The organism is Nonomuraea sp. NPDC051191 (assembly GCF_044455665.1).
In the GTDB taxonomy this organism is placed as follows: Bacteria; Actinomycetota; Actinomycetes; order Streptosporangiales; family Streptosporangiaceae; genus Nonomuraea.
On sequence record NZ_JBITEZ010000015.1, the window covers coordinates 222480 to 277349 of the forward strand.

Sequence of the window (54870 nt, forward strand, 5' to 3'; positions counted from 1 at the left end):
GCCGCGTCGATCGCAGCACGCACCTCGGAGTCGGACAGGTCCAGCGGAACCACCATGCCCGGCAGGACGACCTCGTCGTCGAGCGGCAGCACCGGGAGGATCAAGCTCTCACTCATACGAACTCCAAAGGGTTGAGTTATACCGACTCAATTCATCAGAGCGCGCTGTTGTTCCCAACCTTGCCGATGTTCGCTCACGGCGATCGTAATGATGTAAGCGATACCTGAGAGTGACACCGCTATCAAACCTGGGTCTGATGCCGGGCCGCCCGGCCGTCCGTATCCTTGACCAGGTGAATCACCGTGACGGCCGCTCCGCGCCTCCCGCCCTCCCGGGCGACGCGCGCGCCGGCGCGTCCCCGGCTCCCGGCGGCCCGCCCGGTGAGCCCGCGGCATCGTCCGGAGGGGCGGCCGTGCGGTTCGTGATCGCGCTGGGCCGGGTGTCGGCGGCCGTGCTGCGGCCGTTCACGCTCGCGCTGCTCACGGGCAGCGCCGATCCTCCGCCGCGGCCCCGTTCCCGGTGGCTGCGGATGCCGGTGCCGCGGTGGCTGGCGCCGCTGGTCCCGGTCCAGACGTTCAGCCTGCTGCAGGTGGCCGAGCTGCTGATCGCCGTTGAGCTGTTCGGCGTCACGCTGTCCACGGTCACGGACTGGAACGAGCAGGCCGCCGCCACGCCGGGCGCTCCCCTGCCGCTCTGGGGCGGCGTCGTCGTGCTCGCGGCCCTGGCCGCCGGCCTGCCCGTGGCGTTGCGCAACCGGTGGCCGCTGGCGGCCTGGCGGGCGGCGGTCGTGCTGACCCCCGTCGCCGTCTACGCCCAGGTCACGATCGGGCGGGACGAGGGCTACGCCCCCTACCCGATGACGGTGGGGCTGGCGTACCTGCTGGCGCTCTACTCCGTGGGCGTGCGCTGCGAGCGGCGCATCACGCTGGGGGCCGGGATCATCACGGTCCTGCTGTGCCTGGCCGTCGACGCCGACTCGGCGCCCGTGGTGGCGGGCGCGGCCGGGATCGTCCTGCTGTTCGGCTACAACGTCCGCGCCCGGCGCAACGCCACGGCCAGGCTCATCGAGGAGGAGCGGCGCACCCGGCAGGCCGAGGGCGCGCACGCGGTGCTGGAGGAGCGCGCCCGCATCGCCCGCGAGCTGCACGACGTGGTGGCCCACCACATGTCGGTGATCGCCATCCAGGCGGAGGCCGTGCCGCTGAGGGCCGCGGGCGACCCGTCGCAGCTGGAGGCCGGGCTGGCCGAGATCCGCGCGCTGTCCCTGGAGGCCATCACCGAGCTGCGCCAGGTCCTCGGCGTGCTGCGCGACCCCGACGGCCGCACCGACACCGCGCCGCAGCCCGGCCTCGACCGGCTGGAGGAGCTGGTGGGCAACGCCCGCAACGCGGGGCTGACCGTGGAGGTCGGCCTGCGGCGGCCGATCGGGCCGCTGCCGCAGGCGGTGGGGTTGTCGGCGTACCGGATCGTCCAGGAGTCGCTCAGCAACGCGATGCGGCACGCGCCGGGGTCGAGCGTCACCGTGGAGATCACCCGCGACGACGGCACGCTGCGCCTGCGCGTCGCCAACGGCCCCGGCCGGTCCCCCGCCGCCGCTCCCGGAGCCGGTCAGGGGCTGGTCGGCATGCGCGAACGCGCGGCGCTGCTCGGCGGCACGCTCGACGCCGGGCCCGCGCGGGGCGGCGGCTACCAGGTGAGCGCCGAGCTGCCGATCGAACCGCCGACCGAGTCGCCGATCAAGTCAGCGATCGGGTCGCCGATCGGGAAGAGGGAGGGTGCCGCGTGATCCGCGTGCTGATCGCCGACGACCAGGGGATGGTCCGCACGGGGTTCACCGTGTTCCTGAGCGGCCAGCCGGACATCGAGGTCGTGGGCGAGGCCGCCGACGGCCGCGAGGCGGTGACGCGGGCCGTCGCGCTGAGCCCCGACGTGGTGCTGATGGACGTGCGCATGCCGGTCATGAACGGGCTGGAGGCGACCCGGGAGTTGCTGGCGGCGTGCCCGGCGTCGAAGGTGCTCATCCTGACCACGTTCGACCTCGACGACTACGTCTACGAGGCGCTGCGGGCGGGCGCCAGCGGCTTCCTCCTCAAGGACGCGTCGGCGGCCCAGCTCGCGGAGGCCGTCCGCGTGGTCGCGGCCGGCGACGCGCTCATCGCGCCGGCCATCACCAAGCGGCTGATCCACGAGTTCGCCCGGCTGGGCGGTCCCCGTCCGCCGTCGGGCCGGCGGCCGGAGGAGCTGACCGAGCGCGAGACCGAGGTGCTCATCCTGGTCGCCCAGGCCATGTCCAACCAGGAGATCGCCCAGAAGCTGTTCGTGGCCGAGCAGACGGTCAAGACGCATGTGGGGCGGGTGCTGACGAAACTCGGGCTGCGCGACCGCGCCCAGGCCATCGTCTTCGCCTACGAAACCGGCCTCGTCCGCCCAGGCGAGTAACCCCACCGCCCCTTGCGGACGGAAGCCGCCGAGCGACACCGGCCGTACAGCGCCCCACGGGCGGGGGTACGGCGGGCACAGGGTACGGCAGGCCCCGCGAACGGGCGCTGACGCGGGGATGCCAACGCATGCGCACATCGAGGCGGAGCTGCGCAAAGACAGGTGTGCGCGAACGCGAAGGTCCATGGCGCGGAAGTGGGCGCACGCGGGCGCGGAGGGGAGAGGGGCGGGCGGCGGGAGGGTGAAGCAGGGGGTGATGAGGCCTGCCGATCCATCCGCTCACGTTCACCCCACCTGGTCCCACGGAATGGCCTCGATGCGCTCGACGTGCTCCTCGCCCCACTCCCCGAGCGGCGCCATCGCGGTGTTCAGTGAATGACCGAACTCGGTGAGCGAGTACTCCACCTTCGGCGGGACCTGGTGATAGACCTCGCGATGCAGCAGCCCGGCGGTCTGCATCTCCCGCAACTGCAGGATCAGCACCCGCTCGCTGATGCCAGGCACCGCGCGCCGCAACTCCCCGAAGCGCAGGGAACCATCCTGGAGCGCGAAAAGGATCAGTCCCTTCCACTTGCCCCCCATGACAGCGATGGCGGCGTCGAGACCGCAGGTGAACGTCCGCTTCTTCGTCTCCTTCACCGACCTATGCTTACATTTATGTCAGTACCCGGCAAAAATGTAGGTACTTGAGAGAATGCAGGCGCTCCAGCCAGCATGGAACAGGCCCGCGCCAGACCACAACGGTCTCCACTACAGCGCGCCCATCTCCTCATCTCTGTGGCTGGAGCATGCATATGACCGCGAAGAACCTGACACCTGTGACCGTCATCGGACTGGGCTCCATGGGCACAGCACTGGCCGAGGCCTTCGTCAAGGCCGGACACCCGACCACCGTCTGGAACAGGACCGCCGCCAAGGCCGCGCCCCTCATCGCCATGGGAGCCAGACATGCGGAGGCCATTGAGGACGCGGTGGCGGCAAGTCCCCTGGTCATCACCTGCCTGACCTCCTTCGAGGACACCCGGGTGGCACTGCGGCCCACCGGCGCGTCGCTGCGCGGACGAGCCCTGGTCACCCTCAACAGCGGTTCCCCGGCCGGCGCCCGAGAGACGGCCGCCTGGGCCATCGGCCATGGCGCCCGGGTCCTGGCCGGCGCGGTCAAGAACGTGCCCTCGGCCGTGGGAGCGCCGGACACCCTGCTGTACTACAGCGGCGACAAGGCGGTCTTCGAGGAGTTCGAGACGACCCTGAAGGTGCTGGGTGGCGACACCGTCCACCTCGGCGACGAGGCCGACCTGGCCGCGCTGTACGAGATGGCGGTGGGCGCCATGCTGCTGCCGGCACTCGTCGGCTTCTTCCAGGGCGCCGCCGCGGTCCAGGCGCGCGGGCTGGAGGTGAACACGATGGTGCGCTTCGCCGGCAAGTGGCTGGACATGATCAAGTCCCTGCTGCCGATCTACGCCAAGGAGATCGACAGCGGCGACTACACCGACGCCGCCTCCTCGGTGAACCTGTTCCTGGCGGCGGCGGCCCACGACGAGGACCTGGCCAGGGAGACGAACGTCGACACGACCTGGCTCGCCCCGCTCCATGACCTGGTGAGGCGGGCGGTTGAGGCGGGCTACGGCGATCAGAACATCTCGGCCCTCACCGAGGTGCTCAGGAAGCCTGCACGACAGCCGTAAGCCGGCTCACCTCATCGGTAGGAGTCCCCGCGCCGTCATGGCTGAGCATTCCCTCACCAAGATCGGAGCCGAAGGCGGAATCCGACAGCTCACCCTGAACGCCGACAGCTTCAGCTGCAACCGGCAGTGCCGAGCGCGGAGGGGGCGGGGGGGTGGAGGGGTGTCGGGCGTAGAGGGTGGTGTCACCATGGGGGTGGAGACGATCAATCAGTGGAGGGAGGAGGCGTGGTGGGCGTTCAGGGCCGGGGTTCTGGGCGGACGGCCGCGCGTACCCCATGGATCCCCTTGAGCTCTTTCATCAGGTGGCCGCGACCGTGCCGGCCTATCGCTCGTTCCTGGCCGAGCACGGGGTCGAGCCCGCGAGCGTGACCGCTCCGGAGCACTTCAGGCGGCTGCCGATGACGTCCAAGGACGCCTACATCCGCCGTCACCCCCTCCCCGACCTCTGCCGGGACGGCGTGATCGGGGACATGATCGCCGTGTCGTCCGGTTCGACGGGTACGCCGTCGTTCTGGCCGCGTTCGGTCGCCGACGAGCGGGTGATCGCCGCCCGTTTCGAGGAGGTCTTCCGGGACTCCTTCGACGCCCGCGAACGCCGTACGCTGGCCGTGGTCTGCTTCGCCCTCGGCACCTGGGTGGGCGGCCTGTTCACCATCGAGTGCTGCCGTCACCTGGCCGAGCGCGGCTACCCGATCACCGTCGTCGCGCCGGGCACCGACCGCAGGGAGATCACCCGGGTGCTGCCGGAGCTGGCGCCGCACTTCGACCAGGTGGTCCTGCTGGGCTATCCGCCGTTCCTGAAGAACGTCATCGACACCGAGCCGCTCCCCTGGCCCGACTGGAACGTCAAGCTGGTCACGGCGGGCGAGGTGTTCAGCGAGGAGTGGCGCACGCTGGTGGCCGAACGGGCCGGGATCGCCGACCCCGTGCGCGGGATCGCCTCCCTGTACGGCACCGCCGACGCCGGGGTGCTCGGCAACGAGACCCCGCTCTCGGTCGAGCTGCGCCGCTTCCTGGCCGGACGTCCGGACACGGCCAGGAAGTTGTTCGGGGAGTCCCGCCTGCCGACCCTGGTGCAGTACGACCCTCGGGTGCGCTTCTTCGAGGAGCACGAGGGCACGCTGCTGTTCTCCGGCGACAACGGCGTCCCCCTGATCCGGTACCACATCGCCGACGAGGGCGGGGTGATCCCGTACGAGCGCATGCTGGAGTTCGCCGAACGGCACGGTTTCAGGGCCGCCGCCTCCGGCCCGCGCCACCCGTTCGTCTACGTGTTCGGCCGCAGCCACTTCACGCTGTCCTACTACGGCGCGAACGTCTACCCCGAGAACATCGCGGTGGGGCTGGAGCAGCCCGAGGTCAGCGGGTCGGTGACGGGTAAGTTCGTGATGGAGGTGGCGGAGGACGCCGACCACGACCGGCATCTGACGGTCACGGTGGAGCTGATGCCCGGCGAGAAGCCCTCCGACGAGGTCGCCCAGGCGGTGGGCGCCTCGATCCTGGCCCAGCTTTTGCGGCTGAACAGCGAGTTCGCGAACTACGTGCCGGTGGCGCAGCAGATGCCGTTCATCCGGTTGCGCGAGGCCGGGGACGCCGAGTACTTCCCGCCGGGCGCCAAGCACCGCTACACCCGCTGACGCGCCCCCAGGAGGCCCCAAGAGGCCGCCGGGACTGCGCGGTCAGGTTCCGGCGGAGTCCGCGTCGGGCGTGCGGCGGACGACGACCAGCGCCACGTCGTCCTCGCGCGCCCCGAACGCCGCCAGCATGCGCTCGGCGAAGTCCTCCAGGTCGTCCTCGACGGTCTCGGCGAGCTGCCTGGCCTTCTCCATGCTGTCGTCGAGCAGGACGTGCCGGTCCTCCAGCAGCCCGTCGGTGAACAACATCATCGTGCCGCCGGGCGGCAGTTTGAGCCGGTCCACCTGGTACCGCTCGGGCACCGCGCCGAGCAGCAGGTTCCCCAGCGTGTGGTAGGAGCTGCCGGGCCCGGCGAACAGCGGCGGCATGTGCCCGGCGTTGGCCAGCTCGATCTCGCCGGTGGCCGGGTCGATGAGCATCAGGCACACGGTGGCGGTCAGGCCCCGGTGGTAGCGCCGCATCATCTGGTTGAGCAGGTCGAGGGAGGCGCTCAGGTCCACCTGGGCGATGAGCGAGGCGCGCAGGGCGTGGCGCACCTCGGCCATGACGGTCGCGGCGTGCAGGGAGTGGCCCTCCACGTCGCCGACGGCGACCAGCACGCGTCCGTCGACCTGCAGCACCTCGTAGAAGTCGCCGCCGACCTCGACGTTGTCCACGGCGGGCTGGTAGCGCAGCGCGACCTGCAGGCCCGGCACCTCGGGGATGCGGCTGGGCAGCAGGCTGCGCTGCAGGGTCAGCGCGATGTCGTGCTCCTCGGTGTAGGCGCGCAGCGCGCCCAGGGCCAGCGCCAGCTCCTGGCCGAGCTGGCGCAGCAGGTTGACCTCGTCGGCGTCGAGCGGCGAGACGGCCTCGACCCCGAGGTAGACCGGCGACGGGGAGTTCTTGGTACGGCAGAGCACGCCGGTGGTGGAGCCCTCGGCGCGCACGTCGGGCAGCAGGCCCTGCCACTCGGTGCTGTCCAGGGTGAACACCCGGGCCCTGGCGGCGTCCTTGAGCGCCAGCTTCGACAGGCGGTCCAGCACGTCGGGGGCGGCGGCCTGGGCGGCGGCGGGCTCGCCGGGCCGGGCGCGGTAGCGCCGCAGCCGCCCGTCGGGCAGCACGGCGAGCGTGCCGCAGTAGCGGCCGAGCACCTCGGCCGTGCCCTCCACGGCCACGGTCAGCAGCTCGTCGAACGTCTCGGCCTCGTTCATCCGCAGGGTCACCTCGGCCAGCTTGGCCAGGCGTTCGGCCATCAGCTCGGCCCGCCAGCGCGCCCGGTAGTAACGCAGCATGGCCTCGACGGTGGCGGCGAACTCGGTGGGCTCGATGGGCTCGCTCAGGTAGGCGTCGGCGCCGCGTTCCAGGCCCTCGGTGCGGTCGGCGGGGGTGATCGCGTTGGCCGACACCTGGATGACGGGGATGGAGGCGGTGGCCGGGTTGGCCTTGATCAGCTCGCAGACCTCGTAGCCGCCGATGTCGGGCAGGCGGACGTCGAGGACGACCAGGTCGATCTGGTTGGCGGCGAGCATGCCGAGTGCCTCCTCGCCGCCTCTCGCCTCCAGCACCTGGTGCCCGGAGCGGCGCAGCCAGCTCGACAGGATGTAGCGCTTGGTGGGCGTGTCGTCCACCACCAGCACGCGTGCGGACTCAGACATCCTGGTCCTCTCCAGCACCGCCGTTCTCGCCCTGGCGGGCGCTGCGGATGGCCTGCAGGAGGTGTTCCCTGCGCAGCCCGTGCTTGGACAGAACCGGCCAATTGCCGGGGGCGTGCTGCGGAGCGATGGTCACGATGACGACGGGGATGCCGCTCAGCCGCTCGTCCTCGGCCATCTGGTGCAGCAGGACGTTGCCGTCGACGCGGGGCATGAGCAGGTCGACGAGGATCACGTCGGGCGGGGAGGCGGCCATGACGTCGAGCGCGGCGGCGCCGTCGGCGGCCTCGTCCACATGAACGGTGAAGCCGTAGAGCATGCGGCGGGCACTGGCGCGGAACACCTCGTCGTCGTCGGCGATCAGCACGCGTTCCAGCTCGGGCGTGCCGATCTGGTGCGGCAGCCGCAGGGTGGCGACGGTGCCCTCGCCCTGGGTGCTGGCGAGCTCCAGCGTGCCGCCCAGCGCCTCGGCGAGCCTGCGCGCGTACGGGAGGCCGAGGCCGGTGCCCCTTGCCCTGACCTGCAGCGAGCCGGGAACCTGGTAGAAGTCCTCGAACACGCGCCTCAAATGTTCCTCCGAGATGCCGATGCCGCTGTCGGTGACCGTGATGACGATCTCGCCATTGGCTTCGTCGGCATGCGCGGCCAGCACTACCTGCCCGCTTTGCGTGAATTTGAGCGCGTTCGAGAGCAAATTACGCAGAATTCTGATCAACATGCTCTCGTCGGCGTACAGCTCGGTGGCCTCCGGAGCGATCTCGTGACTCAGCGTCACCCCGGCGCGCTCGCTGGTGGGACGCATGGTGACGTGCAGTTGCCCGGCCATCCGGGACAGGTTGACCAGCGTGGGCTGGGGGTCCAGGCGGCCGGACTCGGCCTTGGCCATGTCGAGCAGCTCGCTGACGAGTTCGAGCAGCGTCTGCGCCGAGTCGCCGATCAGCCCGATCTGGTGGATCTGCTCCTCGGTCAGCGGCTCGCCGCCCTGGCCGGTCAGCAGCCGGACCAGGCCGATGACGGAGTTCAGCGGGGTGCGCAGCTCGTGGCTGACGGTGGCCCAGAAGCGGTTGCGCGCCTCGATCGTCTCGCGGAGCTGGGTGGACTTCTCGTCCAGCTCGGCGTACAGGGCGACGACTCCCCTGTTGGTCTCCTCCAGCTCGGCCGAGAGCTGGTTGTACATGGCCAGCACGCCGGTGTTGGTCTCCTGCAGCTCGGAGTTGAGCCGCAGCACGTCCTCCAGGGTCTCGGCGAGCTCCCTGTTCTGCTCGCGCAGCTCCTCCAGCGCGCTGACCGGGGCCAGCTTGGCGAGGCCCGCGCGGATGGACTCCAGCGGGACGGCGGCCGCCCGTGGCCGCAGCCGCTTGGTGATCGTGACGTGGCCGTCGCCGAGGGTGATGTCGTCCACGAGCCGACCGGCCAGTGTCACGCCATCGGAGCGGTCCAAACCGGATGGCCTGGTGTGCCGGATGCTGATCAGCAGCACGTCGCGGCCGAGCGTGATCACGGCGGCGGCGCCCTTGCCGAACGCCTCCCTGCCCACCTCGCTGAGGGCGGTGGCGACCCTGATCTGGTCCTGCGACTCCAGCCCGACCAGCTCGGCGGCGGCCCGGCCGAGCCGGCGCAGGACGAAGACGTCCTGGTCGGTGTCGAGGCCGATCCTGACGAGCTCAGTTCCCGCCATTGCCGGGCCTCACCGTCACCACGCAGGCGTCGTCACGCCTGCTGCCGGCCTCGCGCAGCAGGCCCGCCGCGATGACCGCGGGGGTGCGCGCGAACAGCCCCGGCACGTTCCCGGGGTCCCATCGGTCGGTCAGGCCGTCGGAGTGCATGACGACGGTGGCGTACGGGGCGATGCGGTACTCGTACTGGCGCAGGGTGCGTCCCTGGTGGCCGGCGATGCCGGGCAGCGAGATCATGCCCTGCCGGCCGGTCGCGTCGGCCACCCAGCCGGAGACGTTGCCGAGCCCGGCGTAGGTGACGGTGTCCGGCCCGACCCTCGCCACCGCGACGGCGCCGCCGCGGGTCCCGCTCAGCCCGCGGTGCAGGTGTTCCAGGATCGACAGCGGCTCCTGGTCGTTGACCTGGGCGAACAGCTCGACGGCGGTGTCCGCGGCGACGGCGGCGATGTGGCCGTGGCCCAGCCCGTCGCACAGCAGCACCGTCGTCGTCTCGCCGTTCTCCGCGATGGCGTAGCCGTCCCCGCAGCTCACCTCGTCGCCGATCGGCCGGGTCAGGCCGCTGGCGCGCAACGGCGGGCCGGGCGTGCCCTCAGCAGTGAAATGCATGACGAGCACAGTGCCCATACCGGGCACCGAGTGAACGTCGTATCCGGTGGCGATGCGGGCGATCGCGCCCATGCCGATGCCGAGTGTGCCGGAGGTGGAGTAGCCGTCGCGCAGGGCGCGGGCCACGTCGGCCATGCCGGGGCCCTTGTCCACCGCGACGAGTTCCACCCCGAGCGGGGCCTCGGGGTGCGGCCGGACCAGGACGACGCCCTCCACGGCGTGCTTGACCAGGTTGGACACGGCCTCGCTGACGGCCACGGCGATCTGCCCGGTGCGGGTGGTGTCGAAGCCGGCCACCTCGGCCAGCGCGACCGCCTGCCGCCGGACGGCGCCGACGGCGCTCGGGTCCTCGGCGCGCACCCAGGCCGGGGTCACCTGGCCCACTTGGTCACCGTCACGGTCGTGCCCTTGCCGGGGGCGGAGATCAGGTCGAACTCGTCGACCAGCCGGCGCGAGCCGCCGAGGCCGAGGCCCATCCCGCCGCCGGTGGTGAAACCGTCGGTGAGCGCCTTGTCGAGGTCGGGGATGCCGGGGCCCTCGTCGCTGAAGATCAGCTTGAGGCCGCGTTTCCTGCCGTTCTCGACGAGGTCGATGCGCACGTCGCCGCCGCCGGCGTAGACGAGCGCGTTGCGGGCCAGCTCACTGGCCGCAGTGACGATCTTGGTCTGGTCGACGAGAGACAACCCCGCCTCGATCGCGAGGGTCCGTACGACCTGCCGGACCATCACGACGTCCGCGCTGCCCGCGATCGTCATCGTCTCGGTCACCTGTCGGCGCCCCTGACGTGGTCAAGGAGCGCCACTCCCTTCTCCAGGTTCAGCGCCGTACGCACACCGCCCAGCGACAGGCCCAGCTCGACCAGGGTGATCGCCACCGCGGGACGCATGCCGACGACGACCGTCTGGGCGTCCAGCATGCGGCACATGGTGGCGATGGTGGCCAGCATGCGGCCGATGAAGGAGTCGACGATCTCCACCGCGGTGATGTCGATGATCACGCCTCTGGCCCCGGTGGCGACGACCCGATCGGCCAGGTCCTCCTGAAGGGCCAGCACGCTCTGGTCCTCCAGGTCGATCTGGATGGAGACGATCAGGATGTCGCCGAGCTTGAGTACGGGCACCCGCTGCATCAGGCGTCCTCCGCCCGCACGGCGATCCGGGCGTTGTGCGACCGGATCACCTGCACGCCGCTGCGCCTGAAGGCGTGGGCGAGCGCGTCGGCCAGCGACGCCTTGGTGACGATGTCGCCGAACTCGATGCCGAGCGTGACGATGGTGTGCGCGATCTGCGGGCGGATGCCGGAGATGACGCATTCGGCGCCCATCAGCCTGGCGGCCACCACGGTCTTGAGCAGGTGCTGGGCCACCTGGGTGTCCACGGCGGGCACGCCGGTGATGTCGATCACAGCGTGCTCGGCCCCGGTGTCGACCAGGGTCTGCAGCAGCTTCTCCATCACGACCTGGGTCCTGGCGGAGTCGAGGGTGCCGATCAGCGGGACGGCGACGATGCCCTCCCAGAGCTTGACCACCGGGGTGGACAGTTCGAGCAGCTGCTCGGCCTGGTCCAGGATGATCTTCTCGCGGGCGTCGGAGAAGATCTCGAAGGTGAGCAGGCCCAGGTCGTCGATGAGCCGGGAGAACCAGATGAAGCCGCGCAGGGCCTCGGCCTCACCGTCGGCCTCGACGACCTCGTACAGGGCCTCCTTGAGGCCGAAGACGGCGCGGGCGGTGTCGGCCGGCGCGTGGCCCGCGCGGGCGCGGGTGCGGGAGAGCTCCGCGAGCAGGCCGCGGACGTCGGCGAGGTCCCCCTTGCCCTGGTCGAGCGCGGACCGCAAGGCCCGGTATATGTCGAGGAGCTCGCCTGACGGGGCCTTGGCGATCTGCACCCAGCGGGCGAGGATCTGCTCCTCGTGCTGCCGGAGCAGGTCTTCAATGCGTCGCCTGGCGGCATCGGCTTGGACGGTCAAGATCACTCCTGGGTTGGCTAGCGAGTGACGGTGTCACCGTATGTTAGAGCGATTTTTCCAGGTAGCGGACCGTTTGGCGTCCGCGACTGTACGCGACGGGGGCCTCGCGGGGTGTGTCCTCTTGAGTTCGTTCTTCCTGGGTAGATGAACGGCGAGGCGAGTTTTGCTGACATGCTGTCGTCATCGCCTTGACGGAGCCTTCGAGGGTTTGTGACACTGTGTCAGAAACAGTCGCGCGAGTTGAGGAAGTGCTGTGACGACGTCGTTCTCCGAGACCTTGAGGGCCGCCACCTGGGGCGACCACGAGTCGGCCGAGTCCGAGGGCTACCTCGCCGAGCTGATGGGCGGCCGGTTGAGCGAGCACGAGTACGGCGAGATGGTCGCCCAGCACTACTTCGCCTACCTCGCCCTCGACGGCGTCTCGAAGGAGCTGGCCGACCACCCGGTCGCCGGCCGCTTCGTCTTCCCCGAGCTCTACCGCGAGCCCGCCCTGGAACGCGACCTGGCCACGATCTACGGCCCCGCCTGGCGCGAGCGCGTCACCCCCTCCAAGGCCACCCGCACCCTCCAGGCCCGCATCGAGCAGATGGCCGACTGGCCCGGCGGGTACGTCGCCCATCACTACACCCGCTACCTCGGCGACCTGTCGGGCGGCCAGTTCATCCGCATGGAGCTGCAGAAGATCTTCGGCTACCAGGCCGGCGGAGGCGTCGACTTCTACATCTTCGACGAGGTGGGCAGCCTGCCGCGGTTCAAGACCGAGTACCGGGCGCGGCTCGACGCCCTCGGCGCGGAACTCGACGAGCGCGAGCAGCGGCGGATCATCGGCGAGGTGCGGCTGGCCTACCAGCTCAACACCGAGGTCCTGGCCGAGCTCATGCACGTCGTCAGGGCCGCCGCCTAACCGTCGTCGGCGTCGGAGGCGGAGGTGGGGGCGTCGTCGGTCGGCTGCATGGCCAGGACGGCCAGGCGCGTGGGCAGGCGCGGGCGGCGCTCGGCGCGGCGTTCGCCCGAGGCCAGCCGGTAGGGCACCAGCGTGACCATCACCCCGGGGACCAGCAGCAGCTGGTCGCGCAGCCGGGCGGTCAGCCGGTTGTGCAGGGCCGGCTCCCACCAGTGGCCGGTCACGTAGTCCACGATGTAGACGGTCACGATGTGGCCGGGGTGCAGGGCCAGCCGGTCGCGCACGTGCCGCAGGATCGGGCCCACGGTGGTCCGGTAGGGCGCGTCGATCATCGTCAGCGGCACGGAGGAGGGGGCGTACCGCTCCCATCCTTCGCGCAGCTCGCGGGTCGTCTCGTCGTCGGTGCACACGTGCACGGCCTCCAGCCCGGCCGGACGGGTGGCCGCGGCGTAGGCGACCGCCTGGAGCGCGGGGCTGCCCAGCCGGGAGACCAGCACCATGGCGTGGGCGCCGGCGGGCAGCTCGACGGGCGTGTCGGGCGTGGTGGCCGCCTGTACCTGGTCGTAGTGCCGCCTGATGCCCTTCATGAGCGCGAACAGCCCGGGGATGGCCAGGCAGACGAGCCAGGCGCCGTTCATGAACTTGGTCACCAGGACGATCACCAGGACGGCGGCGGTCACCGTCGCGCCGGTCGCGTTGACGGCCTGCCGCCGGCGTACGCCGGGCGACCCCGGGCCGGTGCGCCGCCAGTGCCGGACCATGCCGGCCTGGCTCAGCGTGAAGGAGATGAAGACCCCGATGATGTAGAGCTGGATGAGCCGGGAGCTGTTGGCGTCGAAGACGACGAGCAGCACGGCCGCGGCCGTCGCGAGCAGCAGGATGCCGTTGCTGAACACCAGCCGGTCGCCGCGCTTGTGGAGCTGCCTGGACAGGTAGGAGTCGGCGGACAGGATCGAGGCCAGCATGGGGAAGCCGTTGTAGGCGGTGTTGGCGGCCATGATCAGGATCGCCGCGGTGCTGGCCTGGAGGAGGGCGTACAGGACGCCGCGGCCGAGGACGGCGTCGCCGATCTGGGCCAGGGCGGTGGGCTCGACGTACCCGGCGGGCATCCCGGCGAGCCTTCCGGGGTGGTCGGGGTCGGTCATCCGCACGTGGGTGAGCAGGGCCAGCACGGTGATGCCGGTGAACATGGTGACCGACAGCACGCCCATGATCGCCAGGGTGTTCGCCGCGTTCCTGCTCTTGGGCCGGCGGAAGGCGGGGACGCCGTTGCTGACCGCCTCCACCCCGGTCAGCGCCGTGCAGCCGGAGGCGAACGCGCGCAGCACCAGGAAGACCGCGACGAAGCCGACGGGCTGGTAGAGCGGTTCGATGGTGAAGTCGGCGCTGACCGCGCGGGGATGCTCGCCGGTCAGCAGCCGCCAGGCGGCGACCAGGAACATCAGGTAGACCGTGGCGATGAAGGCGTAGGTGGGCACCGCGAACCCGCGGCCGGACTCGCGGGTGCCGCGCAGGTTGACCAGGGTGAGCAGCGCGACGCAGGCCACGCTCAGGGGCGCCGACCAGCGGTTCAGGCCGGGCGCGTAGGAGGTGATGGCGTCCACCCCCGCGGCGACGGAGACGGCCACGGTCAGCACGTAGTCGACCAGCAGCGCGCTGGCGGCGACCAGGCTGGCGTTGACGCCCAGGTTCTCCCGGCTGACGACGTACGCGCCGCCGCCGCCCGGGTAGGCGTAGCAGGTCTGCCGGTAGGACACGATGATGATCACCAGCATGGCCACGATGGCCGCCGCGATCCAGCCGGTCAGGTGCAGCAGGACGAGGCCGCCCAGGGTGAGGGCCATGATGATCTGCTCGGTCGCGTACGCCACCGACGAGATCGGGTCGCTGCAGAAGACGGGCAGCGCCAGCCGCTTGGGCAGGAGCTGCCGCTCCAGGTGCTTGGTCCGCAGCGGGCGGCCGACCAGGGCCCGTTTGGCCCGCTCCCACGGGGACGGGACGGTCATGGGCGTTCCCGCCTCCTTCCGGTCAGCCGGCCAGCGCCCTGCCGAGCAGGTAGCCGAGGCTGACGACGGCCAGGCCGAGCACCACGTTCATGGCGATGTTGGCCAGCGCCCGGCCGGTGGACCCGGCGGCCAGCATCTTCCAGGTGTCGGTGCTGAAGGTGCTGAACGTGGTGAGCGCGCCGCAGAACCCGGTGCCGACCAGCGACAGCACGGCCGGCGGCAGGGAGTCGCGCGAGGCGATGCCCATCAGGACGCCGAGCACGGCCGAGCCGATGACGTTGACGGCCAGCGTGCCCCAGGGCATCGCCTTGCCGGCCGCCTTGGTGACCCCGGCGTCCACGAGGTATCGGGCGGGCGCGCCGATCAGGCCGCCGACGAAGACCGCCAGGACGAGGATCACCGCCGGCCGCCCAGCTTCAGGCCCGCCCAGACGGCCCCCAGGCCCAGGACGACGCTGAGCACGAGGTAGACCGCCGCCCAGCCGGCCGCGCCGTCCACGGTCAGCTCGCGGACGCCGTCCACCAGGTGCGAGAAGGTGGTGAAGCCGCCCAGGAAGCCCGTGCCGAGCAGCGCCTTGACCGGCATGCGGTGCAGCGGGTGCCGGGTCAGCTCGCCGGTGAGCAGGCCCATCAGCAGGCAGCCGACGACGTTGACCACCAGCGTGGGCCAGGGCAGCGGATGGTCGGCGCCCATCAGCGTCTGGGTGAGCAGGTGGCGGACGACCGCGCCGACGCCGCCGCCCACCGCCACCAGGGCGAGGGCGCGGGCCGGATGCCGGGTGGCGGCCATCAGTCCTCCGTCCCGAGTTGCGCGTCGGTGCCGGCGAGCTGTTCGGCCTCGGTCTCGCGCATCCGGCAGACCCGGTCCACGACCCGGCCGATCAGGTAGGTGACGATGAAGGAGTAGAGCGCGACCACGATGATCGCGGCGATCTGCTTGAGCAGCACCTGGATCGAGCCGCCGTAGAACAGGCCCTTGGTCGTGCCGGCGCCGACGCCGGTGGCGAGCAGGCCGATGAGGGCCGTGCCGACGATGCCGCCCGCGCCGTGCACACCGACGACGTCCAGGGTGTCGTCGTAGCCGAGGACGAGCTTCCAGGTCACCGCGAACGACACCACGACGGCGGCCACGATGCCGATGATCAGGGCGCCCTCGGAGTTGACGTACGCGCAGGACGGCGTGATGGCCACCAGTCCGGCCAGCGCGCCGGTGGCCGAGCCGAGCCGGGTGAAGTGCCGGTACCGGAACCATTCGATGACGAGCCACGTGAGCATCCCGGCCGAACCGGCGATCATGGTGGTCAGGAAGGCGTTGACGGCGATGCTCCCGTCGGCCATGGCCGAGCCGGCGTTGAAGCCGAACCAGCCGAACCACAGCAGGCCCAGGCCGAGCATGACGAACGGGATGTTGCTCGGCCGGGGCGGCTCCTTCCTGCGGAAACGCACGCCTGGACCGAGCGCGAGGGCCAGCGCGAGGCCGGCCATGCCGGAGTTCAGCTCGACGACCAGGCCGCCGGCGAAGTCGAGCACGCCCCACCGGCTGATCCAGCCCTGCCGGTCGAACACCCAGTGCGCGATCGGGAAGTACACCAGCGTCACCCAGACGATCGAGAAGACGATCCACGGCCCGAGCCGGGTCCGGCCGGCGACCGATCCGCTGATCAGGGCCACCGTGATGATGGCGAAGGTGAGCTGGAACAGCGCGAAGGCGTAGGTGGGGACGCGGCCGTGCAGCATGGTGGGCGTGATGTCGGCGAAGCGCAGGTCGCCGAAGCCGATCACTCCGGCGCCGCCCACGTCGGGGCCGAAGACGAGGCCGTACCCGTAGCCGAACCACAGGATCGTGACCAGGGCTATCGAGACGAAGCTCATGAAGAGCATGCTGAGCACGTTCTGGGCGCGGACCATGCCACCGTAGAAGAAGGCCAGGCCGGGCGTCATGAGCAGCACCATGGCGGCGCTCACGAGCACCCAGGCCGAGTCCCCGGTGTTGAGCCCTGGCGGCATCGCTCGACCTCGCTTCCTGTCCACAGACAGGATGATCGGCCGGAGTAGACGTAAAACGCCCTGGTCAAGGGCCTTTGCCGGGCCTGTCCATTGTTGAGGTGCTCTTAGTCCTGGACTCGTTTTCGGCAGCCCTTGCAAAGAATGTCCATCGAATCACCGCCGCCGCGTGGCCCACCGGACGCCGGGGAATGTTGCCGCTCGTTGACCCGGTTCCGGCGAGTGGCGAGGGAGGCAGGCGTACATGCGCGCCGACATGCCCGACCTGCCGCTCGCCACGCTCCGCGGCTTCAGCCAGGTGGACCTGCAGAACAACCTGGCGACCGCGATCTGCTTCGTCGTCGCGCTGCTCGCCGCCGGATGGCGGTTCGCGCTCTTCGGCCTGATCGGCGCCGCCGTGGGCACGCTCACCGCCTGGTTCCTCGGCGCGGCGCGGGAGAGCGTGACCGCGGGGCTCGAAGGCTTCAACGGCACGCTGATCGGCGTCGCGCTGGTGCTGTACTTCCAGGCCCGGTGGATCACGCTGCTGCTGGTCGTCGTCGGGGCGATCATGGGCAGCGTCCTGACTGCGGCGCTCAAGACGCTGCTCGGGCCGCATGGCCTGCCGGGGCTCACCGCGCCGTTCTGCGTGGTCGCCACGATCATGGTGGTCGGCGGCCCGTCCTACGAGCGGGTCTGGCGCAGGCACACTCTCGCGGCACCGCCGTCGGCCACGTCCCCGGGGACCACGGTGACGTTCGCGGACCTGTGGCAGGGCCTGCTCAACGGCGTCGGCCAGGTGTTCTTCCAGGGCAAGTGGTACGTCGGGCTGATCTTCCTGATCGGCCTGGCGCTCGCCGGATGGCGGGTCGCGGTGGCCGCGCTGGCCGCCAGCGCCGTCGGGATCGTGGTGGCCGTGCTGCTCGGCGCGCCCGCGGCCGACATCGGCGCCGGCCTGTACGGCTACAACGCGGTGCTCACCGGCATCGCGCTGTGCTGCGCGTTCGTCGTGCCGACCGTGCTCGGCCTGCTGTACGCCCTGGCCGGCGTGGTGTCGGCGACCGTGCTGACGGCGTTCGTCGGCCACCTGTTCGCGCCGGTCGGCGGGCACACCCTCACCTGGCCGTTCGTCCTGGTCACCTGGATCTTCCTGGCGGCGGTCCCGGCGTTCTCCGGCGTCCGGCGCGCTTCCACCTAAGGAGAGCTCATGAACCTCGCACCGCGCGAAATCGACAAGCTGCTGATCTACGTGGTCGCCGACCTGGCCACCAGGCGCCGCGACCGCGGCGTGAAGCTGAACTACAGCGAGGCGGTGGCGCTGATCAGCGTCGCGGTCCTGGAGGCCGCGCGGGACGGCAGGACCGTGGCCGAGTGCATGGAGCTCGGCAAGCAGGTGCTCGGCGCCGGGGACGTCATGCCCGGGGTGCGCGAAATGCTCAAGCTGATGCAGGTCGAGGCGTCGTTCAAGGACGGTTCCAAGCTCGTTTCCTGCCACGACCCCATCGGCGGCTGACACCCGCCGCGACCAGAAAGGAGCGGTTCGCCATGACGGACACGGACCGGATCATGTACGGGGACGACCCGATCGAGATCAACGCCGGTCGCGCCTCGGTCACCCTGACCGTGCGCAACACCGGCGACCGGGCCATCCAGGTCGGCTCGCACTTCCACTTCTTCGAGGCCAACCGGGCGCTCAGCTTCGACCGCGAGAAGGCGTACGGCATGCATCTCGACATCCCGGCCGGGACCGCCGTCCGCATCGAGCCGGGTGACACCCACCAGGTCACGCTGGTCGAGTTCGCCGGCGGCATGCGCGTCGTCGGCTTCGCGGGCCTGGTGGACGGCGGACTGCGGGCCAGGGACAGCCGCACGCACGCCCTGCGCCGCCTGGCCGAGCTGGGGTATGCCGACCGGCCGGAGCCCGGGGCCACCGTCCGCGCGGCGGGCGAGGGGAAGCCGGCGCGGAAGGCGGCGGGCGAGGAGAAGCCGGCGCGGAAGGCGCCCGCCAAGAAGGCCGCCGCCAAGAAGCCGGCCGCCGGGAAGAAGAAGGCCTGAGCCGATGAGCACCATGAACCGCAAGCAGTACGTCTCCATGTTCGGCCCCACCGTGGGCGACCGGGTCCGGCTGGCCGACACCAACCTGGTGATCGAGATCGAGAAGGACCACACGGCCGGCTACTACGGCGACGAGGCCGTCTACGGCGGCGGCAAGACCGCCCGCGACGGCATGGCGTCCGACCCCGGCTCCCAGAACGCCACGATCGCGCTCGACCTGGTGATCACCAACGCGGTCGTCCTGGACCCGGTGCTCGGCGTCGTCAAGGGCGACATCGGCATCAAGGACGGCCGGATCGTCGGGATCGGCAAGGCGGGCAACCCGCACACCCAGAACGGCGTGGACCGCCGGCTGGTCATCGGCGCCGGGACCGAGGTGCTGGCGGGCGAGAACATGATCGCCACTCCGGGGGCCATCGACCCGCACGTGCACCTGATCGCGCCGCAGCAGGCCCAGACCGCGCTCACCAACGGCATCACGACGCTGATCGGCGGCGGCACCGGCCCCACCGACGGCACCCGCGGCACCACCTGCACGCCCGGCCCGTGGAACATCGGCCGCATGTTGCAGGCCGTCGAGGCGCTGCCGGTCAACATCGGCATCATGGCCAAGGGCAACGGCAGCCTGCCCGCCGCGCTCGCCGAGCAGATCGAGGCCGGGGCGTGCGCGCTGAAGGTGCACGAGGACTGGGGCTCCACCCCGGCGGTGGTGGACTGCGCGCTGCGGATGGCCGACGAGTACGACGTCCAGGTGGCGCTGCACGCCGACAGCCTCAACGAGGCCGGCTACCTGGAGGACACGATCAGCGCCATCAACGGCCGCGCGATCCACACCTTCCACACCGAGGGCGCGGGCGGCGGGCACGCGCCGGACATGATCCGCATCGCCGGCGAGCCGAACGCGCTGCCGTCCTCGACGAACCCGACGCTGCCGTACACGATCAACTCGGCGGACGAGCTGCTGGACATGGTGATGGTCTGCCACCACCTCAACCACGACATCCCCGAGGACGTCTCCTTCGCCGACAGCCGGGTGCGGGTGGAGACCATCGCCGCCGAGACCGTGTTGCAGGACATGGGCGTGATCAGCATGTTCTCCTCCGACTCCCAGGCGATGGGCCGGGTCGGGGAGACCTTCACCCGCGCCTTCCAGACGGCCCACCACTGCAAGGACCAGCGCGGCCGGCTGCCGGAGGACTCCGAGCGCAACGACAACGCCCGGGTGCTGCGCTACCTGGCCAAGCTGACCATCAACCCGGCCCGTACGACCGGCATCGCCGAGACCGTCGGCTCGCTGGAGGACGGCAAGCTGGCCGACATCGTGCTGTGGCCGTTCACGTCGTTCGGGGCCAAGCCCGCGCTGGTGGTCAAGGGCGGCCTGATCAACTGGGCGCAGATGGGCGACCCGAACGCCTCGCTGCCCACGCCGCAGCCCGTCTACTACCGGCCGATGTACGGCGCGATGGGGATGGCGCAGCGCAAGAGCAACGTGACGTTCCTGCCGGACGCCGCCATCGCCGCCGGGGTGCCCGAGCGGCTCGGCCTGCAACGGCTGATCGCCAAGGTGCGCCACACGCGGACGGTGGACAAACGGCACATGATCCGCAACAACGCGCTGCCGAAGATCACCGTGGACCCGGAGACGTTCAAGGTCACCGTGGACGGCGAGCACGCGACGATCGCGCCGGCGCAGGAGCTGCCGCTGAACCATCTGTTCTTCCTGGCATGAGCCTGCTCGCCCAGCTCCAGCTCACCGACTCGGCCTTCCCCGGCGGCCTGTACACGCTCTCGCACGGGCTGGAGGCGTACGCGCAGGCCGGGCCGGTGGACGTCGCCGCCCTGCTGGAGGACCTGCTGCTGCACGCGGCGGGGCCGGGCGACGCCACGGCCCTGGTTCTCACCCACCGGGCGGTGACGGCGGGCGACTGGGACGCGGTGGTCGAGGTCGACCGGCGGCTGCACGCCGTCAAGCTCGGCCGGGAGATCCGGGCCGCCGCCACCAGGACCGGCAACCAGGTCCTGCGCACGGCGGCGCTGGTCTTTGCGACGCCGGAGCTGGCCCGCCTGTCGGGGCTGGTCGACGGCAGGGTCACGCCGGGCAACCACGCCGTGGTGCTGGGCACGGCCTACGCCGGGCTCGGCGTCCGGGAGGCCGACGCGGTGACCGGCGACCTGTACGCCTTCGCCGCGAGCTGGGTCGGCGCCGCCGTACGGCTGCGCCGGCTGGACTTCCGGCAGGCCCAGGCCGTCCTGTACGGCGCGGCCGGCGCGATCGGGCGGGCCGCCGCGCACGCCCTGGCCGCCCGCGGCCCGCTCGACCTGCACGCCGCCACCCCACTCGCGGACACGATGAGCGCCGCCCACGAACGCGCCGAGGCCCGCCTCTTCGCCACCTGACAGGCCCGGCCGAGAGCCCCACGCCCAGAACCGGCGGAGAGCCGCCGGAGCGCCACTGATGACAGCCACCTGAGAAAGAGGCCGCGCACATGCATCACCACCACCCGCACCCCGCCGTCGAGGTGCCCTCGGGCACCGCCATGGACCACGTCTTCAAGATCGGGATCGGCGGGCCGGTCGGCTCCGGCAAGACCGCCCTCATCGAGGCGCTGGTGCCCGTCCTGCTCGAACGGGGACGCAACGTGGCCGTCGTCACCAACGACATCTACACCCAGGAGGACGCCCAGCACGTCCGGCGCACCCTCGACGGCGTGCTGGACCCCGCGCGGGTGGTGGGCGTCGAGACCGGCTCCTGCCCGCACACCGCCGTGCGCGACGACCCGACGATGAACCTGGCCGCCGGGGCCGAGCTGCTGGAGCGCTTCCCCGACATCGACACGCTGCTGTTCGAGAGCGGCGGCGACAACCTGACCCTCACCTTCAGTCCCGTCCTGGCCGACGTCTACGTCTTCGTCCTGGACACCGGCGAGGGGGACAAGATGCCGCGCAAGCGGGGGCCCGGCATCACCGACTCGGACCTGCTGGTCATCAACAAGATCGACATCGCGCCGTACGTGCGGGCCGACCTGGAGGTGATGTCCCGCGACGCCGACCGGGTCCGCGACGGGCGGCCGGTCGTGCTCACCGACGCCCTGCGCGGCACCGGCGTGGCCGAGGTGGCCGACTTCGTCCTCAGCGGCGCGACGGCATGCTCGCCGGCCCGGTAGACCGGCTGGCCGCCGGCCACTACACGATCGACTCGGTCCCGGCGGACGTGGCCCGGTACGCCGACGTGCCCGACACCCTGCCGGTCGGCAGCCCCGGCAAGGTCGGCGTGCTGGACCTGGCGTTCGAGCGGCGCGGCGGGCGTACCGAGCTGACCGGCCACTACCAGAAGGCGCCGCTGCAGATCATGCGGCCGCACTACTACGACCCGGCCCGGCCGGACCTGCCGTACCTGATGGTGATGTCCACCGGCGGCGGCATGCTCCAGGGGGACCGCCACCGAATCGACGTGACCTGCGGCGCGGGCGCGTCCGTGCACGTCACCACGCAGGCGGCCACCAAGATCTACCGGATGGAGCAGGACTACGCCACCCAGCTCCTCACGCTCACCGTGGGGCCGGACGGCTACCTGGAGTACCTGCCGGACCCGGTGATCCCCTTCGCCGGGTCCCGCTTCTACCAGCGCACCCTGGTGAACGCCGGGCCCGGCGCCACGGTGATCCTCGGCGAGACCGTGCTGGCCGGGCGGCTGGCCCGAGGCGAGCGGCACGCCTACACCGCGTACTGCAACGACCTGGACGTCCACGACGCCGACGGGCGGCTGCTGTTCGCCGACCCGATCAGGCTCGTGCCCGGCCGCGCGCCGGTCACCGGCCCGGCGATGTTCGGCGACCACGGCGTCCTGTCCACCCTGTACGTGATCACCTCCGCCGTGCCCGCGGACCAGCTGGCCGGGGCGCTGCACGAGACGGCGACGGCCGGCGGGCCGGCGGGCGGGGCCAGCACGCTGCCCAACGGGGCGGGCGCCTGGGCGAGGCTGCTCGGCCCGGAGTCGCCGCCCGTCCTGGCCACCCTGGAACGCCTGTGGGACCTGGCCCGGCGCGCCGTCACCGGCGACCCGGCACCGGACCGCCGCAAACCCTGAGCCGGTCCCGAGAAGGGGGCTGACCCGGCCCCCAGGGGCCGTCCCGGGTGCGCCGGGGGCGATCCGGCCTACCATGGGCCTATGCCCCGCATCTCGGCCGCCACGATCGGCGAGCATCGCGCCCAGACGCGCGACCGCATCCTGCAGGCCGTCTCACGCCTGTCCAGGGCCCAGGGCATCGACGCCATCTCCCTGACGGACGTGGCCCACGAGGCCGGCATCACCCGCACGGTCCTGTACAACTACTTCCCCGACAAGGCCGCCCTGCTGCTGGCCTTCACCGAGCGCGTGACCAGCTACTTCATCGAGAGCTACGAGCGGGAGCTGCCCGAGGAGGCCTCGCCCGCCGACCGGTTGCGGGCCTTCGTCCGGCTCCAGCTCGCGGGGCTGCTCGCCCACCCCCACCCGGGCGCGGCCGACCTCGGCGCGGCGCTCGGGCCCGACGCCTACCAGCAGCTCGCCGAGCACGTCGCGCCCATGCAGCGGGTGCTGGTGGAGATCCTCGACGACGGCGTGCGGTCCGGCGACTTCCAGGTGCCGGAGGTGGGGGCGACGGCACGCATGGTGCTGGCCGTCATCGGGGCCGAGCGGGTGCCGCTGATCAGCGGCGAGGTCACGGTCGAGACGGCCGAGCACGCGGTGGCGGGCTTCGTGCTCCGGGCCCTCGGGGCGCGCCCGTAGGACCGCGACACCGGGGTGGCCGTCGCGGGCCGCCGGAGCCGGTGACAAGATTGTCAGATGGGACAGAACGGGCACGTCCAGGTCAGGTCGGCGCGGGGGCGGTGGATCCTCGGCGCGACCGTGCTCGGCTCCGGGCTGGCCCTGCTCGACAGCACCGTCGTCAACGTCGCGCTGCCGTTCCTCGGCAAGGAGCTGCACGCGGCCATGGACGGCCTGCAATGGACCGTCAACGCCTACACCCTCACCCTGGCGGGCCTGATCCTGCTGGGCGGCTCGCTGGGTGACCGCTACGGGCGGCGCAAGATCTTCCTCATCGGCACGGTGTGGTTCGCCGTGGCCTCGGCGTTGTGCGGCCTGTCGCCGAACATCGAGTTCCTGGTGGGGGCCCGGGCGTTGCAGGGCGTCGGCGGCGCGCTGCTCACCCCGGGGTCGCTGGCCATCATCCAGGCGTCGTTCGTCAAGCAGGACCGGCCGCGGGCCGTCGGCGTCTGGTCCGGGCTGGGCGGCGTGGCCAGCGCGATCGGGCCGCTGCTCGGCGGCTGGCTGGTGCAGACGGCGGGCTGGCGGTGGGCGTTCCTGATCAACCTGCCGTTCGCGCTGGTCGTGGTGCTGGTGACGCTGCGCCACGTGCCGGAGAGCCGCGACGAGGAGGCGGCCGGGCGCTTCGACGTCCTGGGGTCGCTGCTGGCGGCGCTGGCGCTGGCCGGGATCACGTACGGGCTGATCGAGAAGGGCGCGCCGGTGCCGCTGATCGCGGGGGTGCTGCTCGGGGCGGCGTTCGTGGTGACCGAGCGGCGCCGGTCGCCCCAGGCGCTGGTGCCGGTCGCCATCTTCAGGAACCACGTCTTCACGGCGGTCAACGTCGTCACGCTGATCATGTATGCCGCCATGGGCGTGGTGTTCTTCCTGCTGGTGATCCAGCTCCAGGTGGTGTCCGGGTTCTCGCCGATCGCGGCGGGGCTGGCGATGTTGCCGACCACGATCCTCATGATGCTGCTGTCGTCGCGGGCCGGGGAGACGGCCCGGCGGTTCGGGCCGCGCTGGCCGATGACGATCGGCATCCTGCTGGCGGGGGCCGGGTTCATGCTGATGAGCATGATCGGCCCGCACGCCTCCTACCCGCTGCTGGTGCTGCCCGCGGTGACCGTCTTCGGGCTCGGCCTGTCGGCGGCGGTCGCGCCGCTGACGGCGACGGTGCTGGCCACGGCCGACGAGCGCTACGCCGGCACGGCCAGCGGCGTCAACAACGCGGTGGCCCGCACCGGGAGCCTGCTGGCGGTGGCCGCCGTGCCGCCGCTGGTCGGCCTGGTGGGCGACGCGTTCCAGAACCCGCCGGTGTTCAACGCCGGGTTCCGGACGGCCATGCTGATCAGTGGCGGCATGATGGCGGTCGCCGCGGCCATCACCTTCTTCACCATCAGGACGAACGTGCTGGCCGGAGAGCCCGAGGCCGTCAGTACGTGAACGCCTGACCGCGCACGCTGTTGTCGAAGTTCGACAGCAGCAGGTCGGGCTCGCCGACCGAGCGGATGCCGGGCAGCCTGGTCAGCAGCTCCCTGAACATCGTGCGCATCTCCTGCCTGGCCAGGTTGGCGCCGAGGCAGAAGTGCGGGCCCGGCCCGCCGAACCCGACGTGGGGCTTGGTGTCGCGGGTGATGTCGAAGGTGTCGGGGTCGGGGAAGACCGACTCGTCGCGGTTGGCCGAGCCGTAGAACAGCACGACCTTGTCGCCCTGCTTCAGCTCCAGCCCGCGCAGCGTGTAGTCCTCGGTGACCGTGCGGCGGAACTGCATGATGGGCGAGACGTAGCGGACCATCTCCTCGATGGCGCCGTTGATGTGGGCGTCGAAGTCGGAGGTCAGCAGCTCGCGCTGGGCCGGGTTCTCGGTCAGCAGCCGGATGCCGTGGGCCATCGTGTTGCGGGCGGTCTCGTTGCCCGCCACCAGCAGCAGCGAGAAGAACGAGCCGAGCTCCTTGTCGGTCAGCTTCTCGCCGTCGGGGTTGGCGTTGACCAGCAGCGAGACCAGGTCGCCCTTGGGCTCGGCGACGCGCTCGTGGCCGAGCTTGATGACCATGCGCTGCAGGGCCAGCAGGGCCAGCATGTTCTGGCCGGCCATCTGGACGCTGCGGGCCAGGCTGGGACGCACGCCGGTGTAGGCGGTGGAGACGTCGACGTGCTGGTGGACCTTGGCGCGCAGCTCCTGCGGGATGTCGAGCATGTCGCAGATGACGTGGATGGGGAGCTTGGCGGCCACCTGCGTGACGAAGTCACGCGGGCCGTCGGCGACGACGTCGTCGACGATGCGGGCGCAGGCGGCCTCGATGTCGCTCTGGAGCCCGGCCAGCATCTTCGGGCTGAACGAGCGCGTCACGATGCGGCGCAGGCGGGCATGGCGGGGGTCGTCCATGTTGACCATGGACTCGCCGAACACCTGCTTGACCCAGCCGGGCGGCTCGGGGTTGGTCACCGCGGGCTCGCTGGAGAAGATCTTGGCGTTGCGGCTGGCCTCGACCACGTCGGCGTGCCGGACGAGGGCGTAGAAGCCCTTGCCGGAGCGGAGGAGGGGCACCTTCTTCTCCGGAAAGAACACCGGGTGCTCCAGTTGCCGGAGCCGGGCGAATGCCTCATTCCGCTCTTTAAGCGGTTTGCGCCAGAAGTCCAGATCAGCGAGGTCGATGTCCACCCGTCTATCCTGGCACGCTCCCACCCCCGGCCGGACGGGCCGAAAGTCCCTTCCGAAGCGGATGTGCATCGTGCCCTCCTGGCCCGTTCTCGTGGCGTTAAGTCCGGGTTCGACCACAACGGAGATGACTGTCCGTATGAACGCGTTGCTCGCCGCCTGCCTGGTCGTCCCCCTCGTCTCCGGCACCGGCCCCGCCGCCGCCCGCGCGTGCGGCGGGCACCCCCTCGACTTCGACGGCGACGGCCGCGCCGACATCGCCGTCGCCGCCCCCTACGACGACTCCAGGGCCGGATCGGTCACCGTCATGTACGGCTCGGGCCGGACCGTCAAGCTCACCCAGCCCGGCGCGGAACCCGGGGACGCCTTCGGCTCGGCGCTGGCCGTCGGCGACTTCAACGGCGACCGCTGCGCCGACCTGGCGGTCGGGGTGTCGGAGGAGTTCGACGGGGCACGGGTGCCCGGCGCGGACGGCAACGGCGTCGTGCAGATCTTCGACGGCTCCCCCGGCGGCCTGGTCGCCGGGGAGGAGCTGGCGCCGGCCGGGCGGGGCAGCGACCGGTTCGGCGCGGCGCTGGCGGCCGGCGACTTCGACGGCGACGGCCGCGACGAGCTGGCCGTGGGCTCCCCCAGCCACTCCTCGGGCGGCTCGGTCACCGTCTACTGGACGAAGGGGCGCGCGACGTACCGGGTCACCCAGAAGACGTCGTGGGTGCGGCAGACGGCGAACGTCACCGACCAGTGGGGGGCGGCGCTGGCGGCCGGCGACTTCGACGGCGACGGCCGTGACGAGCTGGCCGTCGGCGCGCCCGCCGACAGCGTGCGCCTGGACGGCCAGGGCTCGGTGACCGTGCTCGACCCGCGCGCCCGCCGGGCCCGGCTGCTCACGCAGAGCTCGCCCGGCATCGCCGGCGCCGCGGAGAAGTGGGACGCCTTCGGCGCGGCCCTGGCCACCGGCGACTTCGACGGCGACGGCCGCGACGACCTGGCGATCGGCGTCCCCGGCGAGGGCCTCAGCGCGAACCAGCGGGCCATGGACTACGGCGACGGCACCGTGGACGTCCTGTACGGCTCGCGCGCCGGCCTGCGCACCCACGGGAGCGAGGCGTGGTCGCAACGCTCGCTGAAGGGCGAGCCGCGCTACTACGACCGGTTCGGCGCGGCGTTGGCCGCCGGGGACTTCACCGGCGACGGCAGGGACGAGCTGGCCGTCGGCGTGCCGGGCGAGCACGCCGTCCAGGTGCTCCAGGGGCGCGCGTCGGGCGGCCTGACCCGGGTGGGGAACCTGCTGATCAAGGGCAGGGGCCGCGACTTCGGCGCCTCGCTGGCCACGCTCCCCGGCGGGCGCGGCGGCCGCTTCCGCGCGCTGGCCGCCGGACGCCCCCTGGACGGGCTGCTGATCGCCGCCCCCGACCAGGGCCTGGTCATGTACGCCCCCGGCGTCCGCGAGCCCGGCCTGCGCCTGGGCCCGCTGCGCCAGGTCTCCCAGGGCGCCGGCCTGTACGGCTACACCTTCGGCTGACCCCCGGACCCCGCGGCGGCCCGCCCCGGCGGCGGCTCGGACGGCAGGAGCACGCGGAACAGGGCGCCCTTGCCCGGCTCCCCCTCCGCCATGACGACGCCGCCATGCGCCTCCACCAGCGTCGCCGCGATCGACAGCCCCAGCCCGGCCCCGCCCACCCCGCGCGCCGGGTCGGCCCGGTAGAACCGCTCGAACACCCGCTCGGCCACCTCCGGCGGGAACCCCGGCCCCTCGTCGGCCACCTCCACCACGGCCCGCTCGCCGTCCACGCCGACGCGCACCTCGAACGGCGTCCTCGGCGGCGTGTGCTGCAACGCGTTGCTCACCAGGTTCCCGAGCACCTGGCCGAGCCGCGACTCGTCGCCGGTCACCAGCACCTCGCCCTCGCCGCCGTCCAGGCGGACCAGCTCGATCCGCCGGTCCGGGGCGAGCGTCTGGGCGTCGATCACCGCGGTCGCGGCCAGGCTGAGCAGGTCCACCGGCCGCCGGGCCAGCTCCCGCCGCTGGTCCAGCCTGGCCAGCAGCAGCATGTCCTCCACCAGCAGCCCCATGCGCGCGGCCTGTCCCTCGATCCTGCTCAGCAGCCGCACGGCCTCGGCCAGGTCCTTCTCCTGGCCCAGCCGGAACAGCTCGGCGAACCCCCTGATCGAGGTCAGCGGCGTGCGCAGCTCGTGCGAGGCGTCGGCCATGAACCGGCGCATGACCTCCTCCGAACGCCGCGCCGCCGTGGCCGACTCGCGCGCCGACTCCGCCGCCGCCTCCCGCTCGCGCACCGCCGCCTCGATCTGGGCCAGCATGCCGTTGAGCGAACGGCCGAGCTTGCCGACCTCGGTGGTGCTCGCCCACATCGGCACCCGGCGCGACAGGTCGCCGCCCGCGATGTCCCTGGCGGTGCTGCCGATCTCGCGCAGCGGGCGCAGGCTCCGCCGGACCAGCCAGTAGCAGGCGACGCCGAGCACGACCAGCGTGCCGCCGCCGGCGAAGGCCACGATGAGGGCGAGCCGGCGTACCGTGCCCTCGACGTCGCCGAGGCTGATGGCGATGATCCGGCTGCCGCCGTCGCGGCCGGGCACGGCGACCACCCGCCAGTCCGGTCCGCCGGGCGCCGTCGACTCGACGGTGAACGGCCGCCCGCCGCGCGCGGCGACGTCCGCGCCGGTCAGCCGGGGCAGCCTGGGCGTGTGCTCCTCGGTGGACTCGCTCATCACCCGTACGGTGGCGCCGCCCGCGTCCACCAGCACCGAGTGGAACAGCCCGAAGAAGCGCTGCGGCTGCCGTCCGACCGGCCAGGCCTCGGGCGGCGGCGGCATGTCGCGCGGCGCGCCGGCCGCCACCAGTTGCCGGTCCACCCGCTCGACCAGGTACCCGCGCAGCAGTCGCACGGCGAACAGGCCGGTCAGCGTGATGGCGAGGGTGACCAGCAGCAGCGTGGCCGAGACCAGGCGCAGCCAGAGCGGGGCGCGGGCGAGGTGCTTCCTCATATGCGGGGCGGACGCAGGATGTAGCCGACCCCGCGCAGCGTGTGCAGGTACTTGCGGTCGCCGTTGTCGATCTTGCGGCGCAGGTAGGACACGTACGACTCGACCAGGCCCACGTCGGTGCGCCAGTCGCCGTTCCAGACGTGGTCGAGGATCTGCGTCTTGGACAGCACCCGGCCCACGTTCAGCATGAAGTACCGCAGCAGCCGGAACTCCGTCGGCGACAGCCGCACCGGGACGCCGTCGCGCCAGACCTCGTGGCTCTCCTCGTCCAGCTCCAGGTCGGCGACGCTCAGCCGGTTGGGCGGCGGCGCGCCCCTGCGGGTCCTGCGCAGCACGGCCCGGATCCGGGCGATGACCTCCTCCAGGCTGAACGGCTTGGTCACGTAGTCCTCGCCGAGGCCGAGGCCCGCGATCCGGTCCTCCGGCGTGTCCTTGGCGGTGACGAACAGCACCGGGACCCGGCGGCCGCGGGACCGCAGCCTTCCCGCGACCGCCAGGCCGTCGATGTCGGGCAGCATCACGTCGAGCATCACCAGATCGGGCGTGCTCTCCTCGGCCACCCGCAGCGCCTCCCGCCCGTCGGCGGCGGTCAGCACCTCGAACCCGGCCATGCGCAGGCTGGCCGAGAACAGCTCCCTGATGTTGGGTTCGTCGTCGACCACCAGCAGCCTGGCCTCGGGTCCGCTCATCGCGGGCCCCCTCCCTGCGTGCCCTGCGTGATCGTGGTCGCGGTGACCGAGCCGTCGCCGGACTGCTGGCCGCGCACCACGATCGTGGTGCCGGCGGCCAGGTCGGCGACCTTGCCGGGCTTGGAGATCTGGACCGTGGTCTGGTCGCTGGTGGTGACCGTCACCGTGGAGCCGTCCATGGTCTTGACGTAGAGCTTGTCGCCGTCGACCTTCTCGACGGTGCCGATCGTGCCGCCGCCCATGCGCTGCCCGAAGCCGCCGTTCTGGCCGCCGCCCGGCTGTCCTCCGCCGGGCTGGCCGCCGTAGCCGCGCTGGCCGTAGCCGCCGCCGGGGAACTGGCCGTTCTGACGTTGGAGCTGCGCGGCGGCCGGCGTCCCGGTGGACGTGCCGAACAGCTTGCCCGCCTGGATCCCGATGAGGACGCCCGCCACCAGCAGGACCCCGGCGGCCAGCCCGAGCGTCAGCTTCGAGACGCCCTTGCGCGGCTGGACGGCGAGCTCCTCCCCCAGGTCGTCGGGGAAGGGCGAGGAGTCGAGCCTGTCCATGTCATTCTCCTTACTCATGCCGCAGGGCCTGGATCGGCCGGAGCTTGGCCGCCCTGTTGGCGGGATAACTGCCGAAGAACAGCCCGATCCCCACCGACACGCCCAGCGCCAGCGCGACGGACGAGGGCACGAGGACCGGTTCGATGCCGGCCACGGTGAACCTGGTGCCGAGGAAGGCCACCAGCACCCCCAGCAGCCCGCCGACCAGGCTGAGCAGCGTGGCCTCCATCAGGAACTGGCCGAGGATCGCGCCGCGCGGCGCGCCGATCGCCTTGCGGATGCCGATCTCGCGGGTCCGCTCGGTCACGGTGACCAGCATGATGTTGGTGATGCCGATGCCGCCCACCAGCAGCGAGATAGCCGCCACGGCCCCGAGCAGCACGGTGAACGTGCCGGTCGCCTCGCTCACCGTCTCCTGCAGCGTGGCCTGGTTGAGTACGCGGTAGTCGGCGTTGCCGTCGGTGATGCCGTGCCGCTGGTTGAGGATGGCGGTCACCTCCGACTGCGCCGCCGTGGTGGCCTCCGCGCCGGTGGCCTGCACGACGATCGAGCCGAGCGAGCCGAACCCGCTCAGGCTCTGCTGCACGGCCGGCAGCGGCGCGACGGCCACGTCGTCGGCGTCCTGCATGCCGGTGGAGCCGCTCTCCTTGAGCACCCCCACCACCGTGAACGGCACCCCGGACACGCTGACCTGCCGGCCGATCGGGTCCACCGTGCCGAACAGCTCCTCCACCACCGTCTGCCCGAGCACCACGACCTTCCTGGCGGCCAGCACGTCGTCGTTGAAGAAGTACGTGCCCTTGGCCACGGGCTTGTTCATGGCCTCGAAGTAGCTGGGGTAGGTGCCGACGAACTGCGCGATCGTGTGGCTGGCGGCGCCGTACGCGGCGGTGGAGGAGGAGGCGTCGACCACCGGCGAGACGGACCTGACCGACGGCGCGAGCGTCCGGTCGGTCAGCGCCTTGGCGTCGGCCAGGCTGAGCTGCCTGGCCTGGGTGCGCGGCCCGGTGTTGCCACCGCCACCGCCCGGCCCGCGCCCGCCGAAGCCCCCTCCGCCGCCTCCGCCGGAGAAGGACGGGGAGATCGTCAGCGTGTTGGCGCCGAGGCGCTGGATGTTCTTCTGGATGCTCTGCGAGGAGCCCTCGCCGACCGCCACCAGCAGGATGACCGCGGCGACGCCGATGAGGATGCCCAGCGTGGTCAGGGCGCTGCGCATCTTGTTGGCCAGCAGGCCGCGCAGCGCGAAGCGGAGGATCTCAAGCTGGTTCACTGGCCGCCGTCCTCGGGGGCTGTCCGTCGACCGGCGCCTGGCGGCGGTCCTCCACGATCTCGCCGTCCACCAGCCGGATCACCCGTTTGGCGTGCGCGGCCACGTCGTCCTCGTGGGTGATGAGCACGATCGTGCGTCCCGACTGGCTGAGCCGGTCGAGGATCTGCAGCACGTCGCGGGTGGAGGCGGTGTCCAGGTTGCCGGTGGGCTCGTCGGCGAGCAGCAGCGCGGGCGCGGTGACCAGCGCCCTGGCCACGGCCACGCGCTGCTGCTGGCCGCCGGAGAGCTGGTTCGGCTCGTGCCGCACCCGGTCGGTCAGCCCGACCTGCTCCAGCGCGGCCAGGGCACGGGAGCGCCGCTCGGCCGGGGCGACGCCGCCGTACACGAGCGGCAGCTCGACGTTGGCCAGCGCGCTCATGCGCGGGATCAGGTTGAAGGACTGGAAGACGAACCCCACCCTGCGGTTGCGCAGGATCGCGAGCTGGCGCTCGGCCAGCCGCCCCACATCCGAGCCGTCGATCTGGTACGTGCCCGAGGTGGGCACGTCGAGGCAGCCGAGGATGTTCATCAGGGTGGACTTGCCGGAGCCGGAGGCGCCCATGATGGCGAGGTAGTCGCCGCGCTCGACGTCCAGGCTGATGCCGCGCAGGGCGCGCACCTTGGCGTCGCCCTCGCCGTACTCCTTGACGAGGTCCTTCACCCGCAGGACGGGGGCCGCCGTCGCGGTGGCCGGGGCCGTCATCGCCCGCCTCCCGGCATGCCGCCGCCGGGGAACCCGCCGCCGAACCCGCCGCGCTGGTTGGTGCCGCTCTGCGTGCCGGTCGCCGGAGGCACGAGCTGGTCGCCCTCCGACACCCCCGACCTGATCTCGGTGAGCGCCGTGCCCTGGACGCCGACCTCGACCGCGGTCCTGACCTGGCGGCCGTTCCTGAGCAGGGTGACCGTGGTCTGACCGCCGCTGGTGGAGACCGCGGTGGAGGGGACGGTGACGACGTCGTCCGCCTGGCCGACGACCACCTCGACGGTGGCGGTCTGGCCCAGCCTGACCTGGGACGGCACCTTGGTGAAGGTGACCGTGACCGGGTACTGGACGACGTTGTTGCTGGTGGTCGCGACCGGCTGGATCTGTGTGACCTTGCCGTCCGCGGTCACCCCCGGCAGGGCGTCGAAGGTGACGGTGGCCTTCTGGCTCTGCTTGAGCTTGCCGACGTCGGACTCGGTGAAGGTGCCCACGAGCTGGAGGCGTCCGGTGTCGGCCAGGTCGACGAACCCGCCCGTCCCCGTGCCGCCGCTCTGGGACTGGCCCTGCGACTGGCTCTGGCCGCTTCCACTCCCACTCCCGCTTCCGCTTCCGCTTCCGCCCGAGCCGGAGGCGGTGCCTCCGACGGATCCGTTCACCGCCGTGACCGTGCCCTTGAACGGCGCCCGCAGGACGGTGGCCGCGACCGTGCGCTCGGCCTCGCGGTAGGCGTTGCGCGCCTTGACGTAGGAGGCGTACAGGGCGGCCGTGCCGGTGCCCTCGTCGATCGCGCTCTGGTACGTGGCCTTGGCCGCCGACAGGCTCTCCTGGGCCGCGGAGTCGTCGAGCCTGGCCAGGATGTCGCCCTTGTCGACCTTGTCCCCGGCCTTGACGTAGATCCGCTCGACCGTGCCGCTCGTGCCGAACGACAGGGCCCTGGTCTTGGAACTGGCCACCGCGCCCGACGCGGACACCGACGCGGTCACCGAGCCGCGGCTCGCGCTCACCGTGCGCACGACCGTCTCGCCCGCCGCACGGTCCGTGCCGAGCTGGACGTAGGCGAGCGCGGCACCGCCCAGCAGGAGCACGCCCAGTGCTCCGTTGGTCATCAGCGCTCTGCGCGTTGTCGACACCTTCACAGCCGGTGACCCTTGCACACCAGCCTGCGCCGCAGCCGTGACGGAGCTGAACGTTCGCTGACAACCTGGGCCCGCGCCGGGCCACACAGGGAACTCTCAGGCTGCTCGCAGGCTGCCGCGAACCTGGTCGGCCAGGATGGGCGGTCATGAGACCGACTTTCGCGCTGGGCGGGCTCGCCCTGGCCGTGCTCGTCGCCGGGTCGGGCCTGGCGCTGGCACTCCGCGACGACGCCCCTCCCGCCGTGCGGGTACGGCTCGCCGCCGCTCAGCGGGGCCAGGTCACGGCCCTGGTCAGCGCCGCCGGCAACACCGTGGACGGGGCCCGCCGGGACCTGGCGTTCGGTTCGTCCGGCCCGCTGACCAAGGTGTACGTCAAGGTCGGGGCCAAGGTGACCAAGGGGCAGGTGCTGGCCAGGATCGACGGGCGGGCGGCGCGGGAGGCGTACGCGGCCGCCAAGGCCGACCTGGCCGCCGCCCAGGAAGCCCTCGACACGTCCACCGCCACCGGCACCACGTCCACCCCGTCCACCCCGTCCACCCGCACCGCCGCCACCCCCGGCTCACCGAACCCAGCCGCCACCGGCACCCCCGGGACCCCCGGGTCGCCGAACTCCGCCGCCTGCCCCACCCCGTCGGCCTCCCCAAAGCCCACCCCGAGCAGCGGAAGCCCCAAGGGCGAGGGCGTCCTCGGCCCGACCACCCCTCCCAGCACCCCGGCCACCCCCACCAGCCCCGGCGAGGCCACTGCTCACAACACCGCCGCGACCCCCACCCCCGGCGGGCCTCTCGCCAACACCAGGACCCCCACCACGTCCCCCACCCCCGGCAGGACGCCGACGCCCACCCCCACCGAGAACACCCCCGAGCCCCATCCCACGGCGACGGTCACCGAGACCGCCACCGTGACCGCCACGGTGACCGCCACGGTGACGGCCACGGTGACGGCCACCGTGACCGTGACGGCGACCCCGCCCGGCGACGGCACCCCGGGAGGCGGCCACACCTCCTCCCCCGGCACGCCGTCCACCCCCGCACCCCCCGCCACGACCAGGCCGACGACCACCCCGACCCCGTCCCAGAGCGCCAGGCCCACGGCGAAGGCCACCCCCAGAACGTCCTCCCCCCGCCCCACCGGCTCCTGCTCCCCCGGCACGACCTCCCGGGCCACGACCTCCCGGGGCAGCACCGCCCGAACCGCCACCACCGGCACGAACCCCGGCACCGGCACGAACGCGGGCACCGGCGCCAAGGGCGGGATCACCGAGGACCAGGCCGCCGCGAACGTGGACCGCGCCGAAGCCGCCCTGGAGCAGGCCGCCGACGCCGTACGCGCGACCCGCATCGTGGCCCCCGCCTCGGGCACCGTCCTGTCGGTGGCGGGCGCGGTCGGCGACACGGCCGGCACGGGCGCCTTCATCAGCCTCGGCAACCTGAACGAACTCCAGGTCCAGGCCATGGTCACCGAATCGGACGTCAACCGCCTCAAACTCGGCCAGAAGGCCACCGTCACCCTGGCCACCCGCCCCGGCGAGCATCACAGCGGGACGGTCACCGCCATCGCCCCGACCGCCACCGTCGAGGACCAGCTCGTCCGCTACTCCGTCACCCTGGCCTTCGACGAGCCGCCCACGGGCCTCATGCTCGGCCAGACCGCCACGGTCTCGGTGACGACGGCCGAGACCAAGGACGCGATCTACGTCCCGGCCGCCGCCGTCCGCAGCCGTTCCGACGGCGCCCAGGTCGTCACCGTACGCTCGGGCGGGCAGGACGCCGCGAAGGTCGTCGCCACCGGCGTCCGCGGCGACCAGTACGTCGAGATCACCTCAGGTCTCGACGAGCGCGACCAGGTCGTCATGTCCGGCACCGCCACCGGCGAGTTCCCCGACGCGACCTGGCCGGGCGCCTGAGCGACCGTCCGACCATCCGGCACCGGCGGTTCCCAGCCGATCCCCAGCCCGCTCCCAGCAAACCTTCAGCCGCCCCCCACGAAGCCCCCGCCGTCCCTCAGCCGTGGCGCGGCACGGGACGGACGGCGGCCCGCCCCGCCGCCGAGCGGGCCGGTTCGGCCGGGACGGTGAGCCGGTGCGCGGTGCGGGCCTGCGCGCCGCGGCGGGAGATGTGGTCGAGCGTGCGGAAGTCCACCGACAGCTCGTCCCGGGTCAGCCGGGCCATGAGGTATCCCCGCCGCTGGTCGATGAAGGAGATGTGCGGGTTCTCCTGGAGGGCCTCGGCGATCCACGTCCGGTCCCGGTAGCCGTCACCGTCGCTGGCGATCGACGACGTCACCAGTTCCCTCGCCACCACCGGCGAGTCCGGGTCGTCGAAGTCGGCCTTGAGGTCGGCCAGGTGGTGCATGTGGGCGTCCCCGGTCAGCACGACGGGGTTGGAGGTGGTGGACAGCGACCCGAGCAGGCGGGTGCGCTCGGCGGCGTAGCCGTCCCAGGAGTCGAGGTTCACCTCGTGGCCGGGCCCGATCTTGTAGTCGCGCTGGGCCATCAGGATCTGCTGCCCCAGCAGGTTCCACCGGGTTCCGGACCCGCTCAGCCCCTCCTCCAGCCACCGCCACTGGGCCGAGCCGAGCAGCGTGCGCCGGTCGGACAGCCGTTCGTCACAACCGGCCCGCACCCCGTCCAGGCAGGCCTGGTCGTCGCGGAACTGGCGGGTGTCCAGCAGGTGGAAGCGGGCCAGCGTCCCCCAGGAGACGCGCCGGTTGATGCGCAGCACGGCTCCCTGGAGGCTGGCCCGGCGCAGCGGCATGTTCTCGTAGTACGCGCGGAAGGCGTCGGCGCGGCGGCGGGCGAAGCCGGGCGCGCCGGTGCTGGAGACGGGGCCGGCCCAGTTGTTCTCCACCTCGTGGTCGTCGAAGGCCACCAGCCAGGGCGCGACCGCGTGGGCGGCCTGGAGGTCGTGGTCGCTCTTGTACTGGGCGTGCCGCAGCCGGTAGTCGGCGAGCGTGGCGCACTTGCCCGGCGTGTGCGTGCGCACCCGTCCGGCCAGGGCGGTGTAGCCGCTGGGGCCGTACTCGTACATGTAGTCGCCGAGGAAGACCACCAGGTCGGGCTCCTGCTCGGCCAGGCGGCGGTAGGCGGTGTAGTAGCCGTGCTCGTAGTGCGCGCAGGCGGCCACGGCGAAGGTGAGCGGGCTCTCCCCGGCGGGCGTCGTCCTGGTGCGGGCGGCGGGCGAGAGCCGGCCCTGGCTCCTGAACCGGTAGAAGTAGTCGCGGCCGGGCTCCAGGCCCTCCAGCTCGACGTGCACGCTGTGGGCGTCGCGCGGCCGGGCGGTCACGGTGCCCGACCGCACGACCGAGGAGAAGCGCTCGTCGGTGGCGACCTGCCAGTCGACCTCCACGTCGCGCGTGGGCATGCCGCCGCGGCCGTCGCCGCTCAGCGGGTCGACGGCCAGCCGGGTCCACAGGACGAAGCCGTCGGCGGAGGGGTCGCCGGAGGCCACGCCGAGGGTGAACGGGTCGGACTTGAGTGTCGTGGCGGAGGCGGGCGGGGTGACGGCGCCGGGCGCGAGGAGGCCGGCCGCCGCCGCTGTCAGGAACGTTCTGCGGTCCACGCTCCAGGTATGTCCGCCCGCGCTGACCCCGTCGTGACAGGCGAGTCAAGCGTGGGTGAACAGCGGCGGTCGTCCCGGCGGGCGGTCAGCGGGGCAGCTCGCGCAGGGACTTGCGGAGCGCGGCGGCGCCGGTGAACAGCACGCCGGTCATGCCCGCGCGCTCGGCGCCCTCGACGTTCTCTGCGCGGTCGTCGACGAAGACGATCTCGGACGGGTCGGCGGCCAGCTCGCGGGCGACCTCGTCGAAGATCTCCCGGTCGGGTTTCACCAGGCCCATCCTGCCGCTGTAGAAGCGGTGGCCGATGGCGGCGATCCAGGGCAGCTCGTCCAGGCCGTCGGCCATGCAGACGGGCATGTTCGACAGCAACGCCACGCCGCCGCCCGCGTCGAGGATCTCCCCGAGGACGGCGACCGTGCCCTCGTCGGGGTAGGCCCAGCTCGCGACGTCCATGGCCACCAGGCGGGCGACCTCGGACGGGGTGGCGGCCCGGCCCAGCACGGCCGACCAGTAGGCGACGGGGCTCAGGCTCGCCCGGTCGAACTCCAGGCGGTGCTCCCAGTAGCCGCGTGCGAAACCTTCCGGCTCGGCCCCGACGGCCCGCGCCATGGCCTCGTTGTCGGACTCGGACTGGGGAAGGGACAGGACGCTGCCGTAGTCGAACACAATCCACGTCATGCAAGGAATGGTCGCAGATGCGGGTCGAGCGCCGGGCAACCCAGGTACTTCTCGGCCGTGTGGAAGTCGATCCAGTCCAGGTTGACCAGCTCTTCGACGTCCACGCCGGTGAAACTGGCGCGCAGCGCGGGCGGGATGGCGGCGATGTCGTCCTTGTCGGCGATGTTCACCCAGCGGGCGACGTTCTTCGGGCGCTCGCCGAGGCCGTTGACGGGGGCGGGCAGCAGGCGCTCGAAGACGACGTTGCGCATGCCGAGCGGGCTGCCGAGCGTCAGGAGCAGGTCCACGGGCAGGTCGGGGTTGGCCCACAGGGCCTCGTACGCCACGACGCTGCCGAGCGAGTGGGCGATCACCACCCTGGGCCGGTTCCTGCGGATGGCGTCGGCCACGGCCCGCCGGCACCGCTCGCGCCTCTCCTGGTCGGTGAGGTAGACCGCGACCTCGGGCGCGAACAGCTTGGCGAACGCCGCGGACCTGGTGTCGAGCCTGCCGAGCAGCCACCCGGTGAACGACTTGAGCGCGCCGGTGACGTGCTCGCCGAGCCCGAGGTCCTTGGCCCATTCGACGAGCACCTGCTGCGTGGCGGCCTCCACCCGCGCGGCCGCCTGCGGGGAGCTCTCCCCCGGCTTGGGGTCGCGCAGGAGGTGGGAGAAGTAGGCGACCTCGCTGAAGTAGGCGCCGGTCCCGCCGCCGAGCGCCGCGTGCAGGTAGCGGTCCCATTTGAGGCGCATGGCCTCGGCGGCCCCGGCGGCCGACCCGCCGGCCTCCAGGAAATAGTTGTACTTGCCGATCCCGTGCACGCCCACGATGGCCGTCACAGCGCCTCCCCCACCCCTGACCGCTCGATCTTCCGCGGATATTGGCATACGCCGCTCGTCCACGCGCGTCAAGAGCGGTCGGGGTTTAGGCTTGCCTAAAGGTTTAGGTAGAGCTAAAGTGGAGTCACGAGGACGGACAGCGTCGAGAGCGAGACCGAGATGGCCTTCCGCCGGAACTCCCGCGACGAGGTGGGCGGTCTCGCCCAGGAGGTCGTCGACGAGATCACCTGGTACATGCGGGAGCACAAGATCACCCGGGCCGATCTCGCCGCGTCGCTGGGCGTCTCGCCCGGCCGGGTGAGCCAGATACTCTCCGGCGACGAGAACCTCACGTTGCGCACGCTCGGCGCGGTCGTCGACGCGCTCGGCGCCCGCCTGGAGCTCACGCTCGGCGACGCCGAAGGCTCCCCCACGGCACTCACCTGAGCCGGTTCAGCGCGCCCGTTCAGCGTGCTCGCATGATGTGCTCGCCGGCGCGGGCCCGTGACGGCGGCACGTACCCCGGCAGGGAGCGGTAGCCGGCCCGGTAGGCCGCGGCCAGCAGGCGCAGCACGTCGTTCTCGGCGTCGTGCCGCAGCACGCCGTGCAGGCGGTTGAGGTTGCCGAGATAGCGCTCGTACCTGGGGGTCTTGGTGTGGCGGGAGAGGGTGAGCGCGGTGGCCACCTTCGAGCGGGCGGCGCCGTCCTCGATCAGGGCGGCCACGTCCAGCCTGCGCTCGACGGCGTCCAGCCGGGCGTGCACCCGTTCGCGCCGCCGGTCGTCGGCCGACAGGCGGTCGCGCATGCGCTCGTGGTAGCGCGCCGCGGCCAGGCTCAGCTCGTAGACGTTCCAGGACGGGTCCACCCGCTTCTCGCACCAGACGCGCTCGTCCTCGGCCATCGCCTGGTCGAGCCGGGCCAGCAGCGACACCAGCCAGAACGTGGCCGCCTCCCGGGCCAGCGAGCGCCGCTCGTCCTGCCTGGCCCGCATCTGGCTGAGCCACAGGCCGCTCGGCGCGACCGCGCCCAGGACGGTGGCGAGGGAGTCGTTCAGCAGCGCGTGCCCGGCCAGCGCGACAGTGGCCGACAGGCCGCCGGTGAGCAGGCTGATGGCGACCGCGAGCCGCCGCCCGGCGGGCCCGAACGGCCGCCCCTTCCCCTGGCACCGCAGCAGCAGGAAGGCGACGGCGGAGACCACCGCGAGTCCAACGGTGAGCGCCGCCTGGGCGACCCACTTCGGGTCCATGGAATTAGCCCCTCCCGCGGAATGTTCTCTCCATATTCGCAGTGAGGGCAAACATTGAAAATGCCGTTGCGTACGGTATACGTCGCTCATATACGGTGACAATGACCTCGACAAGGCGCATCCACCTGGAACAGGAGCCCCACCCATGCCCGGCCCGCTGATCGTCAACGACTCGATCGTCATCCCCGACGCCGAGCTCGTCTGGCGTTTCTCCCGTTCCTCAGGTCCGGGCGGCCAGGGTGTCAACACCACCGACAGCCGCGTGGAGCTGGTCTTCGACGTGGCCGCGAGCACCGCGATCCCGCCCGCGCTCAAGGCCCGCGCGCTCGACCGCCTGGGCGCCGGCACGATCACCGTCGTGGCCTCGGAGTACCGTTCCCAGCTGCGCAACAGGGAGGCCGCCGGTCACCGGCTGGCCCAGCGCCTCAGGGAGGCCGTCGCGCCGCCGCCCAAGCGCCGCCGTCCGACCAAGCCCAGCCGCGGCTCCGTCGAACGCCGCATCGCGGGCAAGAAGCTCCGTTCCGACGTCAAGCGCCTGCGCCGCGACCCGCACTGAACCCCGCGCGGGCTCAGAGGGAGAACGCCGGCTCCCTGACGCCCGCCGGGCAGAGCTGCCCAATCACCGCGCGCACCTGACCGCGCAGCACGGGGTCGGTGAGGTGGCCGTCGTCGTCGAAATGCGGGCAGGCCGGCGAGATGACCAGCTCGGCGCCCATCACGACCGCGTCCGCGCCCTGGAGCCGCTTGTAGAGCTCCGCCTGCGCCCACATCGCGCCGCACGCCCGCGCGCTCGCGCTCATCACCGCCACGTGCTTGCCGGACAGCACGTCCCCGGCCGACAACCACTCCAGCGTGTACGTCAGCTCCATCGGCAGCAGGCTGTGCTCGGGGGCCGTCAGCAGTACCGCGTCGGCCCCGGCGACCAGCCCGAGCAGTTCCCTGGCCGCCACCGGCACCTTGCCCGGCTGGTACGGCGGGACGTCGCCCATCCCCGTCCAGATCTCGAACCGGACGCCCTCCGGCAGTTCGCCGCCCGCTGCGTCCAGCAATCTGTTGATGAATGACCCCGCGTGGAGACTGGCGGCGATCCCGATGATTTTCACCTATGCTCCCCAGGCGTTCCGGTGTCACCTGGAAACTTCCCGATGCCTGGGATGTCCAAGACCAGCTCAAGGTCAAAAGCGGCTCTGTCTTCGGCTCAGCGCCGGTGACGCTCCTGGTCAGGCGGGCGCCGGAAGATCAACGCGAGCACCCGCAGCACCATGATCGCCGCGATCACCAGCAGGTTGTAGCCGAGGAGCTGGTACAGGCTCGTGGTGCCGATCACGACGGGGCCGCCCTCGATGCCGAGCAGCAGCACCGCCATGAGCCCGGCCGTGGCGCCGAGCACGGTGAGCAGCACCTGGTGGACCAGTCCGGTGACGTAGCGGCGATCGCGGTCGTCGGCCAGCAGCCGGACGTTCAGGCTGAACCTGCCGTGCTCGGCGGCGCTGGCGATGCGCTCGACCCGGCGGGGCAGGCGGCGCAACATCGGCAGCAGCGCGGCCAGCTCCTGCCCGACGGCCTCCTTGACCGACTCGGGCCCGGCCCGCTCGGCCAGGTAACGGCCGGCGAACGCGCGGGCCTCGCCGATCAGGTTGAAGCCGGGCGACAGGCGCACGAGCGTGCCCTCCAGCGTGGCCAGGGCGCGGAAGACGGCGGCCACCTCGGGCGGGATGGACAGCCCGTACTCCGAGACGATCCTGAACAGGTCGGTGAACATCTGCGCGCTGTCCATGCCAGGCCCGAGGTGCCGGGCCATGAACTGGCCGAGCGCCCTCTCCAGCGCGGCCTCGTCGATCTCCTCCGGCCGCGGCACCACCTCCAGCAGCGCGTCGGTGACGCCGAGCGGGTCCTGCCGGTTCATCGCGAGCAGGAAACGTTGCAGGGCCGAGCGGACGGAGGCGTCCAGGCGGCCGACCGAGCCGAAGTCGAGCAGGCCGAGCGTGCCGTCGTCGAGCAGCATGAGGTTGCCGGGGTGGGGGTCGGCGTGGAAGACGCCCTCGACGAGGATCTGCCTGAGCAGGCAGTCGAGCAGGTCGCGGGCCAGCCCGGGGCCCTGCTCGGGGGCGGCGGCGGTGACCGGGCCGCCCGACAGGCGCCGCATGACCAGCACCTGTTCGGTGCAGAGCGCGGGGAACGGCTCGGGGTAGGTGACGCCGCCGCTGCCGGAGGCGGCCACGGCGGCCATGTTGGCGGCCTCGACGCGGAAGTCCAGCTCCTCGCGGATGGCGGTGGCGAACCCCTCGGCCAGGTCGCGCAACCCCAGCGAACGCCCCCACCGCGTCCTGGACTCCAGCGTGGCGGCCAGCCGGCGGACGATGTCGAGGTCCTGGGCCACCACGCGCTCGATGCCCGGCCTGCGGACCTTGACCACGACGCTCTCGCCGGTGTGCAGGCGCGCGGTGTGGGCCTGGCCGATGGAGGCGGCGGCCAGCGGCGTACGGTCGAAGGCGGCGAACACCTCCTCGACCGGCCCGCCCAGCTCGGCGGCGAGCACCGGCTCGATCCGCTCCCACGGCGCGGGGGCGACGTGGTCCTGAAGGCGGCCCAGCTCGTCGATGAACTCGGCCGGCAGCAGGTCGCGCCGGGTGGACAGGACCTGGCCGAGCTTGACGAAGGTGACGCCGCCGTCGTCGAGCGCCTGGCGCAGCGACCTGGCCAGGCGCACCTTGCCCGACCTGTCGTCCAGGCTGTCGCCGCGGCCCCGCAGGTAGGGGCCGAGGCCGTGCCGGAACGCGATCCTGGTGATCTGCGAGTAGCGCCTGGCCCGGCGAATCCGTCCGCGCAGCGAGCGCAGCACCTCCAGCGGCCCCGGCACCGAGCCGGGCGGCACCAGCGCCTCGGCGAGCACCAGGATCACCATCGGGATGAGCACCATGCACATGGCGACCAGGAGCAGCATCCCGAGCGCGCCCGCGTCGGGCGTGGTCTGCGGGTCGACCGGCCCGAACGAGGCGATCACCGGCGTCAGCATCGGCTGGGCCAGGCCCCAGGCCACCATCGCGGCCAGGAAGGTGCGTAACGCGCCGAACCTGACCCCGAGCAGGCGTTGGGCCGCCGTCGCCAGCAACAGGATCATCACCAGGATGGCGAGCGAGACGAACAGCGTGCCCAGGAGCTCCATGAGGAGGGATCATGCCACGCCGCGCGGGTGGCGGCGGCGCGCCGGCCCCGGTGCCGGCCCCTGGCGTCAGCCCTTGGCGGCGGCGCGGGCGCGGCGCTCGTCGCGGCGCTCGACGAAGCGGGCCGCGGTCACCTCGGTCTTGGCCAGGAACGCCGACAGCTCCTCGCGGGCCTGCTCGCCCTCGGCGTCGAGCCCGGTCTTGTCGAAGACCGCCCACTGCCGCAGCACGGGCATGAGCACGTCGTCGAGGTGCAGGCGCAGGTCGTAGATGCCCTCATTGGCGATGATCATGGCCTTGCGGGCGAAGCCCTCCATGCCCGTGCCGGGCATCTGGAAGGTGGTGACGACCTCGGTCACCGCGCGCATGGTCTGGTTGGGGTCGAGCTCGAAGGCCGCCTTGAGCAGGTTGCGGTAGAAGAGCATGTGCAGGTTCTCGTCGGCGGCGATGCGGGCGAGCAGGCGCTCGCAGCCCTCGTCGCCGGAGGCCCTGCCGGTGTTGCGGTGGGAGATGCGGGTGGCCAGCTCCTGGAAGGAGACGTAGGCGAGCTGCTGGAGCATGGTGCCGTACGCGGTGGTGAAGCCCTGCTCCATGTGGTGCATGCGGGCCCGCTCCAGCGCGACCGGGTCGACCGCCCGGGTGACGGTGAGGTAGTCGCGCAGAGCGGTGCCGTGGCGGTCCTCCTCGGCGGTCCAGCGGTGCACCCAGGTGCCCCACGCGCCGTCGCGGCCGAACGTGGTGGCGATCTCGTGGTGGTAGCTGGGCAGGTTGTCCTCGGTGAGCAGGTTGACGATGAGCGAGATGCGGGCGGCCTCGGGGATCTTCGAGTCGCCCTCCTCCCACGCCTTGCCGCCGTAGATGCCGTCGAAGTCGCGTCCTTCGCTCCACGGGATGTACTCGTGCGGGAACCACTCCTTGGCCGTGGAGTTGTGGCGATCGAGCTCCACGCCGACAACAGGCTCAAGCTCGTGCAGCAGTTCCGTCTGAGACATCGCCATAAAGATCTTCTCCTTCAGGTTACGGGACCGTAGGTTAGGCTACCTGAAGGACATGTGATGCGGTGTCTACCTGGTTGTCCTAAATGCCAACGCGTTGCAACAAGCGGTCCAGCTTGATGTTCAGATCGAGGATCTCCGAGCGCAGCGAGTTGAACTCCTCGGCCATCGCCGTCCGGACGAACCTGAGCTCCTCGGTCACCTCGACGCGCAGTGTCGCCAGCTCCTGCGCGGCCTGCGCGTCCTTCTCCCCGGGCTCGTCACGCCACATCGCTGCCTCCCCGAAATCGGTAAGTCACCTTCCGCCACCAAGGATCTCAGCCGGACGGGCGCCGCGCCGCCGGACGGCGGACGCCGGGAGTGGTTTTCTTCTCCCGCGCCGCGATCCTTCGCGCCCCGGGAGAAGAGTTGTCACCCTGCTCGCGCTCCCCGCCGGGCTCAGATCAGGTCGACGAGGTCGGCGACCGACTCCACGACCAGGGAGGGACGGTAGGGGAAGCGGTCGATCTGGTCGCGCTGGGTGACGCCGGTCAGCACCAGGATCGTGAACAGCCCCGCCTCCATGCCGGAGACGATGTCGGTGTCCATCCGGTCGCCGATCATGGCGGTGGTCTCGCTGTGGCCCTCGATGGCGTTGAGCGCGCTGCGCATCATGCGGGGGTTGGGCTTGCCCACGAAGTAGGGCTCGACACCGGTCGCCTTGGTGATCATCGCGGCCACCGCGCCGCAGGCCGGCAGCGAGCCCTCGGTGGAGGGGCCGATCGGGTCGGGGTTGGTGGCGATGAAGCGGGCGCCGGCCTCGATGAGGCGGATCGCGCGGGTGATCTGGGTGAAGCTGTAGGTGCGGGTCTCGCCGAGCACGACGTAGTCGGGGTCGAGGTCGGTCAGGACGTAGCCGACCTCGTGCAGGGCCGTGGTCAGGCCGGCCTCGCCCATCACGTACGCCGAGCCGCCGGGGCGCTGGTCGTCGAGGAACTGGGCGGTGGCCAGGGCGGAGGTCCAGATGGACTCGGCGGGCACGTCGAGCCCGGCGCCGGCCAGCCGTACGGAAAGGTCGCGCTGGGTGTAGATGGAGTTGTTGGTCAGGACCCGGAATTTCTTGTCGGACTCCTTGAGCCGTTTGATGAATTCGTCCGCACCGGGGATCGGCCGCCCCTCGTGGACGAGGACGCCGTCCATGTCGGACAACCAGGAGTCGATCCGCTTACGCTGAGTCACCCGCTCATGGTATCGAGCGAGCCTTGTCGACTTCTCGCCGCACACATGAACAATGTTCATCATGTCGTTCACTGAATCCGCCCTGGACATGCGGGACGAACTCATCCAGCTCCGCCACTCCCTGCACACCACCCCCGAGCTCGGACTGCATCTGCCGAGGACGCAGGAGAAGGTGCTGGCCGCGCTCGACGGGCTCCCCCTGGAGATCACGACCGGCAAGACGCTCAGCTCGGTCACCGCGGTGCTGCGCGGCGGCCGTCCCGGTCCCGCGGTGCTGCTGCGCGGGGACATGGACGCCCTGCCGGTCGCCGAGCGCAACGACCTGCCCTACATCTCCCAGACGCCGGGCCAGATGCACGCCTGCGGCCACGACCTGCACACCGCCATGCTGGTCGGCGCGGCCCGGCTGCTCAGCGCGCGGCGCGAGGACGTCGCCGGTGACGTGATCTTCATGTTCCAGCCGGGCGAGGAGGGGCACGATGGCGCCAAGCACATGATCGGCGAGGGCGTGCTCGACGCGGCCGGCACGCGGCCGGTGGCGGCGTACGGGATGCACGTGGTGTCGGCCATGCTGCCGCCGGGGCTGTTCGCCTCCCGGCCGGGCCCGATGATGGCGGCGGCCGACGTGTTCTGCGTGACGGTGAAGGGCAGCGGCGGGCACGGGTCGAGCCCCCACCGCGCCAAGGACCCGATCGCGGCCGGCTGCGAGATGGTGACGGCGCTGCAGACGATGGTGACCCGCACGTTCGACGTGTTCGACCCCGTGGTGATCACCGTGGGCACCTTCCACGGCGGCTCGGCCGACAACGTGATCCCCGACGAGGCGCGCTTCGAGGCGACCGTGCGCACGTTCAGCAAGGAGCACCGGGTGCTGGTCAAGCGGCGGCTGGTGGAGGTGGTCGAGGGCATCGCGGCCGCCCACGGGCTCCGGGTCGAGACGTCGTTCGGCATGGGCTACCCGGTGACGGTCAACGACCAGGGCGAGGCCGGGTTCGTCTCGGCGACCGCCGACGAGCTGTTCGGCCCCGGCCGCTATTTCGTGGCGCCGCAGCCGGTGATGGGGTCGGAGGACTTCTCGTACGTGCTGGAGGAGGTGCCGGGCGCGTTCGTCTTCCTGGGGGCCTGCCCGCCCGACCGCGACCCGGCCACGGCGCCCTACAACCACTCGCCGGACGCCCTCTTCGACGACTCCGTGCTGTCCGACGGCGCCGCGCTGTACGCCTCGCTGGCCTACGAGCGCCTGTCGGGTTCGTGATGCGCGCCTGGGTGGTGGACCGGCCGGGGCCGATGGCGTCCGGCCCGCTCGTACCGGTCGAGCGGGACGTCCCCGAGCCCGGCCCCGGCGAGGTGCTGGTCAAGGTGGAGGCGTGCGGCGTGTGCCGGACCGACCTGCACCTGGCCGAGGGCGACCTCGCGCCGCGGCGGCCGCGGACCACCCCCGGGCACCAGGTGGTGGGCCGGGTCGAGGGCTCCGGCGAGCGGGTGGGAGTGGCCTGGCTGCGCTCGACGTGCGGCCGGTGCCGCTACTGCCTGCGCGGCACGGAGAACCTCTGCCCGGACTCCACATATACGGGCTGGGACGCCGACGGCGGCTACGCCGAGTACGTCGTGGCCCCCGCCGACTACGTCTATCCGCTGCCCGGCGACGTGCCGGCCGAGCGGCTGGCGCCGCTGCTGTGCGCGGGCATCATCGGCTACCGGGCGCTGGCGCGCTGCGACCTCCCGCAGGGCGGCCGGCTCGGCATCTACGGCTTCGGCTCCTCGGCCCACCTCACCGCGCAGGCGGCCGTCGCGCAGGGCGCCACGGTGCACGCCGTGACCAGGTCGGCCGCCTCCAGGGCGCTGGCGCTGGAGCTGGGCGCGGCCTCGGCGGGCGACCGGCCGCCCGAGCCGCTGGACGCGGCGATCCTGTTCGCGCCGGTCGGCGACCTGGTGCCGCCCGCGCTGGAGGCCCTCGACCGCGGCGGGACGCTGGCGATCGCCGGCATCCACCTGACCGACGTGCCCCCGCTGAACTACGAGCGGCACCTGTTCCAGGAGCGCACGCTGCGCAGCGTGACCGCCAACACCAGGGCCGACGGGCGGGCCTACCTGGAGCTGGCGCTGGCCCATCCGCCGCGGGTGGCGACCACGCTCTACCCGCTGGCCGCGGCCGATCGGGCGCTGGCCGATCTGGCCGCCGACCGGCTCAGCGGCGCCGCCGTGCTGGTCGTGGACTGAGGCCCCAGGACCCGTCGTCCGAGGTCGCGCGATGGAGATTGGCGCCATGCCGGACCTCTATGAAGGAAAGTTACATTACACTCACAACATCTGGAGATTATTGACGCTGCCTGCTGGCGACCGTAGGGTCCGGTCAATTCCCTACAGATCCTCAACAGGTCCGACATCCCCCGGAGCGGCAGATGAAGCGACTGGCAGCGGTAGTGGCGTTGCTGGGCCTCGCCACCGCCACAGCGGCGTGCAGCGGTGGTACTAACAACAAGTCCGGCGGCTCGAGCGGTGGTGGTGGCGGGCTCTTCACCACGATCGACGTCAACAGGCCGGGCCTGGAGGCCACGGCCCCGGCCAACCCGTACAACCCCAAGGGCAACTCCTTCCCCGGCTACACGGCGATGAAGCTGGGCTGGGTGAAGAACCACCTGACCGACCCCAACCAGGCCCTCCCCGGCATCGCGGAGAGCTGGGAGATCGCGCCGGACAACTCGGCGATCACCCTCAAGCTCCAGCCGAACGCCAAGTGGTCCGACGGCAAGCCGGTCACCGCCGACGACGTCAAGATGTCCATCGGCATCGCCTACACCCAGGGCAGCACGGCGTTCTCCATCACGCCGGGCGCCGCGGGCGCGGCGGCGGACGTGACCGTGGTCGACCCCCACACCCTGAAGATCACCCAGGACATGGCGAACCCGAGCCCGAAGTTCGCCCGCGGCGTGCTCGACACGTTCGTCCTGCCCTCCCACGTGTGGAGCAGCGTGCTCCCCGCGGACTTCTGGGACCAGCTCAAGGCCTCCAGGGGCGAGGGCGCCGACGCCGACAAGGCGCGCGAGACGATCACCGGCCTCGGTGAGAAGGTGCTCACCTTCGCCCCGCCGAAGGACACCTCGGCCGGCCCGTTCGTGCTGGAGCGGGTGAACCCGTCCGAGGCGCTGCTGGTCAAGAACAAGTACTTCTACAACGCCGCGAACGTGGCGCCGGCTCAGGTGAAGTTCCTCAACTACACCGGCAACGAGCAGATCTGGAACTACCTCACCGCGGGCAAGCTCGACCACGCCGGCTTCACCGCCGCGCCGTCCGACGTGATGAACCGGATCAAGGCGGCCGCCGGCAACGAGGTCATCAAGGGCTACTCGCCGGTCGCGGTGAGCATGGCCTTCAACCAGTCCAAGAAGCCGTACGACAACGTGCACGTGCGCCGCGGCCTGGCCTACCTGATCAACCGCGAGGAGGTCACCAAGGTCGCCTCCCCCGAGGGCGGCACCGCGGCGGTCACCACCAGCGGCATCCACCAGAAGGCCGCGCAGGCGTGGATCCCCGACGAGCTGCCCAAGCTGGAGCCGTACGCGCCCGACGTGGCCAAGGCCGAGGAGGAGTTCAAGCAGGCCGGCCTCACCAAGAAGGACGGCAAGTGGACGCTGGCCGACGGCTCGGCGTGGAAGGTCTCCATGCACGCGCCCGCCGGCTTCTCCGACTGGCTGTCGGCGCAGGAGAACATCAAGAGCCAGCTCGTCAAGGGCGGCGTGGACGCCGAGGTCGTCACGTCCAACGACTACCCCCTCTACCTGGAGGAGCTGGCGGCCGGCAAGTACGACGTGGGCTTCTGGCTGATGGCGCTCGGCCCCGCGCCGTACGACATCTACCAGCGCCTGTACGGCGCCTCCAACGGCTGGACCAACGTCGCGGGCAAGGTCAAGCACTCCGAGCCCGGCAAGGCCGGCAACTGGATGGGCGGCCCCGAGGAGATCGAGGTCGACGGCACCAAGATCAACCCCGGTGAGCTGACCGGCAAGCTGAACTCGGCCACCGAGGACGAGGCCAAGCCGATCATGGCCCAGCTCGCCAAGGCGGCCAACCAGGACCTCCCGGTCATCCAGCTCTGGGACTACGTCAACACCCAGTTCGTCAACAACAGCCGCTTCACCGGCTGGCCGCACGACGACGAGATCCTGCGCATGGGCGCCGGCGTCCTGCCCTCGGGCGTCTGGATCCAGCTCGGCATGATCAAGGCGAAGTCTTAGTTCATGGCGCTCATCGCACGACGACTCGCGGGCCACCTGGCCCGCGGGTTCGTCATGATCCTCGTAGTCGCGACGATCAGCTTCTTCATCATCAACAACATCCCCGGCGACCCGATGGCCGCCCGCTACGAGAAGCTGGTCGAGCAGGGCATGTCGCCCGAGGCCGCCGCCCAGGCCGTCAAGGTCCTGTACGGCTTCCTGCCCGACGGCACGCTGTGGCAGCAGTACACCGACTACATGACCGGCCTGCTCCACCTCGACCTCGGCATGTCGGTCAGCCGGCCCGGCACCCCGGTGCTCGACGTGCTCACCGACGCGGCCAAGTGGACCGTTCTACCGGTGCTGGTCGGCACGCTGCTGAGCTTCCTCGTCGGGATCGTCCTCGGCGTGTACGCGGCCATCAAGCGCACCGGCAAGCTGGGCGACGCCCTGGCCATCTCCGGCTCGCTGCTACACGGCATCCCGCAGTACGTGCTGGCGATGCTGCTCGTGGTGATCTTCGCGACGCTCATCCCGATCCTGCCGGCCGACGGCACGGTGGACATCCTGTTCGAGCCGGGCTTCAACGCCGGCTACCTCGGCTCGCTGGCCGAGCACGCGGTGCTGCCGGTGGTCACGTACGCGCTGTCGGCCTACGGCGGCTGGATCCTGGCCATGAAGTCGAGCGTGGTCACCGTGCTGGGCGACGACTTCATCCTGGCCGCCGAGCTGCGCGGCATGAAGCGCTCGATCGTGTTCCGCTACATCGCGCGCAACGCGATCCTGCCGCTGTTCACCATGCTCGCGCTCTCGCTCGGCCTGCTGCTGGGCGGCGCGGTCTTCATCGAGAAGATCTTCAACTACCCGGGGCTCGGCTGGCTGCTGATCAGCGGCGTGCAGGACCGCGACTACGGCCTGATGGGCGGGGCGTTCCTGCTGATCACGGTCGGCACGATCATCGCCAACATCGTGGCGGACCTGTTCTACACGGTCATCGACCCGCGGGTGCGCAGCGGAGAGGAGGGCTCGTGAGCGCCACGCTCATCCCTGAGGCCGCGCCGGCCGCGTCGGCCATGCGCCGCAACTTCTGGAACGGCGTGTGGCGGGTGATGAAGCGCAAGCCCAGCCGCATGGCCGGGGTCGTCATCATCGCCGGCTTCATCGTCATGGCGGTGATCGGGCCGATCCTGCTGCCCGAGCACCTGCCGGGCAACGCGAGCGCGATCACCCAGCCGCCGAGCTGGGACCACTGGTTCGGCACCGACCCGCAGGGCCGGGACGTGACCTCGCTGGTGATCAAGGGCTCGCGTTACGTCCTGCTCACCGCCCTGGTCACCGCGATCATCACGGTCGTCGCCGGCACCGCGATCGGCCTGTTCTCCGGCTTCAAGCGGGGCCGCTGGGACACCGTGCTCATGCGGCTGACCGACATGAAGCTCACCATCCCCGGCCTGCCGCTGCTGCTGGTGCTGGCGACCGTGTGGAAGTTCGGCAACCCCCTCCAGATGGGCCTGGTGCTCGGCCTGCTCGGCTGGGGCGGCGTGGCGCGCGCGGTGCGCTCGCAGACGCTGTCGCTGCGCGAGCGCGGGTTCATCGAGGCGGCCCGCGGGCTGGGGCTGTCCACCACGCACATCATCGGCAGGGAACTGCTGCCGAGCATGGCGCCCTACATCGCGATGAACATGCTCATCGCGGTCACCGGCGCGGTCTACTCGCAGGTGGGCCTGTTCTTCCTGGGCGTGCTGCCGTACGAGTCCGACAACTGGGGCGTGATGCTCAACCTCGCCGTGTTCCAGGCGGGCGCGATGATCACGCCGAACGCGCTGGGCTACCTGCTGGCGCCACTGCTGGCGATCCTGCTGCTCACGCTCGGCATCGTGCTCGTGGTGGACGCCATGGACGAGATCTTCAACCCCCGGCTGCGCGAGGAGTAACAAGTGGCCGAACAAGCGCCGGGAGTGCGCATCGACGGCCTGACGGTCGTCTACAAGACCCCCGCGGGCGAGTTGCCCGCCGTCCGGGACGTCACGCTGACGCTGGAGCCCGGCACGATCACCGGCATCGTCGGCGAGTCCGGCTCGGGCAAGTCCACGCTGGCGCTGTCGTTGCTCAACGCGGTGCAGCCGCCGGGCAGGATCGCCGCGGGCAGCGTCGAGATCGACGGCCTCGGCGACGTCACCGGTTTCGCCGGCGAGGAGCTGCGCAAGGCCCGCGGCCGGCACATCGGGTACGTCTTCCAGGCGGCCCAGAACTCGCTCAACCCGCTCAAGACGGTCGGCAAGCAGCTCCTCGACCTGGGCCGTTCGCACGGCGTGGAGGACCTGCCCGGCCTGGTCCGCGAGGCCAAGGAGCTGCTGGGCCGGATGGGCCTGGACGGCGCGCGCGTGCTCGACTCGCACCAGCACGAGCTGTCGGGCGGCATGCGGCAGCGGGTCGGCATCATGCTGGCGCTGGTGCTCAACGCCCACCTGGTGGTGCTCGACGAGCCGACGACCGCCCTCGACATGATCACCCAGGCGAACATCCTGAAGATCGTCCGCGAGGTGCACGCCGAGCGCGGCCTGACCACGCTGGTCATCACGCACGACATCGGCGTCGTGGCCGAGGTCGCCGACCGCCTGGTCGTCATGTACGGCGGCCGCCTGGTCGAGCAGGGCCCGACCCGCGAGGTGCTCGGCGCCCCCAGCCACCCCTACACCAAGGGGCTGATCAGGGCCATCCCGCGCCTCGTGGGCGACATCGCCGAGGCTCAGGCGCTGCCCGGCCGGCCGCCGACGCTGGCCACGGTGCCGAAGGAGGGCTGCGTGTTCAGGGAGCGCTGCGCGCTGCGCATGGACGTGTGCGACACCGTCGACCCGCAGGCCGCGGCACATGGATCGAGGGTCGTGGCCTGCCACGCCGTGACCGTGAAGGAGCACGCGTGATCACCGGGACCGGCATCGTCAAGACGTACAAGCAGCGCGGCAACGTGCTGGCCGGGCGGGAGGTGCGGGCGCTGCGCGGGGTGGACTTCACCATCCCCAAGGGCGGCGCGGCCTCCTTCATCGGCGAGTCCGGCTGCGGCAAGACCACGCTGGGCCGGATCATCGCCGGGCTGGAGACCTACGACGAGGGCGAGATCGTCATCGGCGACGTGTCCATGTCGGGGCTCAAGCAGAAGAAGCGCCAGCCGTACTTCCGCAAGATCCAGATGATCCACCAGGACCCGTACTCGGCGCTCAACCCGACCCGGACCATCCACCAGACGCTGTACGCGCCGCTCAGCCTGCGGGCCGGGCAGACCGGACGGTCGAAGGAGTGGATCGAGGAGCGGGCCGCCGAGGTGCTGTCGATGGTGGGCCTCGACCCGGGCTCGGTGCTGGCCCGCTACCCGCACCAGCTCTCGGGCGGCATGCGGCAGCGGGTGGTCATCGCCCGCGCGCTGACCGTCGACCCGGAGATGCTGGTCGCCGACGAGGCCGTCTCGATGATCGACGTCTCGCTCCGGCTGGGCATCCTGGCGCTGCTGAAGGACCTGCGCGAGCGGCTGGGCGTGAGCGTGCTGTTCATCACCCACGACGTCGCCACCGCCCGCTACATCGGCGACGACGGCGAGCTCTACGTCATCTACCGCGGCCAGGTCGTCGAGCGCGGCCCGGTGGACACGGTCATCGCCGACCCGGTGCACCCGTACACGCAGTCGCTGCTGTCGGCCATCCCCGTGCTGCACGGCCTGGAGGAGCCCGGCGCGCAGCCGGTGTCGCCGCTGGAGTCGCTGGACGAGAGCAAGACCGACGAGGGCTGCCTGTTCGCCCGCCGCTGCCCCTTCCGCGGCGAGCGGTGCGCGAGCGAGCGGCCGCTGCTGCAGATCACCGAGGGCGTGCCGCAACAGCACGCGTGCTTCTACCCCGAGCGGCGCGACGTGATCGCGCGCCCGATGAGCGAGGTGTGATGTCGCCCACCGTCCGCGACGCGGACCTGGCCGAGGCCGCCCGGGTGGCCGAGGCCGCGCTGACGCTGGACGCCCCCGAGGCTCCCGACCTGGTCCGGCGCCTGGCCGAGCCGCCGGCCGAGCGCCGCTGGACGGCGCTGGCGACCGACGGCGGGGTGGTGATGACGTCCGTCTCGTCGAAGGACCCCGAGGTCGGGCACGTCGACCTGCTGGCCGTGCATCCCTCGGCCCAGGGTCGCGGGCACGGGCGGGCGCTGGTACGGGCGGCCGAGGAGTGGCTGCGCGGGCACGGCGTGCGGCAGGCCCGCTTCGCCGGGAACCCGCCCTGCTACGCCTGGCCCGGCGTCGACGTGCGGTACACCGCCGCCGCCTGCCTGGCCGAGAGCCTCGGCTTCGAGCGCTACCACGTCGCCTGGAACATGACCGCCGACCTGCGGGCCGACCTGTCCGTCGAGGACGACCTGCGGCGGCTGGAGCAGGCGGGGGTGACGGTCAGGGCGGCGGACGCCGACCGGTCGGCCGTGGCCGCGTTCGTCGAGGAGCACTGGAACGAGCGGTGGGCCTGGGAGGCGGCCAACGCGACCGGCCTGCACTACGCCGAGCGCGACGGGCGCGTCCTGGCCTTCGCCGCCTGGGGGGCCCGGCCGGCCTGGTTCGGCCCGATGGGCACCGCCCCGGACGCCCGCGGGCTGGGCCTCGGCGGGGTGCTCCTGCGCCGCTGCCTGGCCGACCAGCGGGCCGCCGGCCAGGAGAGCGCCCAGATCGGATGGGTGGGGCCGTTGCGGTTCTACTCGCGCGCCGTGGGCGCGCGAGCCGAACGCGTCTTCTGGCTCTATCGGCGCGATCTGGCCTGATGTCAGCTGTAGAGCAGATGTCCTTCGGGACGGCCCGGCGGCGGGCACAACCCGCGCGGGTCGTCCCCGGCCTCCAGGCAGCGCGTGAGCGCGTCGGAGCCCCACAGCAGGTCCAGGAAGAGGTCATCGCCCTTCCAGACCAGGTCGTCCGGGTAGAGGACGCGGGCCGTGTGCAGCATCGACAACCCGGTCAGCACCGGCCGGAAGGCCCGCGGGTCGTGCACGTGGAGCTGCACCCCGCGTACGGGGACGCCCGCGTGCTTGTGGAACGTCGGCGTGAACCAGGTGTCCCTGAACCGTACGCCCGGCAGGTCCAGCCCGTTCAGGACGGCCGCGTAGCGTTCGTCCGCGTACGGCGCCCCGACCAGTTCGAACGGCCGGGTGGTGCCGCGTCCCTCGGAGAAGTTCGTGCCCTCGAACAGCCCGGTGCCCGGGTAGACCAGCGCGGTGTCGGGGGTGGGCATGTTGACCGAGGGCATCACCCAGGGCAGACCGGTCTCCGCCCAGCCCATGTCCCGCCGCCAGCCCTCCATCGTGACCACCCGCAGGTCGGCGTCGAAGCCGAACAGCGTGGCCAGTTCCCCCGCGGTCCTGCCGTGGCGCACGGGCAGCGGGAAGCGGCCCACGAAGCTGGCGAACGCCGGGTCCAGCAGCGGGCCCTCCTCGACGGTCCCGCCCAGGGGGTTGGGCCGGTCCAGCACCACGAACCGCAGGCCCAGCCGGGTGGCCGAGGCCAGCAGGTCGTACATGGTCCACACGAAGGTGTAGAAGCGGGTTCCCACGTCGGCGATGTCGAA

Annotated in this window: 54 protein-coding genes and 1 pseudogene (2 of these 55 running past the window's edge); 26 read left to right on the forward strand and 29 right to left on the reverse strand. The window is 71.7% G+C overall.

What is annotated here, in order from left to right:
- A protein-coding gene (lon, locus tag ACIA8R_RS38680; protein ID WP_357695792.1) for an endopeptidase La crosses the window boundary here: on the reverse strand, positions 1-116 show its beginning. 2245 nt of this gene lie to the left of the window's left edge; the window shows 116 of its 2361 coding nt (coding positions 1-116); it begins with the start codon at positions 114-116; its stop codon lies off the left edge, out of view.
- 176 nt (positions 117-292) lie between these two features.
- Between lon and ACIA8R_RS38685 the strand changes: the two genes are divergently transcribed.
- On the forward strand, positions 293-1786 hold the full coding sequence (locus ACIA8R_RS38685) for a sensor histidine kinase (protein WP_397042506.1): 1494 nt from the start codon (positions 293-295) through the stop codon (positions 1784-1786).
- Positions 1783-2439: a response regulator transcription factor gene (locus tag ACIA8R_RS38690; RefSeq protein WP_357695788.1), complete on the forward strand. Its 657-nt coding sequence runs from the start codon at positions 1783-1785 to the stop codon at positions 2437-2439. The genes ACIA8R_RS38685 and ACIA8R_RS38690 overlap by 4 nt, the downstream gene beginning before the upstream one ends.
- A gap of 285 nt (positions 2440-2724) precedes the next feature.
- Here ACIA8R_RS38690 and ACIA8R_RS38695 read toward each other — a convergent pair whose 3' ends face one another.
- Positions 2725-3078 carry a winged helix-turn-helix transcriptional regulator gene (locus tag ACIA8R_RS38695; protein ID WP_397042507.1) on the reverse strand — a complete coding sequence of 118 codons (354 nt, stop codon included), beginning with the start codon at positions 3076-3078 and terminating at the stop codon, positions 2725-2727.
- Between the two features lie 179 nt (positions 3079-3257).
- Here ACIA8R_RS38695 and ACIA8R_RS38700 point away from each other — a divergent pair, with 179 nt between their 5' ends.
- Both ACIA8R_RS38700 and ACIA8R_RS38705 read left to right on the forward strand, forming a co-directional pair.
- A complete protein-coding gene (locus tag ACIA8R_RS38700) occupies positions 3258-4124 on the forward strand; it encodes an NAD(P)-dependent oxidoreductase (RefSeq protein ID WP_397042508.1) in 867 nt (288 codons plus the stop codon).
- A 314-nt stretch (positions 4125-4438) separates the two neighbouring features.
- Positions 4439-5761, forward strand: a complete 1323-nt coding sequence (locus ACIA8R_RS38705) for a phenylacetate--CoA ligase family protein (protein WP_397042509.1) — start codon at positions 4439-4441, stop codon at positions 5759-5761.
- A gap of 42 nt (positions 5762-5803) precedes the next feature.
- Here ACIA8R_RS38705 and ACIA8R_RS38710 read toward each other — a convergent pair whose 3' ends face one another.
- The 6 genes from ACIA8R_RS38710 to ACIA8R_RS38735 are packed head-to-tail and all read right to left on the reverse strand — an operon-like array spanning position 5804 to position 11643.
- On the reverse strand, positions 5804-7393 hold the full coding sequence (locus tag ACIA8R_RS38710) for a fused response regulator/phosphatase (RefSeq protein WP_357695780.1): 1590 nt from the start codon (positions 7391-7393) through the stop codon (positions 5804-5806).
- Positions 7386-9068: a hybrid sensor histidine kinase/response regulator gene (locus tag ACIA8R_RS38715; RefSeq protein ID WP_397042510.1), complete on the reverse strand. Its 1683-nt coding sequence runs from the start codon at positions 9066-9068 to the stop codon at positions 7386-7388. The genes ACIA8R_RS38710 and ACIA8R_RS38715 overlap by 8 nt, the downstream gene beginning before the upstream one ends.
- Positions 9055-10056, reverse strand: a complete 1002-nt coding sequence (locus ACIA8R_RS38720; RefSeq protein WP_397042511.1) for an ATP-binding protein — start codon at positions 10054-10056, stop codon at positions 9055-9057. Before ACIA8R_RS38720 ends, ACIA8R_RS38715 begins: the two co-directional genes overlap by 14 nt.
- Complete coding sequence (locus ACIA8R_RS38725; protein ID WP_357696075.1) at positions 10044-10427, reverse strand: anti-sigma regulatory factor; 384 nt, start codon at positions 10425-10427, stop codon at positions 10044-10046. The genes ACIA8R_RS38720 and ACIA8R_RS38725 overlap by 13 nt, the downstream gene beginning before the upstream one ends.
- Before the next feature lie 8 nt (positions 10428-10435).
- On the reverse strand, positions 10436-10801 hold the full coding sequence (locus ACIA8R_RS38730) for an STAS domain-containing protein (RefSeq protein WP_357695774.1): 366 nt from the start codon (positions 10799-10801) through the stop codon (positions 10436-10438).
- Positions 10801-11643: an STAS domain-containing protein gene (locus tag ACIA8R_RS38735; protein ID WP_364094593.1), complete on the reverse strand. Its 843-nt coding sequence runs from the start codon at positions 11641-11643 to the stop codon at positions 10801-10803. The genes ACIA8R_RS38730 and ACIA8R_RS38735 overlap by 1 nt, the downstream gene beginning before the upstream one ends.
- A gap of 247 nt (positions 11644-11890) precedes the next feature.
- On the opposite strand from ACIA8R_RS38735, the gene ACIA8R_RS38740 reads away from it, so the two are divergent.
- Entirely contained in the window at positions 11891-12541 is a 651-nt protein-coding gene (locus tag ACIA8R_RS38740; protein WP_364094596.1) for a biliverdin-producing heme oxygenase, read from the forward strand.
- Here the strand turns inward: ACIA8R_RS38740 and ACIA8R_RS38745 are convergent.
- The 4 genes from ACIA8R_RS38745 to ACIA8R_RS38760 are packed head-to-tail and all read right to left on the reverse strand — an operon-like array spanning position 12538 to position 16553.
- A complete protein-coding gene (locus ACIA8R_RS38745) occupies positions 12538-14547 on the reverse strand; it encodes an APC family permease (protein ID WP_364094599.1) in 2010 nt (669 codons plus the stop codon). The two genes, ACIA8R_RS38740 and ACIA8R_RS38745, sit on opposite strands and share 4 nt — an antisense overlap.
- Before the next feature lie 22 nt (positions 14548-14569).
- Positions 14570-14947, reverse strand: coding sequence for a fluoride efflux transporter CrcB (crcB, locus tag ACIA8R_RS38750; protein ID WP_397042512.1), 378 nt, complete (start codon positions 14945-14947; stop codon positions 14570-14572).
- Positions 14944-15336, reverse strand: a complete 393-nt coding sequence (locus ACIA8R_RS38755; RefSeq protein ID WP_364094605.1) for a CrcB family protein — start codon at positions 15334-15336, stop codon at positions 14944-14946. Before ACIA8R_RS38755 ends, crcB begins: the two co-directional genes overlap by 4 nt.
- Positions 15336-16553, reverse strand: a complete 1218-nt coding sequence (locus tag ACIA8R_RS38760) for an ammonium transporter (protein WP_364094608.1) — start codon at positions 16551-16553, stop codon at positions 15336-15338. The genes ACIA8R_RS38755 and ACIA8R_RS38760 overlap by 1 nt, the downstream gene beginning before the upstream one ends.
- Before the next feature lie 241 nt (positions 16554-16794).
- Here ACIA8R_RS38760 and ACIA8R_RS38765 point away from each other — a divergent pair, with 241 nt between their 5' ends.
- The 9 genes and pseudogenes from ACIA8R_RS38765 to ACIA8R_RS38805 all read left to right on the forward strand — a co-directional run bounded on the left by ACIA8R_RS38765 (position 16795) and on the right by ACIA8R_RS38805 (position 24816).
- Positions 16795-17727 carry an urea transporter gene (locus ACIA8R_RS38765; protein ID WP_364094611.1) on the forward strand — a complete coding sequence of 311 codons (933 nt, stop codon included), beginning with the start codon at positions 16795-16797 and terminating at the stop codon, positions 17725-17727.
- A 9-nt stretch (positions 17728-17736) separates the two neighbouring features.
- Entirely contained in the window at positions 17737-18042 is a 306-nt protein-coding gene (locus tag ACIA8R_RS38770; RefSeq protein ID WP_357695758.1) for an urease subunit gamma, read from the forward strand.
- A gap of 32 nt (positions 18043-18074) precedes the next feature.
- A pseudogene (locus ACIA8R_RS38775) lies at positions 18075-18380 on the forward strand (urease subunit beta); the annotation flags it as partial.
- Between the two features lie 208 nt (positions 18381-18588).
- Complete coding sequence (gene ureC, locus ACIA8R_RS38780; RefSeq protein ID WP_357695756.1) at positions 18589-20313, forward strand: urease subunit alpha; 1725 nt, start codon at positions 18589-18591, stop codon at positions 20311-20313.
- The gene (locus ACIA8R_RS38785) at positions 20310-20981 is read left to right on the forward strand and encodes an urease accessory UreF family protein (RefSeq protein ID WP_364094616.1); all 672 of its coding nucleotides are present in this window, start codon (positions 20310-20312) and stop codon (positions 20979-20981) included. The genes ureC and ACIA8R_RS38785 overlap by 4 nt, the downstream gene beginning before the upstream one ends.
- An 89-nt stretch (positions 20982-21070) precedes the next feature.
- Positions 21071-21748 carry an urease accessory protein UreG gene (ureG, locus tag ACIA8R_RS38790; RefSeq protein WP_357695752.1) on the forward strand — a complete coding sequence of 226 codons (678 nt, stop codon included), beginning with the start codon at positions 21071-21073 and terminating at the stop codon, positions 21746-21748.
- Complete coding sequence (locus ACIA8R_RS38795; RefSeq protein ID WP_364094619.1) at positions 21730-22671, forward strand: urease accessory protein UreD; 942 nt, start codon at positions 21730-21732, stop codon at positions 22669-22671. The genes ureG and ACIA8R_RS38795 overlap by 19 nt, the downstream gene beginning before the upstream one ends.
- An 81-nt stretch (positions 22672-22752) precedes the next feature.
- Positions 22753-23352, forward strand: coding sequence for a TetR/AcrR family transcriptional regulator (locus tag ACIA8R_RS38800; RefSeq protein ID WP_397042513.1), 600 nt, complete (start codon positions 22753-22755; stop codon positions 23350-23352).
- A gap of 57 nt (positions 23353-23409) precedes the next feature.
- Complete coding sequence (locus tag ACIA8R_RS38805) at positions 23410-24816, forward strand: MFS transporter (RefSeq protein ID WP_364094622.1); 1407 nt, start codon at positions 23410-23412, stop codon at positions 24814-24816.
- On the opposite strand, the gene ACIA8R_RS38810 is transcribed toward ACIA8R_RS38805, so the two are convergent.
- Entirely contained in the window at positions 24806-26035 is a 1230-nt protein-coding gene (locus ACIA8R_RS38810) for a cytochrome P450 (RefSeq protein ID WP_357695745.1), read from the reverse strand. The genes ACIA8R_RS38805 and ACIA8R_RS38810 overlap by 11 nt on opposite strands.
- Positions 26036-26159: 124 nt before the next feature.
- On the opposite strand from ACIA8R_RS38810, the gene ACIA8R_RS38815 reads away from it, so the two are divergent.
- Positions 26160-27554 carry an FG-GAP and VCBS repeat-containing protein gene (locus ACIA8R_RS38815; protein WP_397042514.1) on the forward strand — a complete coding sequence of 465 codons (1395 nt, stop codon included), beginning with the start codon at positions 26160-26162 and terminating at the stop codon, positions 27552-27554.
- On the opposite strand, the gene ACIA8R_RS38820 is transcribed toward ACIA8R_RS38815, so the two are convergent.
- The 6 genes from ACIA8R_RS38820 to ACIA8R_RS38845 are packed head-to-tail and all read right to left on the reverse strand — an operon-like array spanning position 27539 to position 33387.
- Positions 27539-29035, reverse strand: a complete 1497-nt coding sequence (locus ACIA8R_RS38820; protein WP_397042515.1) for a sensor histidine kinase — start codon at positions 29033-29035, stop codon at positions 27539-27541. The two genes, ACIA8R_RS38815 and ACIA8R_RS38820, sit on opposite strands and share 16 nt — an antisense overlap.
- Positions 29032-29724 (reverse strand): response regulator transcription factor, encoded by a 693-nt coding sequence (locus tag ACIA8R_RS38825; RefSeq protein WP_357695739.1) that lies wholly within the window; start codon positions 29722-29724, stop codon positions 29032-29034. The genes ACIA8R_RS38820 and ACIA8R_RS38825 overlap by 4 nt, the downstream gene beginning before the upstream one ends.
- Positions 29721-30269, reverse strand: coding sequence for a hypothetical protein (locus ACIA8R_RS38830; RefSeq protein ID WP_357695738.1), 549 nt, complete (start codon positions 30267-30269; stop codon positions 29721-29723). The genes ACIA8R_RS38825 and ACIA8R_RS38830 overlap by 4 nt, the downstream gene beginning before the upstream one ends.
- 10 nt (positions 30270-30279) lie before the next feature.
- Positions 30280-31539, reverse strand: a complete 1260-nt coding sequence (locus tag ACIA8R_RS38835; protein ID WP_397042516.1) for an ABC transporter permease — start codon at positions 31537-31539, stop codon at positions 30280-30282.
- The gene (locus ACIA8R_RS38840) at positions 31526-32281 is read right to left on the reverse strand and encodes an ABC transporter ATP-binding protein (protein WP_364094638.1); all 756 of its coding nucleotides are present in this window, start codon (positions 32279-32281) and stop codon (positions 31526-31528) included. The genes ACIA8R_RS38835 and ACIA8R_RS38840 overlap by 14 nt, the downstream gene beginning before the upstream one ends.
- Positions 32278-33387, reverse strand: coding sequence for a biotin/lipoyl-binding protein (locus tag ACIA8R_RS38845; RefSeq protein ID WP_364094641.1), 1110 nt, complete (start codon positions 33385-33387; stop codon positions 32278-32280). The genes ACIA8R_RS38840 and ACIA8R_RS38845 overlap by 4 nt, the downstream gene beginning before the upstream one ends.
- Positions 33388-33563: 176 nt before the next feature.
- Here ACIA8R_RS38845 and ACIA8R_RS38850 point away from each other — a divergent pair, with 176 nt between their 5' ends.
- A complete protein-coding gene (locus tag ACIA8R_RS38850; protein ID WP_397042517.1) occupies positions 33564-35324 on the forward strand; it encodes an efflux RND transporter periplasmic adaptor subunit in 1761 nt (586 codons plus the stop codon).
- A gap of 97 nt (positions 35325-35421) precedes the next feature.
- On the opposite strand, the gene ACIA8R_RS38855 is transcribed toward ACIA8R_RS38850, so the two are convergent.
- The 3 genes from ACIA8R_RS38855 to ACIA8R_RS38865 all read right to left on the reverse strand — a co-directional run bounded on the left by ACIA8R_RS38855 (position 35422) and on the right by ACIA8R_RS38865 (position 38472).
- The gene (locus ACIA8R_RS38855) at positions 35422-36978 is read right to left on the reverse strand and encodes an alkaline phosphatase D family protein (protein WP_364094647.1); all 1557 of its coding nucleotides are present in this window, start codon (positions 36976-36978) and stop codon (positions 35422-35424) included.
- 85 nt (positions 36979-37063) lie between these two features.
- Positions 37064-37654, reverse strand: a complete 591-nt coding sequence (locus ACIA8R_RS38860) for an HAD family phosphatase (RefSeq protein WP_357695728.1) — start codon at positions 37652-37654, stop codon at positions 37064-37066.
- Positions 37651-38472, reverse strand: a complete 822-nt coding sequence (locus tag ACIA8R_RS38865; protein ID WP_357695726.1) for a hypothetical protein — start codon at positions 38470-38472, stop codon at positions 37651-37653. The genes ACIA8R_RS38860 and ACIA8R_RS38865 overlap by 4 nt, the downstream gene beginning before the upstream one ends.
- A gap of 159 nt (positions 38473-38631) precedes the next feature.
- On the opposite strand from ACIA8R_RS38865, the gene ACIA8R_RS38870 reads away from it, so the two are divergent.
- The gene (locus ACIA8R_RS38870; RefSeq protein ID WP_357695724.1) at positions 38632-38898 is read left to right on the forward strand and encodes a helix-turn-helix transcriptional regulator; all 267 of its coding nucleotides are present in this window, start codon (positions 38632-38634) and stop codon (positions 38896-38898) included.
- Between the two features lie 19 nt (positions 38899-38917).
- On the opposite strand, the gene ACIA8R_RS38875 is transcribed toward ACIA8R_RS38870, so the two are convergent.
- Positions 38918-39697, reverse strand: a complete 780-nt coding sequence (locus ACIA8R_RS38875) for a hypothetical protein (protein ID WP_397042518.1) — start codon at positions 39695-39697, stop codon at positions 38918-38920.
- Between the two features lie 145 nt (positions 39698-39842).
- Here ACIA8R_RS38875 and arfB point away from each other — a divergent pair, with 145 nt between their 5' ends.
- Positions 39843-40253: an alternative ribosome rescue aminoacyl-tRNA hydrolase ArfB gene (arfB, locus tag ACIA8R_RS38880; protein WP_357695720.1), complete on the forward strand. Its 411-nt coding sequence runs from the start codon at positions 39843-39845 to the stop codon at positions 40251-40253.
- 13 nt (positions 40254-40266) lie between these two features.
- Here the strand turns inward: arfB and ACIA8R_RS38885 are convergent, their stop codons facing one another.
- The 5 genes from ACIA8R_RS38885 to ACIA8R_RS38905 form a co-directional block, all read right to left on the reverse strand.
- Positions 40267-40800, reverse strand: a complete 534-nt coding sequence (locus ACIA8R_RS38885) for an NAD(P)H-dependent oxidoreductase (protein ID WP_357695718.1) — start codon at positions 40798-40800, stop codon at positions 40267-40269.
- 95 nt (positions 40801-40895) lie between these two features.
- Positions 40896-42863, reverse strand: coding sequence for an AarF/UbiB family protein (locus ACIA8R_RS38890; RefSeq protein WP_364094661.1), 1968 nt, complete (start codon positions 42861-42863; stop codon positions 40896-40898).
- Positions 42864-42929: 66 nt separating this feature from the next.
- Positions 42930-43859, reverse strand: a complete 930-nt coding sequence (locus tag ACIA8R_RS38895) for an acyl-ACP desaturase (protein ID WP_364094664.1) — start codon at positions 43857-43859, stop codon at positions 42930-42932.
- Between the two features lie 79 nt (positions 43860-43938).
- Complete coding sequence (locus tag ACIA8R_RS38900; RefSeq protein WP_364094667.1) at positions 43939-44127, reverse strand: hypothetical protein; 189 nt, start codon at positions 44125-44127, stop codon at positions 43939-43941.
- 167 nt (positions 44128-44294) lie between these two features.
- Positions 44295-45035, reverse strand: a complete 741-nt coding sequence (locus ACIA8R_RS38905) for an HAD-IIA family hydrolase (RefSeq protein ID WP_357696073.1) — start codon at positions 45033-45035, stop codon at positions 44295-44297.
- Positions 45036-45135: 100 nt separating this feature from the next.
- Between ACIA8R_RS38905 and ACIA8R_RS38910 the strand changes: the two genes are divergently transcribed.
- The 8 genes from ACIA8R_RS38910 (at position 45136) to ACIA8R_RS38945 (ending at position 54073) form a co-directional block, all read left to right on the forward strand.
- The gene (locus tag ACIA8R_RS38910; protein ID WP_397042519.1) at positions 45136-46329 is read left to right on the forward strand and encodes a M20 family metallopeptidase; all 1194 of its coding nucleotides are present in this window, start codon (positions 45136-45138) and stop codon (positions 46327-46329) included.
- Complete coding sequence (locus ACIA8R_RS38915; protein WP_397042520.1) at positions 46329-47294, forward strand: zinc-dependent alcohol dehydrogenase family protein; 966 nt, start codon at positions 46329-46331, stop codon at positions 47292-47294. The genes ACIA8R_RS38910 and ACIA8R_RS38915 overlap by 1 nt, the downstream gene beginning before the upstream one ends.
- Before the next feature lie 182 nt (positions 47295-47476).
- Complete coding sequence (locus tag ACIA8R_RS38920; RefSeq protein ID WP_364094676.1) at positions 47477-49309, forward strand: ABC transporter substrate-binding protein; 1833 nt, start codon at positions 47477-47479, stop codon at positions 49307-49309.
- 3 nt (positions 49310-49312) lie between these two features.
- The gene (locus ACIA8R_RS38925; RefSeq protein ID WP_364094679.1) at positions 49313-50320 is read left to right on the forward strand and encodes an ABC transporter permease; all 1008 of its coding nucleotides are present in this window, start codon (positions 49313-49315) and stop codon (positions 50318-50320) included.
- Entirely contained in the window at positions 50317-51222 is a 906-nt protein-coding gene (locus tag ACIA8R_RS38930) for an ABC transporter permease (RefSeq protein WP_364094682.1), read from the forward strand. Before ACIA8R_RS38925 ends, ACIA8R_RS38930 begins: the two co-directional genes overlap by 4 nt.
- Positions 51223-51225: 3 nt before the next feature.
- The gene (locus ACIA8R_RS38935) at positions 51226-52212 is read left to right on the forward strand and encodes an ABC transporter ATP-binding protein (protein ID WP_357695701.1); all 987 of its coding nucleotides are present in this window, start codon (positions 51226-51228) and stop codon (positions 52210-52212) included.
- Positions 52209-53219, forward strand: a complete 1011-nt coding sequence (locus ACIA8R_RS38940) for an ABC transporter ATP-binding protein (RefSeq protein ID WP_364094685.1) — start codon at positions 52209-52211, stop codon at positions 53217-53219. The genes ACIA8R_RS38935 and ACIA8R_RS38940 overlap by 4 nt, the downstream gene beginning before the upstream one ends.
- Positions 53219-54073 (forward strand): GNAT family N-acetyltransferase, encoded by an 855-nt coding sequence (locus ACIA8R_RS38945; RefSeq protein WP_397042521.1) that lies wholly within the window; start codon positions 53219-53221, stop codon positions 54071-54073. The genes ACIA8R_RS38940 and ACIA8R_RS38945 overlap by 1 nt, the downstream gene beginning before the upstream one ends.
- A gap of 2 nt (positions 54074-54075) precedes the next feature.
- Here the strand turns inward: ACIA8R_RS38945 and ACIA8R_RS38950 are convergent, their stop codons facing one another.
- Positions 54076-54870 carry the 3' portion of a DUF1343 domain-containing protein gene (locus tag ACIA8R_RS38950; protein WP_357695695.1) on the reverse strand. The gene runs 318 nt beyond the window's last position, so 795 of the gene's 1113 nt are visible here — the last part of the coding sequence; the start codon falls outside the window, past its right edge — the gene reads right to left on this strand; the stop codon is at positions 54076-54078.

Excerpts from the sequence above, each read along its gene's own strand:
- ACIA8R_RS38710 (WP_357695780.1), bottom strand. The coding sequence starts at position 7,393 with ATGTCTGAGTCCGCACGCGTGCTGGTGGTGGACGACACGCCCACCAAG.
- ACIA8R_RS38715 (WP_397042510.1), bottom strand. The coding sequence starts at position 9,068 with ATGGCGGGAACTGAGCTCGTCAGGATCGGCCTCGACACCGACCAGGAC.
- ACIA8R_RS38725 (WP_357696075.1), bottom strand. The coding sequence starts at position 10,427 with ATGACGATCGCGGGCAGCGCGGACGTCGTGATGGTCCGGCAGGTCGTA.
- ACIA8R_RS38730 (WP_357695774.1), bottom strand. The coding sequence starts at position 10,801 with ATGCAGCGGGTGCCCGTACTCAAGCTCGGCGACATCCTGATCGTCTCC.
- ACIA8R_RS38745 (WP_364094599.1), bottom strand. The coding sequence starts at position 14,547 with ATGACCGTCCCGTCCCCGTGGGAGCGGGCCAAACGGGCCCTGGTCGGC.
- ACIA8R_RS38755 (WP_364094605.1), bottom strand. The coding sequence starts at position 15,336 with ATGGCCGCCACCCGGCATCCGGCCCGCGCCCTCGCCCTGGTGGCGGTG.
- ACIA8R_RS38760 (WP_364094608.1), bottom strand. The coding sequence starts at position 16,553 with ATGCCGCCAGGGCTCAACACCGGGGACTCGGCCTGGGTGCTCGTGAGC.
- ACIA8R_RS38765 (WP_364094611.1), top strand. The coding sequence starts at position 16,795 with ATGCGCGCCGACATGCCCGACCTGCCGCTCGCCACGCTCCGCGGCTTC.
- ACIA8R_RS38770 (WP_357695758.1), top strand. The coding sequence starts at position 17,737 with ATGAACCTCGCACCGCGCGAAATCGACAAGCTGCTGATCTACGTGGTC.
- ureC (WP_357695756.1), top strand. The coding sequence starts at position 18,589 with ATGAGCACCATGAACCGCAAGCAGTACGTCTCCATGTTCGGCCCCACC.
- ACIA8R_RS38785 (WP_364094616.1), top strand. The coding sequence starts at position 20,310 with ATGAGCCTGCTCGCCCAGCTCCAGCTCACCGACTCGGCCTTCCCCGGC.
- ureG (WP_357695752.1), top strand. The coding sequence starts at position 21,071 with ATGCATCACCACCACCCGCACCCCGCCGTCGAGGTGCCCTCGGGCACC.
- ACIA8R_RS38795 (WP_364094619.1), top strand. The coding sequence starts at position 21,730 with ATGCTCGCCGGCCCGGTAGACCGGCTGGCCGCCGGCCACTACACGATC.
- ACIA8R_RS38800 (WP_397042513.1), top strand. The coding sequence starts at position 22,753 with ATGCCCCGCATCTCGGCCGCCACGATCGGCGAGCATCGCGCCCAGACG.
- ACIA8R_RS38805 (WP_364094622.1), top strand. The coding sequence starts at position 23,410 with ATGGGACAGAACGGGCACGTCCAGGTCAGGTCGGCGCGGGGGCGGTGG.
- ACIA8R_RS38815 (WP_397042514.1), top strand. The coding sequence starts at position 26,160 with ATGACTGTCCGTATGAACGCGTTGCTCGCCGCCTGCCTGGTCGTCCCC.
- ACIA8R_RS38820 (WP_397042515.1), bottom strand. The coding sequence starts at position 29,035 with ATGAGGAAGCACCTCGCCCGCGCCCCGCTCTGGCTGCGCCTGGTCTCG.
- ACIA8R_RS38825 (WP_357695739.1), bottom strand. The coding sequence starts at position 29,724 with ATGAGCGGACCCGAGGCCAGGCTGCTGGTGGTCGACGACGAACCCAAC.
- ACIA8R_RS38830 (WP_357695738.1), bottom strand. The coding sequence starts at position 30,269 with ATGGACAGGCTCGACTCCTCGCCCTTCCCCGACGACCTGGGGGAGGAG.
- ACIA8R_RS38840 (WP_364094638.1), bottom strand. The coding sequence starts at position 32,281 with ATGACGGCCCCGGCCACCGCGACGGCGGCCCCCGTCCTGCGGGTGAAG.
- ACIA8R_RS38845 (WP_364094641.1), bottom strand. The coding sequence starts at position 33,387 with ATGACCAACGGAGCACTGGGCGTGCTCCTGCTGGGCGGTGCCGCGCTC.
- ACIA8R_RS38850 (WP_397042517.1), top strand. The coding sequence starts at position 33,564 with ATGAGACCGACTTTCGCGCTGGGCGGGCTCGCCCTGGCCGTGCTCGTC.
- ACIA8R_RS38860 (WP_357695728.1), bottom strand. The coding sequence starts at position 37,654 with ATGACGTGGATTGTGTTCGACTACGGCAGCGTCCTGTCCCTTCCCCAG.
- ACIA8R_RS38870 (WP_357695724.1), top strand. The coding sequence starts at position 38,632 with ATGGCCTTCCGCCGGAACTCCCGCGACGAGGTGGGCGGTCTCGCCCAG.
- ACIA8R_RS38875 (WP_397042518.1), bottom strand. The coding sequence starts at position 39,697 with ATGGACCCGAAGTGGGTCGCCCAGGCGGCGCTCACCGTTGGACTCGCG.
- arfB (WP_357695720.1), top strand. The coding sequence starts at position 39,843 with ATGCCCGGCCCGCTGATCGTCAACGACTCGATCGTCATCCCCGACGCC.
- ACIA8R_RS38890 (WP_364094661.1), bottom strand. The coding sequence starts at position 42,863 with ATGGAGCTCCTGGGCACGCTGTTCGTCTCGCTCGCCATCCTGGTGATG.
- ACIA8R_RS38895 (WP_364094664.1), bottom strand. The coding sequence starts at position 43,859 with ATGGCGATGTCTCAGACGGAACTGCTGCACGAGCTTGAGCCTGTTGTC.
- ACIA8R_RS38900 (WP_364094667.1), bottom strand. The coding sequence starts at position 44,127 with ATGTGGCGTGACGAGCCCGGGGAGAAGGACGCGCAGGCCGCGCAGGAG.
- ACIA8R_RS38905 (WP_357696073.1), bottom strand. The coding sequence starts at position 45,035 with ATGGACGGCGTCCTCGTCCACGAGGGGCGGCCGATCCCCGGTGCGGAC.
- ACIA8R_RS38910 (WP_397042519.1), top strand. The coding sequence starts at position 45,136 with ATGTCGTTCACTGAATCCGCCCTGGACATGCGGGACGAACTCATCCAG.
- ACIA8R_RS38915 (WP_397042520.1), top strand. The coding sequence starts at position 46,329 with ATGCGCGCCTGGGTGGTGGACCGGCCGGGGCCGATGGCGTCCGGCCCG.
- ACIA8R_RS38920 (WP_364094676.1), top strand. The coding sequence starts at position 47,477 with ATGAAGCGACTGGCAGCGGTAGTGGCGTTGCTGGGCCTCGCCACCGCC.
- ACIA8R_RS38925 (WP_364094679.1), top strand. The coding sequence starts at position 49,313 with ATGGCGCTCATCGCACGACGACTCGCGGGCCACCTGGCCCGCGGGTTC.
- ACIA8R_RS38945 (WP_397042521.1), top strand. The coding sequence starts at position 53,219 with ATGTCGCCCACCGTCCGCGACGCGGACCTGGCCGAGGCCGCCCGGGTG.